The following is a 57,671-nucleotide window of genomic DNA, read 5'->3' as shown; positions in this document are numbered from 1 at the left end:
AGTCGTCCACTTGATAAACCTGACTTACGATGGTTGCGTTCGGAATTCCGTCTTTGGAAGAAGTGACCATGATGCTTGGAACCACTCCTTGCAGACAGGATTGAATCTTTGCTAATATCATTTTAATTTTTCTCCCGCTTTCGCTCCCGGGGATTGTTCGAAGAGTTCCGAAAGTTCGAAAGTGATCGCAATTCCCGGTTTGAGTCGATATTTTCCCCAACCGACGCCGGCGTCGGAGCCGAAGAACAGTCTGCTCGTTTCCGAACCTGCATCCCGGATTCCCTTCATCAATTCGTAGTCTTCTTCGGAACAATCTGCGATTCGTTTTACCGTTCCTTTGAACTGTCTTGTCTTAAAAGAAGACATGTGAGCTACGGTCGTCGCAATCAAACGGTTGTTTTCGATATCGTCCAAACAATCCTTTGCGACTGCCTTCGGCACCATTACCGTCAAATGGGTTTGATCTTCGTTCAAACGGACTCCGAATCCTCTTGCGAAATGCGGTCTGAGTTCCGCGTTTCGAGTCGCGATACTGATGGACAACGGGCCGTTCAGTTCTCCTAAATCTTCCTGAGATAACATTTTTCCTTCCTTGCATTGAAAAAGTGGCTTATTGTTTTGCGTCGGAGGATTCGAAGCAAGAAGAATTCTAATCGGACACGGACGGATTCTGAAAGATAATTTCAATTAGTTGAATATTCAAATTTAATGAAATGCAATTTGGTTGGGATCAGCTGGCAATTTTTGTCTCTGTTTTATATTGAAATTGATAACTTGAAAAGATTAAATTCTTACTGAGATTTGTATGGTTTGTGGAAGATTAAAAACTTCTCGAAAGCGAGTGATGAGCCTTTGTTTGGATCCGAGACTTTAAAAAAAGAATCGGCATTAAGAAAGAATTCGGATCTTAAAATCTCCGGTTTTGTGGTGAAAGTAGAGATCGTTTTCCTGTTCTTCGATTTTTTGCGAGAATTCGAGGAGGAGCTCGCTGGAAAATGATCCCCATTCTTTTCTTGGCGCCGGATGCACCAAAGAATTTCCGTACATCCTCAATTGATCGGGTTGGAAAGGGACGGATAAGTTCGGAGAGTAAAAAAGTTTTTCGGCTTCCCATTTTCGAAATACGAAGACCGAGGTCGCGGGCAGGATGAAATTCCATTCTCCGGCACAAGCGGAAAGATAAGGAAATTCGGGATGAATTCCCGTTTCATTTTTTTGAATTCTGGAAATAAAAAAGTCCAGAAAGTCCGGGTCGTTCAATTCGGTTCCCTCGTGAAAGAGGCGGCCTCGAGAATCCATCTGATAAAAATAGGTTCTTCTTTGTTTCATAAAAATCCGTCTTGATCGGGTCGGATTCTTACTTCCGATCGATGGGATAATGTAAAAGGAAGTACAAAGACTGGCTGCAAAGACTTTTCTATTGACACTGTACTTTCCCTTAAAATCATACCTTTTAACGGCGTCGTGGCCAAGTGGTAAGGCATGGCTCTGCAAAAGCTTGATCCCCGGTTCGAATCCGGGCGACGCCTGTCACTTTGTATCTGCCTGGATGGTGGAATGGTAGACACCCAGGACTTAAAATCCTGTGAGAGCAATCTCGTGCGAGTTCGAGTCTCGCTCCAGGTACCAAAGTTTTCAATGTCTGTAATTCTATCGCCTCTGCGGAATTACCGTATCGCAAATTTTCCCAAAATAGAGTTTTGGAAAGTCCACACTTCCTTCTTTTTCAAAGTCCGAAAAGACAATCCTGAAATCCCGAAAGAAAACTCCGTCCGGAAATTCTTTGGGAGTCGTGTTTTCTAAAAAGTTCGGAATAAGAATTTCGTTTTTTCCAGGTCTTAAAGAGACCTCGATCCTTCCCAGATCCGTTTCTCCTTGCGCCCAATAGAGTTGGTCTTGATCGAAAGAATCCCTTGAAACGACGGTGATCTCGGCTTTTTTAGGAGCGTTAGTCGCGTTGGAAGGGACGTAGATCATAAAGCTGAAAGGAGTTTTCCGGGGAGACGGTGGGTTCGGGAATCTATGAGTTAGACAGCCTTCGACCTGAAACGGAAGAGAAGCCTGTCTAACGTTCAAGTTCGAGTCTGAGCTTTGGTCTTCTGATAATTCCCGCTTTAGGATATTTTTCTGAACCGTTTTGATGAGATTCGGATCGGAAGCTCTAACCCTTCGATTGTAAACTTCCAGAGGCTCGAGATTCAAACGGGGAAGCCAGAATAACCAGTAACAAAGAAGCGGAATGGAGATCGCTGCGATGATTTTTAAAATGCGCTTCCATTGAAAATCGACTGTATAACCGCTTTTTAAGAAGTTCACAGTAAAAATCCGAAAATGAGTTCCGTCCGATTCTTTCTTTTCCGTTTGTTGCGCGTTAGGCGAAATGGAATCTTCAGATTTTTTTACGACTGCATTTTGAGATCCGGCTAAAAAGATTCCGCAAAAAGCAAAGAAAGGTAATAAAACCTCGTCGTCCAAAAGATAACACTGAAAAAATCCGGCCGGATAAAGACTCAGTATTCCGATCGTAAGAATCGAAAGACTTCCCGTATCTTTGGGATCGATTCTAAAAAAACGATCCCATAACTTCCACCAAAACCACAAAAACAAAATTCCGGCGAACATTCCTCCCACGGCGACAAAGTGCAGGAGATCGTTGTGGGCGTGTCCTCTCGGAGTGATGTAGAGTTCATACCAGAGTTGTTCCTGAGCTTCGATCATTTTTGCGGATTCTTTCCAATGAGAATCCTTGTAGTTTCCGCCTCCGACTCCGAGAAGTGGATGATCTTTCACGAGCGGGATCGTATTCTTATAGATAAAATATCTTTGATTTTCAGTATTATGAACTTCGAATATTTGAGAAACCGATCTTCGGATCAGCCAGTTGTTTCGAAAAAGATACGTCGCGGATAGTATTACGGTTAGAAATAGAATTCCCGCGATCCATTTGCTTTTGTTTGAAAACTCCGGTAGATTTTCCTTGAAAGAGAAGGTTCCGCGTAACGTGGCTACGACCAGAAAGACGAAAACACCCAGCCAGATCGAACGACTTTGGTTGAAAAAAAGAACGATCCACCCGCCTAGGAGAAGCATCGTTTTCGCGTAAAACATTAAATTCTTCTTTTCTTTCCATTGTCCGAGCCAATCCAAAAGTAGTCCGGGAAGAATCAGACCCAAAAGTCCTCCGAACGTTAGGTGCGTATTCATCATTCCGATGGGAAGATAGAGTTTGATCGGCCCGATGTTTCCGGAAAAATGCTGCAACCGATCTCCGGGCGCGTAACGAAATCCGTTGGCGACAAATTTTCCGATTCTTACCTCGGAAAATAAACTGATAAGACCTAAAATTACGGAGATCGCGGCGGACGCGTAGAGAAAGTTTCGAAGCGTCGTTTGATTCTTTTTTTGAGAAGCCGTCAAATAGGAGGCCGGAAGGATCAAGAGCATCCAAAAATCTCCGAACTCGGATTGTTTGAGGAATTTTTTAAAAAAGGGAAAGTATGATTCCGCTAGAACGAGCGAGGATAAAAACACAAGGAGATAGATTCCGAAAAAGATCAGAAAGTAACTCCGGATTTTTTTCCATTGTTCCCGATATCCGTCTTGGAGAAAGAGGAGAGGATAGGTGGCCGCGATGGTCAGTCCCGCGAAGACCTGGGAGACGCTGACCGATTGAGGAAAGCTGAGTAAAAACAAACAAAGTGAAAAGAGGGAAAGCCTTTCCATGTTCCTTACGATTCCTTCTTTCAACGTTTGCTCCTCGGAAGTTCTTAAAAAATTCCCTTAAAAAACCAATGACAGAGAAAGAATTCATTCTACCATTAGAAAAAAGAACTGATTCCAGGAATCAATCGAACAGATGGGAAAAACAATTCCAGCCAAGAAAAAGAAAACGGAAAAAAACACCGGAACCCCTCCATTTACCCAAGGAAAAAAATTATCGGTCGCCATCATCACTTATAACGAAGAAAGAAATATCGGCGAATGTATCGAATCCTGTCTTGAGATCGCGGACGAGATCGTCGTTCTCGATTCGAATAGCACGGATAATACGGAAAAAATTTCGAAATCCTATCCGAACGTCCGATTTTTCAAACAAAAATTCAAAGGTCATATCGAACAAAAAAACGACGCAATCTCGCTTTGTAAATTCGACTGGATTCTTTCTCTGGACGCGGACGAACGTGTTTCGCCCGAATTACAAAGTTCCCTTCGGAAATTCAAAGAGGAGGAAGGCTTCGAAGAAAGGGACGGCTTTCAGGTTTCCCGTCTTACGTTTCATCTCGGCAGATTTATCCGTTATTCCGGTTGGTATCCTCAATTTCGGTACCGCATCTTTAAAAAAGGAAATGCGATTTGGGTCGGAGAAAATCCGCACGATTATATCAGCATTCAAGGAAAGGGCGGAAAACTTTCGGGAGATATAATCCACTACAGTTTTCGAGATCTCACGCACCAGGTGAACACGATCAACCAGTTTTCTTCGATCGTCGCGATGACGAGACAACGAAAAGGAAAGCGGTTTTCCGTTCTTCGCACGATTTACAAACCTTTCTCCAAGTTTATCGAAACGTATTTTTTTAAATTCGGATTTTTGGACGGATTTCCGGGTTGGGTCATCGCGGTTTCCTCCGCTTATTCCACTTTTTTAAAAGACGCAAAACAATACGAGCTTGAGAAGAAGCTCATAGAAAGACCGTCTAACGTGAAAGAGGGTTATGGGAGTTAAGTCGTTTTTTAAAAGAATCCTTTCTTTCTTTCGCGGACGAAAGAAGAAACGGGGCCACGTCGACGAAACTCCTCCCGTGCGAGAAAGTTACGGATACAAACGCGAACTTTTTGAACTTCGGGAAAAAGCGGATCGTTTTTTCGTGACCCGTAAAAAAAGTTCGGGCGTCGTTCATGAAACGAAATATTATAAAATTCTTAAGAATGGTCCGAAGTTGTTTCGTCTCGAAGGAAAGGAAAAAGGCGGACGAGAATATTCTCTCGTCGTTTCGACCGGGAATTTTTTGAGTCTTCAGAACGAAAAAATTTCGGGTGTGGTATTCGTTCCGGAGGCGGAACTCAATCGAATTCTTTCCTACGAACACGCGGATCTGAAAAGTGTGTTCTCCCGTTTCCAACCCGAGGGAATCGAGGAGGATCTGAAAGTCTTGTACGGAGAATCGGGTTCTACGCAGGAATCTTGGAAGGACTTTTACAATTGGGAACCGATCTGGAAACAACAGGTTCTCATCCGCCTGAAGCCGAGTCTTCTTGCGATTCTTCTCGTATATATGGGCCCTGAATTCGAACAATTCTTCCAGTCCAATTCCACGAAGAGAATGAAAGCGATCGTTTCGGACGAATTGTATTTTTTAAACGTGAGCGGAAATCAAAAGGAGAATTCTCCTTATACGGAAAATCTTTCCCTTCAGGATTTTGAAAAAGCGAAGACGGAATTCTTTCGAGTATTGGAACAGATACGGAAAAAAAGAGGTATTACCTAAAATGGATATCAAAGAAATCGCTCTCGGTCAGATCCGAGATTCTATTTCCACCAAACAAAAATTAATCGATTCGATTTTGGAAGATATCACAAAAGCGGGCGAATTGGTTTCCAAAGTTTTGCAAGCGGGAAACACGGTTTTTTTATGCGGGAACGGAGGTTCCTCTTGCGACGCCTCCCATATAGCCGCGGAACTCGTTGTGCGTTATAAATCCGGAAACGAAAGAAAGGCGCTTCCCGCGATGTCATTTTCCGCGGACTCCGCGGTTTTGACCGCTTGTTCGAACGACTACGGTTATGAAGAAGTATTCTCTCGTCAAATCGAAGCCTTCGGAAGAAAAGGGGATTTGCTCATCGGTCTTTCCACGAGCGGAAATTCGAAGAACGTCCTTCTCGCGCTGGAAAAAGCAAAAAGCCGCGGAGTAAAAACCATATCGCTGTTAGGTGGAGACGGCGGTAAGATGAAAAATCTCGCTGACATCGATGTGATCGTTCCAAGCAAGGTCACCGCTCGGATCCAGGAATCGCATATTTTGATCGGACATATCCTCTGCAGCATTGTCGAATACAATCTTTTCAATTTAGAATAGTTCCTTTTCGTGAAGTCCCCCGTAATCGAAATTTCCAATCTAAAGGTTTCCACGCCGGGACATCATATTCTGAAAGGAATCGATTTTACCCTGAACTCCGGAGAAGTCCATTGTATCGTCGGGGAATCCGGAAGCGGAAAGTCAACCTTTGCCTCTTGTCTATTAGGGATGAGCGACAAGGAACTTTTTTTGAGATCGGATCGGTTTCAATTTTTGGGAATGGACGCCCGTTACTTTACGGAAAGGGAATGGATGCCGCTTCGTGGTAAAAAAATCGCACTCGTTCCTCAGAATCCGGTTTGGGGATTTCACCCGTATCGAAAGACCGGTTCTCAGATTCTCGAAGCATTCTCCTTAACCAACGGCGAATACGCGCAAAAGGAAAAAATTCTCCAACTTTTGGAATCGATTTATATCCACGATCCCAAACGCGCGTTCGACGGACTTCCAGGAAATCTTTCCGGAGGAGAAAGACAAAGGATTCTCATCCTACTTGCTGTGTATTCAGGAGCGGAAATCGTCGTCGCGGACGAACCAACCGCCGCTCTTGACTCGATCAGCGAAGCGGAGGCTCTGAGACTTCTTATGAAATTCCGAAAAGAAAGGGGTCTTTCGATCATTTTTATCACCCACGAAATCCCAATCGTGGAAGCGATAGCCGATACTATCAGTATCCTCTATCAAGGAGAATGGGCCGAGGTCGTTTCCCGCGGAAAATCCGGAGAATTGAATCCGAGTTCCGATTACGGAAAAAAACTGTTTGAACAGGGAAGCTGATCTAAGAAACTACTCGAGCGAACGATGGGTTATGCAGTCCTCCTAACACTGGTTTTATTTACCTTTCCGGTTTTTGCCCAAAAATCCCCATTTATAATGGAGGAAATCGACGCGTCCTCGTTTCCTTTCATTCAACTTTCGATCCGAGATAAAAAACAATTTCCCTTAGAAAGGGAAAACTTTCTCATCCGAGAATCCAGAGGTTCGGAGAGTCGAACGGTTCTCCGTCCCAAGGTCACCCGCAAAGAAGGATCCAGATCCGTTCATACGGTCTTTCTCGTTCAGTCAGGAACGAGCTTGGAGGAGAACAATTTCAACACGCGTCTTTTGCAAAAGATCGTTCAAGCGAGCGGAGACGAGGATCACTTTAGTTTTATCTTTTTTTCGGACGATCTCCTTGTGGTTGAAAAAGATCTAGATCGACAGACGGCTCTTCTGAAAGCGCGTGTTCCGGGCTCTCTCAGTAATTCCAACACGGGAGTGAATTTGGATCTTGTATTCCAAAAATTGAATACGATTTTGACGAGGGAATCCTATCTTGCGCTTTTGGTTTCGGATGGCGAATACAAACTTCCTCCCGGACTCAGACAGGGTTTGTCCACTTCCGGTCTTCCGATCCAGATTTTTGGGAAGAATAATTTTTCAAACCGAGAACTCGTCCGAATCTACGGCGGAGAATTGTTCGAGTTGGACGCACCCGATTCCGTTTCCCGTTTTTTGACGGACCTCGAATACTTTCACAAATATCCGGCCTTGGTCCAGTATGATTCTCCGTTTCAAAATGATTTTTGGAAAGGGGAAGGCGACTTCTTACGGGGTGATTGGGAATCGAGTCGAGGCGGAAAGTTCAATTACACTTACAAACCCGGCGCGATGAAACAGCTTCGATTCGTTTTTTTAAGTCCAGGAGTTTTTCTTCCCACGATCGGATTTTTACTCGTTCTTACTTTGATCGGTCTTTTACTTTTGTTCAAAAGGGAAAAGGAACCGGAAGAATCTTCTAAACCGTCCGATGGAGAGGCGGAACGTAGGTTCCACGCGAGAGGCGAAGAAAGAGAAGTCTATCAGAGAATGTACGGGGATCAGTTTCACACGTCGCCCTATGCAAATCCGGAAGGAGTTTACGTGGCTCGTTCCCTTCCCGTGAACGAATCCGAGTTCGAAGCGGCGGAAGCCTACGACCTCGCAACCCTGATTCAAAAGGAAGGGCGCACTCCTGGAAAACAAATTCCGATTCGGAAAGCGGAAACGACCTTGGGTGCGGGGGAATTGTCAGACGTTTTGGTCGCGGATCCGAACGTGAGTAAACTTCACGCAAGAATTCGAAAGATAAAGAATCGGTTCGTACTTTACGATCTCATCTCCGATTCGGGAACCTACCTCAACGGGAAAAAAGTTCTCAGGCCTCGGGTCTTATACGATTTCGACGAGATCAGTCTCGGCAAAACGGTTTTCGTTTTTCGAGCGAGATAGAATTTTCATTCTTCCAAATTCATTCCAGACCGCTTAGAATAGATCCGGGTAGACGAAAAGACCCGATTTCCCAACGATGGAAATACAGACGGATGCGCTCTTTCTCCTTCCGAGAAATCCATCCAATCCACTAATTCCGGAAGAATTTCTTTCGGGGAGACAGAATCCACAATGAAGACAATGTTCGAAAAAATCTGGGAAGACCATCTAGTCGGGGAACTGGATGGAGGCTCGTATATCATCTATATTGACCGTCACCTCATCCACGAAGTCACCAGTCCCCAGGCTTTTGAAGGAATCAAACTCGCGGGAAGAAAGGTGCGTCGTCCGGAAGCCACATTCGCTACGATGGATCATAACGTTTCCACAAGAACCAGAGACATGAGTCTCGCAGATCCGATCTCGGCGATCCAGATGCAAACTCTTAAAAAAAATTGCGACGAAAACGGAATCCGTCTCTACGACTTTCAAAATCCGGACCAGGGAATCATTCACGTAATCGCACCCGAAATGGGTCTGACTCATCCTGGGATGACGATCGTATGCGGAGATTCTCATACTTCGACGCACGGGGCTTTCGGTGCCCTTGCTTTCGGGATCGGAACTAGCGAAGTAGAGCACGTTCTTGCGACCCAAACCCTCGTTCAGAAAAGAGCCAAGACGATGGAAATTCGCGTGGATGGAAAACTTTCCGATAAGGTTACGGCAAAAGACATCATTCTTGCGATCATTGGTAAAATCGGAACCGCCGGTGCGACCGGTTATGTGATCGAATACCGAGGATCCGCGATCCAAGCGTTGAGCATGGAAGCGCGCATGACGATCTGCAATATGTCGATCGAAGCGGGTGCCAGAGCCGGGCTCATTGCACCGGACGAAACCACATTCAATTATATCAAAGGAAAAGACTTTGCGCCGAAAGGAGCTGAGTGGGACCTCGCGGTCAAAAAATGGAAACACTACGTTACCGACGAAGGCGCGAAGTTTGATACGACCGTAATTTTGCACGCGGACGAAATCGCGCCGATGGTGAGCTGGGGAACTTCTCCGAGCCAGGTGATTTCCGTAAAAGGTGTGATTCCGGATCCGAAGGACGCGACCGATCCCGTCGAAAAGATCGGAATTGAATCCGCGTTAAAATACATGGATTTGAAACCGGGACAAAAGATCGAAGAAGTTACGATCAATAAAGTTTTTATCGGATCCTGCACCAATTCAAGAATCGAAGATTTGAGAGCGGCGGCCGCAACGATCCAAGGCAAAAAAGTCTCCTCCAAAGTACAGGCGATTGTGGTCCCAGGATCGGGAAGAGTGAAACGTCAGGCGGAACAGGAAGGTCTGGATAAGATCTTTACCGGTGCCGGTTTTGAATGGAGAAATCCCGGTTGTTCGATGTGTCTCGCGATGAACGACGACGTTCTGGAACCGGGCGACAGATGCGCTTCCACCTCCAATCGTAACTTCGAAGGCCGACAAGGAAAGGGCGGTAGAACTCACCTCGTAGGCCCGGAGATGGCTGCAGCCGCGGCGATCGAAGGTCATTTCGTGGACATCCGAAACTGGAAATAAGGGAAAGAATTTAGAAATTATGAAAGCATTTACGACACTCAGCGGAATCGCGGCATTACTCGATCGACCGAACGTGGATACGGATCAGATCATACCGAAACAATTTTTGAGAAAGATCGAACGAACCGGTTTCGGAGTTCATCTTTTTCACGACTGGAGATATCTGGACGACGCGGGAACCAAACTCAATCCTGAATTCTCCTTAAACCAGGACCGTTATAAGGGCGCTATTATCTTAGTAACTAGGGACAACTTCGGTTGCGGATCCTCTCGAGAACACGCGCCTTGGGCCTTGGAAGACTACGGCTTTCGTTGTATCATCGCCCCTTCTTATGCGGATATCTTTTTCAACAACTGTTTTAAGAATGGAATGCTTCCCGTCGTTTTAAAATCCGAAGAAGTGGAAGAATTATTCCAAGCGGTGTCTTCCAACTCCGGCGCGAAAATTACGATCGATCTCGATAAACAAACCGTGACCGGTCCCACCGGAAAAGTTTACGCTTTCGAAGTGGATTCTTTCCGTAAATACTGTCTCTACAACGGACTGGACGATATCGGTCTCACACTCAAACACGAATCGAAAATCGGAGAGTTTGAAAAAAAACAGAAAGAAGTTGAACCTTGGTTGTACGCTATATAATTCTGCACAAATTATATGTTTGATGAAATCTCCCGTTCAATTGACGAGTTTGGAAACAGTTTCCTTGGCGCTCTGAATAACATTCAGAAATCGTTTGGACGGGAACTCAGCGTAGCAAAACCGGTAAAAGAAACGATCCTTCAGATGATCGGAAACACTCCGCTCATTCGTCTGAACCAGATCGGTTCTCATATTCCCAATGTGGAATTTTATCTCAAGGCGGAGTTCTGCAACCCAACGGGCTCGGTGAAGGACAGAACCGCTCTTTCCATGATTCTTTCTTCCGAAAGAAGAGGAGAATTGAAACCGGGCGGGCAGATCATTCAACCGGGTTACAATTCTACCGGACTCAGTCTCGCCTGGATCAGCACGATCCGTCAGTATAAGTTTCGTTGTTTGGTCGCAGGAGACACAGATCCTCAAAAAATCAAAGATCTTCAAACATTCGGAGCCCATGTCGAAATTCTTCCGGAAGCAAAAGGGAATTGGGACGAGGCTCTGTTAAAAAAAGCAAGAGAGATCAAAGAGAAAGAAAAAAACACCGTGATCTTAAACGAATACACGGACATGGCCAATACAAACGCACATTATCTTTTTACAGGCCCTGAAATCTGGAGAGACCTTGCAGGGAACGTCGACGCGTTCGTCGCAGGAGGAGGTTCCGGCGGAACACTTTCCGGAGCGGGACGTTTTTTAAAATCCAAGAAGTCTTCCATTCGAGTGATCATGGGAGTGAGTCAGAAATCCAGATTCATACGAAAGATGGTTCAGAACGAAACCTCGATTCATCTGCCTGAGTCGTTTGATCCGAAGATCGTGGACGAATACGTAGGAGTGGACCGGGAACAAGCGCTTCTCTATCAATCCGATCTCTATCAGAAAGAGGGAATTTTTGCGGGAACGACTACGGGAACGACTCTCGCGAGTGCGATTCGATTTGCGGAAAGCCTTCCAACAAGGGACGATCAAAAATCTCAGGTCTACAGAATCGTAGTCCTTTCTCCGGACCGGTTTTGAAGGAACAAAAATTTTCCGATTCTCTCGAAGAATTGGAAGCCGTTCGCAAAGAACTCGAACGGGAAAAAAGAGAAGAGGAAAATCTTTTTTCCAAAGACTGGCTTTCGCGTTCCATACAAGATCGAATCCGGCTCGGCATCACGTTATACCCTCTTATCTACGAGGAACAATCCATCGGCCGAGACGGAAGTTGGATTCTTACCTTTCGTTTTCCCGAACAAGAAGAATATCCTTCCAAGTTTCAATCCGGAGCTCCGATTCAGATCGGAAAAGAAGAAGAGAAGACCCGAGCTATAATCGTTTCCCTTCATAAGGAAAGAATTCGAATCGCGATCGACGAGGTTCCGGAATGGTCCGAAGAAGGAAAATGCCACATTGATCTTTTACCGGATGAAACTTCCTATAAGGAAATGTTTCGCGCGCTCGATTCGATTTCCGAAGCCAAGAAGGGAAGTCGATCGTATGTCAATCGAGAACTTCTTTTAGGATACGGAAAACCCGATAAGATTTCCATCCGGGAGAACGATCGAAATCGCGTATGGGAAAGGATGGATTCCCGATTGAACGATTCCCAAAAGAATGCGGTGTTACACTCGGTTCTTTCCGAGGACGTTTCGATCATACACGGTCCTCCCGGAACCGGAAAAACCACCACGTTATCCGAAATCGTGAGTCAGTTAGTCTTCGAAGAAAGAAAGGTTCTGGTTTCTGCGCCGACTCATTCCGCTTGCGATCTTTTGGTGGAATCCGTTTCCGAAAGGGGAATTTCCGTATTGAGACTGGGGCATCCTGCGAGAGTTTCCGAAACGGCTCTTCAATCCACGTTGGACTATAAGTTGTTTCATCATCCGGACGGAAAATTGTTAAGCGAATACAGAAGGGAAGTCGTCGAGTTATCCAAACAAGCCAAGAAATACAAAAGAAATTTCGGTGAAAAAGAAAGGGAAGAGAGAAGGTCCTTGTTCCAAGAAGTCAAAGAACTCAAAAAAACGATTCGAACGATAGAAGCCGGTCTGATAGACAGTTTGATTTCCTCTCATCCTGTAGTCGTTTCCACGCCCGTCGCGGCGGCCAAGGGAGTTTTGGAAGGAAGAAACTTCGATTATTGCGTGTTAGACGAATGCTCCCAGGCGCTCGAACCTTCTTCGTGGATTCCGATTTTGAAATCGGATCGTGTGATTCTTGCGGGAGATCACAAACAGTTACCGCCGACTTTGTTCTCGGAAAAAAATGCGTTGGAAGTTACCTTGTTTGAGAAAGCCGCAGAAAGACTCGCTGCGTCGGGACGCGTTTTTCTTCTTGATACCCAGTATCGAATGAAGGATGAGATCGCGGAGTTTTCGTCGAAAGAATTTTATTCGAATCTTTTGAAATCGGGTCGTCCGTTGGAAGAAAGAGCTTCGAATTTTTCGGACGATTTTCCGTTTCCCCATTCTTTTCAATGGATCGATACGGCGGGGACGGACACGGAAGAGGTCGCAGTGGATGATAGTTTGACAAATCCGTTCGAAGCCGATTTACAGATTCGGATCTGTGTTTTGTTAAGCGAACAAGGTTGGAAAGAAGAAGATATCACGATACTTTCTCCATATCGAGCGCAGGTTCGATTGATTTCCGAAAAACTCAAAGAAACAAATCTTACAAAGATCAGAGTGTCCACCATCGATTCTTTTCAGGGAAGGGAGAATCGTTGTATTCTATTGGGATTTGTCCGTTCCAATGACGAAGGAAAATCCGGATTTTTAAAGGAATCGAGAAGGATCAACGTCGGAATGACGAGGGCTAAGGATTTATTGCTTTGTATCGGCGATAGTTCCACTCTTTCTTCGGATCCGTTCTTATCCAAACTCATTCGGTTTGCGGAAGAGAAGGAAGTTTTTCGAACCGCTTGGGAATTTTTATGATCTGTTAGGGAATGGATCCGAGGTTCCACCGAAGGATCGAAAGGAAGATAAAGCCCCAGATAAAACAGAAGGGGATGGATCGCAAATCATTTTGACAATAGGAACTCGTTTCGATTTCAAGCGGTTTTTTTTCGATGATATTTTGTCGTAACAAATAAAGAAGATCAAAATAGTGATTTAAAAAACAAGAGTGATTCTTCCGACAAAGTAATCGAAAGAGAATTGTGTTTGGAAGTATGCGCTTTTTATGATATGCGGAAGTCCGATTCATTCCCGCCACCGGAACTCAATGATTCGCTCCCTATACGTCCGCTCATCACCCCTCCACCCAAGATCAGGGTGGGGCGCGCGATTCTCACGGAAAAGCCGTCGGAGTTCCAACGCAATTTTATATAAACAATTGCAAGAAATTAAGAATGCTTTTAACAAGGAACAAGCGTCTAAATTTGAATTCGCAGTGTATTACCACTTCAAGATATTCTTAAGTACGAAGAATCCTATAAAAAATAAAAATAGACTCGGAAGGCCGTGTGAAAAGAAAATATGATACGAAGACTGATCGCCGCAAACAAATTTCAGACAAAAGTTTGCAAGAGCCAGGCTAAAAACCGAGAGAACGGCAGAGCTCAAAATCGGATTTCCCGGATTTCCTTTTTTTAAAAGAGAAAATCCGCTTCCGCACAGTAGAATACTGGAAAGAAATATAATCGCGGAACAACGTCCTATGTGGTGGCTGAATTCATGACCCGAGATCAAATCCCAACCGTACAAACCGGAGGAATATAAAATCCAGACGAGACCGAATAAGATAGGAAGTTTAGAGGTTTTCGAAAAAGATTCCTCCGGAAATCTCAATCGAGAAAGAACCCAAAATGAAATCGCTCCGACGATTGCAATCCAGAGAAAATCAGGAAACAAAGTTGGAATGTGAATTAACGGAGCCGTGATCGGGTAAAACGATAAACAGAATAATATGAAACCGATCGAAAATAGAGGGATTAAAAATAAAAGATTTCCCCATATATTCTCTCTGGAAGGAGGTTCGGTCCCCAGTTTTCGGATTAGCGATTCGGTTTTCTCTTCTTTACTCAACATATTCTAAGTTATAATATTGGAAATTTTCCAATTTTAAAGAATGGTTGGACAATAATTTCTTCCTGCCTCAAGCTGGAAGGAAATTAGGTTCAACTGTTTCTATATTCGAAGGTTCCAAGTAGTTAGTTACATGTCAGCTAAAAAAGAAATCTGGGAAGAATGTGCAATTCTCCTCTCGAAAGCGAGAGAGGGAGATCAAACTTCCTATGAAAAATTTCTTAGACTCGTAACGGGTGTCCTTCGCTCTTATCTGATTCCGCGCATCAACAATGCGGAGGATCGAGAAGATCTCGTCCAAGAAATATTAATCGGACTTCATAAAGCTCGGGATTCTTACCGCGCGGAACGTCATCCGGCGCCTTGGGTTTTTGCGATCGCAAGGTATAAAACCATCGATTATCTTCGGAAAAGAAAGGTCGGAGACCGTTATTTTACCACCGAAAATCTGGAATTTTTTGCGTCTCCGGAACCGATGGAGGAAGAAGAACCGGAGAAGGCGAGGGAGATTCTTCGGGAATGGCTGACCGTTTTGGATGAAAGACAAAAACAGATTCTTACTCATCTCAAACTCGACGGAATGAGCGTCCGCGAAGTTTCCCAAAAGACCGGACTTTCCGAATCCAATATCAAGGTGATCACTCATCGTGCCGTTCAGAAGATTCGAAAGCATTTTTCCCTGGATATCTGACAAAACTGCAATCAAACAAGTCCAAGGAATAGCATGTCTTCCCAATCTTCCCAAGGCATTCGTGTAGAATTTTTGGATTCTATCTCTTCGATTCCCAAGGAAGAATGGGACTCGATTTCCGATCCAAAAAATCCGTTTTTAGAATACGGCTTCTTACGTTCTCTGGAAGTCTCTCGTTGTATCGGTGAGAATACTTCTTGGCTTCAGCGATATTGCGTTCTAAGGAAAGACGGACGCTTTGCGGCGGTCATTCCTCTCTTTCTTAAATTCGATTCTTACGGAGAATATATCTTCGATTTTCAATGGGCTCAATTTTTTGCACAATCGGGTCTGAATTATTATCCGAAGGGTCTTGTTGCGATTCCGTTTACCCCGGCCAACGGCAAAAGAATCCTTTATTCAAAAGAGATGCGCCTAGAAGAAGTTTGTTCTTATATGATTCCGGAACTCCTTCGCTTTTCACAAGAGGAGGGTCTTTCCGGAGTTCACTTTCTTTTTTTAGAAAAGGAAGAATCGGAAGCTCTTGAGAAGTACGGTTTTGCGACTCGGCTTTCGCATCAATTTCATTGGATGAACCCCGGTTACGAAAGTTTTGAGGATTATCTCGGTGCGATGAAATCCAAGAAAAGGATGCAGATCAAACGGGAACGGGAAATCGTTCGCAGCTACGGTCTTGAGATTCGAATCTTAGAAGGAGATCGGATATCCAAATCGGATATGGATTCGATCTGGAGTTTTTACGAGGACACACATTCCAGAAAATGGGGCTCCGCTTATCTCAATCGGAAATTTTTCGATTCCGCCTTCGAACTCTTTCGAGACAAGATGGTGCTCGTGATCGCTTTCAGAAACGGGACCCCGATCGCCGGAACGTTCAATCTCCGCAAAGGTGAATTCTTATACGGAAGATACTGGGGTTGCGTCGAATACCATTCTCATCTTCATTTTGAATGTTGTTTTTATCAATTGATCGATTATGCCATCCGTGAGAAAATAAAAGTTTTCGAGGCAGGCGCGCAGGGAGAGCATAAGTTTCTAAGAGGTTTCCCGGCGATGACGACTTATAGTTCTCATCTGATTTTTCATCCCGCAGCGAGAAATGCGATTGAACGTTTTTTAAAAGAAGAAAGACTGCACATGCAGGAAATGATTCAAGAAACCAACGAACACTCTCCGCTCAAGGAATTATCGAGCGAAACATTCTTCCGAGACAATGCGATCGCGGATAAGGGAAGTCGAGATCCATGAGCGAGATCTTTCGATTTGATACGGAAGAACAGACTTTGACCAAGGAGAAGGTCAAGCTCAAACGTCCTTCCAAATACAGGGTGATCATACTCAACGACGATTTCACGCCGATGGAATTCGTAGTTTGGATACTACAAGTGGTCTTTCACAGAACAAGAGCAGAAAGCGAACAGATCATGTTAAAAGCGCATATCACGGGAAAAGCGTTATGCGGCGTTTACTCGCACGACGTGGCGAGAACCAAGGTCATACAAGTTCAGCAGTTGGCGGAACAACACGGATACCCGCTTCATTGTACGATGGAAGTGGAGGAAGGAGAAGAAGAATCATGATTCTTACCGAAGAAATGGAACGAACTTTAAAAAAGGCTTGGGAAGAAGCTAAACAAAGAAGAAACGAATTTATCACGCTCGAACACATTCTTCTCGCGCTTACTTACGACACGGTCGGAAAAGAGGTTTTGGAAGCCTGCGGCGCCGATATCGAAAAGTTGAGAAAGGATCTAAGTCATTATCTCGACAGCGAACTCGAATCCTTTCCGGAAACCTCCGGAGAAGTGGATCCGATCTACACGATCGGAGTGCAGCACGTTCTGCAGCTCGCCGAATTTCATGTTCAATCGACTCGCAATAAAAAAATGGACGGGGGGGACGTTCTCGCAGCCTTATTCCGGGAAGATCAATCCAACGCGGTTTATTTTCTCGGATCGCAGGATATTTCCAGATTGGATATCGTTCGCTACATCTCTCACGGAATCCGAAAGGACAATCAAAACAGAGAAAAGGAAACTCTGGGTGAAGAAGGCGAAAAAGTCTCAGATCCTCTCAAAGCATTTTGCGTGGATCTTACGGCAAAAGCAAGAGAAGGAAAACTCGATCCGATGATAGGAAGGGCGGACGAACTCGATCGGACGATCCACATTCTTTGCAGAAGAAGAAAGAACAACCCCATCTTTGTGGGAGAAGCCGGGGTCGGTAAGACTTCGATCGTCGAAGGTCTCGCGCAGATGGTCGTGGATGGAAAGGTTCCGGAACCTTTGAAGAATTTGAAAGTATATTCTCTGGACATGGGGCTTTTACTCGCTGGAACCAAGTTTCGAGGAGAATTCGAAGAAAGACTCAAAAACGTAGTCACGCAAATCACCGCGCAAGACGATCACGTTCTTTTCATAGACGAGATCCATACGATCATCGGAGCCGGCGCTGTTTCGGGCGGATCTTTGGACGCTTCCAATCTTCTCAAGCCGGCGCTTTCAAGCGGTGAGCTCCGTTGTATCGGAACCACGACTTACAAGGAATACAAAACTATATTCGAAAAAGATCATGCACTTTCCAGGAGATTCCAAAAAGTGGAAGTGGGAGAACCTTCGATCCCGGAAACGGTCGAGATCTTAAAAGGACTTTTGGGAAAATACGAATCCTTTCACCAAGTGAAGTATTCGGCCTCCGCGGTGGAACAGGCGGCCGAGTTGTCCGCCCGTTATATTCTGGATCGAAAACTTCCGGACAAAGCGATCGATCTTTTGGACGAGGCGGGAGCCCGCGTTCGTCTCCGAGAAAGCGGCAAAAAAACGGTTACGGTTAGGGAAATCGAAGAGCTCGTTTCGAAAATCGCAAAAGTTCCTTCCGTTACCGTCAAAGCCGACGATCGTGAAAAACTCAAAAACCTGGACGAAGAATTAAAAGCCAAGATCTACGGACAGAATTCCGCGATCGATCAACTTGTACAATCGATTCGACTTTCTAGGAGCGGTCTTTCCGAACCGGGAAAACCTGTGGGAAGTTTTCTCTTTGCCGGTCCGACCGGTGTCGGCAAAACCGAGTTGACCCGGAAACTCGCGGAGATTTTAGGAGTGGAGCTCATTCGATTTGATATGAGCGAATACATGGAAAAACATACGGTTTCCCGTTTGATCGGATCTCCTCCCGGTTACGTGGGGTTCGAGCAGGGCGGACAACTTACGGACGCTGTGCATCGAAATCCGCACTGTGTTCTTTTGCTCGACGAGATCGAAAAAGCTCATGAAGACATTTATAATATTCTTCTTCAAATCATGGATCACGCGACTCTTACGGACAACAACGGAAGAAAATCGGATTTCCGTCAGGTGATTCTTGTGATGACTACGAACACCGGCGCCCGGGAGCGTTCCACAAATCCTGTCGGCTTTGGGAACGATCTTTTGGAAGACCGAAGTCTCAAGGCGATCGAAAAACAATTTTCTCCCGAGTTCAGAAATCGTCTCACCGCCGTGATCGAGTTCTCTTCTCTGAGCCAGGAAAATGTAACCAAAGTAGTTGCAAAACAGCTTGCTCTTTTGCAAGAGCGCTTGAATTCTAAACAAATTGAACTAGAGTTTCAGGATGATGTACTCGACTATATCGCACAAAAAGCATACACGCCGGAGTTCGGAGCGAGACCCGTTCAGAGATGGATCGACGCTCATATCTCGAAAAGAATCTCGGAAGAAATTCTTTTTGGCGAACTCAAGTCCGGCGGAAAAGCCAAACTGAGCGCCGGAAAAGAGGGAATCGATATGGAATTCTCTCACGGCAAAAAATCCTGACTTACAAATTTCTCCGGGATCCGATGAAACAAAAATACGCACGTATCATACTGATACTTTTCCTTTTTTCGTGTAAGGACATACCTCTTTCGATAGAAGGTAAAAAGGTTTCGACCGACTTACTAGTTACTCCTTCTAATCAAAGAAAACATACCGATTATTTCAGCGAGAGTAAGAATCTGATGATCGCCTCCGATTCGCCCGAAGCTACCTCGGCCGGAGTTGAGATCGGTAAGTTGGGCGGGAACGTTGTGGACGTCGTGGTTGCTACTTCCTTTGCGATTTCCGTCACAAGACCTCATTCGACCGGCTTGGGCGGAGGCGGGTTTCTCGTTCTGTATCTAAATGAATTCCCAGAGCCCATCGCCTTTGACTTTCGTGAAAGAGCTCCTATAGCTGCGTCCCGCAATATGTACAAACGGAAACCGAAGGAAGATTCTCTTTTTGGATTTCGCGCAGTCGGTGTTCCGGGTAACGTTGCGGGTTTGATTCAGATTCACAAACGATACGGAAAACTTTCTCTGAAGACCGTCGTCGCACCTGCGATTCGTTTGGCGGAGAACGGGTTTCCTGTTTATCCGGATTTATTTTCGGCGATTCAGAAATCATCGAAAGACATGGACGATGAAATGAAAGGAATCTTTCTTCCGAAAGGGAAAGTTCCGGAAGTCGGTTCCCTACTCGTTCAAAAAGACCTTGCAAATACTCTAAAGTTGATTTCCGAAACCGGAGAAAGGGAATTCTATCAAGGAAAGATAGCGGATTCGATTGTAAGCTCTATGAAAAGGAACGGCGGTCTCATCACTTCACAGGATCTGAAAAATTTCCGCGTGATCGAAGAGAAAACGCTTAAATCGACTTACAGAGATTATACGATCTATACGATGCCTCCTCCTTCTTCGGGAGTTCATCTCCTTACGATGTTGTCTATGATTGAAACCAAATCGCTAAAAGAATTGTATGATAAGGACGCCGCCGCGTACTATCATTTTCTCGCGGAAGCAATGCGCCGTGGATACGCCGATCGTGCGATTTTAGGAGGCGATCCGAAGTTTACGAAAATTCCGATCGATCGACTTCTTTCCAAAAAATACGCGGAGGAAAAGATCTCGAACTTTGATCCGAAAGCCGCCTCGAGCAGCTCTTCCTTTTTGAAAGAGTTAAACTTTGGCGTGGAATCTCCTCAGACAACTCATATATCCGTAATGGATCGGGACGGAAACTCGGTTTCAACAACTCAGTCCATCAACTTTCGATTCGGGGCTTCCGTTGTAGTTCCCGGTTACGGAATCGTATTGAACGACACGATGGACGATTTCAGTCGCGCCCCCGGAGAACCGAACGTCTACGGTTTGATCGGCGCGGAAGCGAATTCGATTCTTCCTAAGAAAACTCCTTTGAGCAGTATGTCTCCGACTCTTGTGTTTAAGGATAAGGAACCGTTTTTAGCGACGGGGGCTCCGGGAGGTTCTTATATTGTGAATGCGGTTTTACAATCCTTGATTTATAATCTTGATTTTAAACTGACGTTGTATGAATCCGTTGCGCGTGGAAGGGTGCATCATCAATTTTTTCCGGACGCGGTATTTATCGAGAAGTCGGTGAACGAAAGAAACGTTTTCGACGGTCTTTCGGTTCGAAAACACGATATTAGGATCGCACCGAACTTTGCAAAACTTTTCTCGGTCAAAAGAGAGAACGGAATGCTCTACGGAGCTTGCGATCCACGTGGAGAAGGGGCCACAGGCGGACTTTGAAAACAAAAGAATTTACTCAATCCAAGATAGACCAGGTTTCTCTCGAAATTCTCCTTCGACACGCCGTAAAAGCAAAGCACGGATTGGAGAAGGAAAGTATGAGGGTCAATCCGGACGGAACTCTCGCAAGAACTCCGCATCCGGAACATCTAGGCTCAAGTCTGACGAACCATTATATCAAAACCGACTTCGCGGAGCCTCAGCTCGAATACGCGACGCATCCCCGTCCTCGAATCGAAGCGAATATTAGAGAATTACAAGATTTGCATATATATACGATTCGAAAATTGAACAACGAATTGATCTGGCCTTTCAGTATGCCTCCGATTCTTCCCGAGGACGAAAATGAAATCCCTCTGGGTCAGTATGGAAGTTCCGCGTCCGGAAAGTGGAAGACGGTATATCGTCACGGGTTGGGGCTTCGTTACGGAAGAAGAATGCAGACCATCTCAGGCGTTCACTACAATTTTTCGTTTTCAAACGTTTTCTTGAGACAATTTTTAGGAAAAGACGTTTCCAATTTTTCAAAAGAGGAAATTTCCTCTTTGTATCTTCACGTTATCCGAAACTTTATGAGAAGGGTTCATTATTTGACCTATCTCACCGGATCCTCCTCCGTTTTTGATTCTACCTTTCTTCCGAACCCGGGAAATCTCCGATTCGAAAAACATAAGGATTTTACTTTGTATTCTCCTCACGCGACCTCTCTTCGGATGAGTGAAATCGGTTATACGAGTAAGGTTCAGGATACATTAGGAATTCATTATAATTCTTTGGCGGAATACGTGGATCGTATGTGTTACGCGGTTCATACGCCTTATGAAAAGTATGTTCCTTTTTCGAATAATGAAAACGCGCAGCTCAATCCGAATTATCTTCAGATCGAGAACGAATTCTATTCTCCGGTGCGTCCGAAACAAGTTCCAAAGGGGGACGAAAGACCGCTCGACGCCCTCCTGAGAAGAGGAATTGAATACATAGAAATCCGTTCCTTGGACATCGATCCATATTCTCCGCTGGGGGTTTGCAGACACAATCTTGCGTTTACACAATTGATTCTTCTGGATTCCCTTTTAAGTCCGTCGCCTTCGATCGATTCGGAGGAAAATGAAATTCAAAAAGAAAATCTAAACAAGGTGATCTGGGAAGGAAGAAATCCGGAGCTCAAAATCAAAGTCGGAAATTCTGAAAAAAACTTTCAGCAAACCGGAGCGGAATATTCGGAATCTCTAAGGCACTTTGCCAAAATTTTGGATCTTCACACGGGAAGAAAAACGTACCAGGAATCGATCGACTTTCAGATTAAAAAATGGAAACATCCTGAAAAAACTCCTTCGGGGAAATTGTTATGCGAAATCCTAAGACGTGGAATCGAATTTAGGGACAAAGGAATGGAACTCGCAAGAGAAAATCGCAGGGCTCTTTCCTATATGGAATATTCTCCTGGAACTCTGATGAAGATCGAAAAGGAATCGCAACGGTCTTTTCAGGAAAAGGAACAGTTGGAAAAAGAAGAATCTCAAACCCATTATCCCACGATCAAATTATGCAATCATTGAAATTAGAATCGGGCGAATTCATTTCTCCCGAGATATTTACACTCAAGGATTTCGAAGACCTTGAAATTTCCACTCAGATCGTAATCCGCGACGCGCTCAATCGCGGTCTTGAGGTTCAAATTTTGGATCGTAAGAATCATTTTCTTCGATTGAAAAATTCTTCCGGTCACGTTCAGTATGTGAAGGAAGCCTCGAAAACCGCACTCGATTCTTACATGACATTTCTTGTGATGGAGAATAAAACGATTTCAAAAATCGTAATGGATGAGGCTGGACTTCTGGTACCGGCGGGAGATAGTTTCGGCGAACCGGAGCCGGCGCTTTCCTTTTGGGAAACGCATAAGGAAAAAAAAATGGTGGTAAAACCTGTGACCACCAATTTCGGAATCGGCATCACGATCCTTCTTCCGAATGCCACCGCGGACGACGCTAAAAAAGCCGTCAAAATCGCTTTCAATCATTCCGAATCGGTGATCGTAGAAGAGTTTGCCGAAGGCAATGAATACCGCTTTTTAGTGATCGGAGAAGAAACCGTCGCCGTTTGTAATCGTATTCCGGCTAACGTGACCGGGGACGGAGAGCATACGATCGAAGAACTCGTTGCGCAAAAAAACGAAGATCCGAGACGCGGGGTCGGGCACGTTACTCCGCTTGAGAAAATTCAGCTCGGTGATACCGAAGTCGATGTCCTGGAACAATCGCGCTTCTCAAAGGATTCGATTCCAAAAAGAGGGCAGAAGGTTTTTCTTAGAAAAAATTCCAATATCAGCACCGGAGGAGATTCGATCGACGTCACCGATTTGGCGGATTCTTATTATAAAGAATTGGCTGTGAAGGCGGCCAAATCGGTAGGAGCTAAGATCTGCGGAGTCGATATCATTCTGAAGGACTTGGAAAGGAAAGGGGACTATCGAATTTTAGAATTGAACTTCAACCCCGTTTTGTACATTCACAATTATCCTTACGAAGGTAAAAACAGGGATGTTGGAAATAAGATCTTAACTTTGTTGGGTTTTTAAGAGGCCTTCTTTTGTTTTACATAGGTTACGATGTCTCTGGATTCATACATCTGAATAGAACCGTCGACTAAAAAAGGAACCTGACTCTTTCCTCCGAGACGAACCACTTCTTCACGGCCGGGAGTTCCCCGGCTCGCTTCCACGAGTTCATAATCTTTTCCCTGGACGAGTCCCATCTTCGAAAATTCTTCTCGAACATAGGCGCAATAAGGGCAGCCAAGAAAGTGATAGAGTTTCATCACGCGGGAATCGTTCCGACTTTTTTCTGAAGATCGCCGGACTTCGCCATCTCGACTACGATGTCGTGACCGCCGATAAATTCTCCGTTTACATAGAGCTGAGGAATGGTCGGCCAATTTGCGAAGTCCTTGATTCCCTGACGGATGACCTCGTCGGACAAAACGTTGAAGGAACCGTATTGAATTCCTAAACTTCTGAGAACGTTTGCTACTCCCGCCGAAAAGCCGCACATAGGCGCATCCGGAGTTCCTTTCATAAAAAGGAAAACCTTGTCCGAGCCTACCAATTCTTCTATCTTCTGTTTTACCGCGTCGTTCATTCTTGTGTCCTCGTTTCCAGTGCAAGCGCGTGCACTTCTTGTTTTAGTTCTTCTTTTAGAGTTTCATAGACCATTCTATGCTGTTCTAAAATGGATTTACCTTCAAATCCTTTGTAAATCACAACTGCCTTGATATGTACTCCGTCCTTATAAGGATCGAGTATCGTTACCTTAGAATCCGGAAGACCGGATTCTATTTTACTTTTTATTTCATCGATTGTCATCGTTCTTTCTTTAGACCGGATCTCGTCGTCCGTTCGATTTCTGAGATCTCAGATTTAGCATTTTCGATCCCGTTTTTGTTACAATCCGAATTTACTCGTTTTCTCCGGTTTCGAGTACGATCGCGTGAAGTCCGCGATCGATCCAGGGTTTTAGAATGGAATACACGACCCTGTGTTGTTCCACCTTGGATTTGCCGGAAAAAGCCGAAGAGATTAGAACGATTCTGATATGAGTTCCTTCCTTCTTGTTTTCAGGGTTTCCCGTATGACCCGAGTGCTCTTCGCTGAAATCGACAACCTCCAATCGGGATGGTTGCAATTCCTGGAGTAATCTTTGTTTGATATCTTCTTGAATACTCATGTGTTTGTGGAATCAGTTTCTGATTCCGCTTCCTCTTTTGAGTAAAATTACGGAAAGCACGTAGAGAGCGAGAGTCGAGACCGAAATCATCAGAAGCGCGAACCCTGGATGGATATCGCTGACTCCTAAAAAGCCGAATCGAAACGCGTTCACCATATAAAGAATCGGATTGAGTTTCGAAACGTTTTGCCAAAAAGGAGGGAGCATCTGTATCGAATAAAAAACTCCCCCTAGATAAGTTAGCGGGGTGAGAATGAATGTTGGAATGATCGTCACGTCGTCGAATTTTTTTGCAAAGAGGGCGTTTAAAAAACCTCCCAAGGAGAAGAGAAGGGAACTCAAAATCACCGTCGTCATCAGCATTGGAAAATTATGAACTTCTAATTTTGTAAAAAATAGAGAAATCGCGATCACGAGAATTCCGACAAGAATACCTCGAATAACTCCCCCGATCGTATAACCGAGCACGATCAGGGACGGCGGAGTCGGTGAGACGAGAAGTTCTTCAATGTTCTTTTGAAACTTGGCTCCGAAAAAGGAGGAGACGACGTTGTTATACGAATTGATGATCACGGACATCATCACGAGACCCGGAACGATGAACTGGATATACGTGTGATTTCCGATGTTTCCGATTTGAGAACCGACTAACTTACCGAAGATGATAAAATAGAGCGTGATCGTAATTCCCGGAGGGATGAGAGTTTGGATCCAGATTCTCAAGATTCGTACGGTCTCTTTGATGACGATCGTTTTGAATGCGTTGTATTTTTCGGTGAGGGTCATAGTTTTTTCTCCACCAGTTTGAGGAAGAGTTCTTCTAATCGGTTCGATTTGTTTCTCATGCTGCTGATTTTGATTCCGTTCTGATCGAGAAGTTTGAAAAGATCGTTCAAGGACGCGTCTTGGAAGACGGAAACCTCCAAAGTGGAGTTGTCTATCTGTTTGATTTCGATGCCTGGCGCGCTGCGATGAGAATTGAGATTACCCGTAAAATCCAAAATGAATGTTTCCTGATCCAGTTTTTGTAGGAGGTCCTTCATCGAAGTGTTCTCAACGATTTTTCCCTGGTCGATGATCGCGATGTTTCTGCAAAGACTTTCGGCTTCTTCCAGATAATGAGTCGTTAAGATGACCGTAATTCCCGAGGCGTTCAACTTCTGGAGATATTCCCAAAGAGAACGTCTGAGTTCTATGTCCACTCCGGCGGTCGGTTCGTCCAAGATGAGAATTTTCGGATTGTGAATCAGAGCCCGAGCGATCATCAATCTTCGTTTCATTCCTCCGGAAAGTCGACCGGCGGTTTCCTTACGTTTTTCATAGAGTCCGAGTTGGGCCAAATAACCTTCGGCGCGTTCGGCGGCCAACTTACGATCCAAACCGTAATAACCGCCTTGATTGACCACGATCTGATCCACTCTTTCGAAGATATTGAAGTTGAACTCCTGAGGAACGACTCCGATGTACGATTTCGCTTTTGCCAAATCGACGTCGATATCCGCGTCAAAGATCTGAACTTTTCCCGATGTTTTGTTCACTAAGGAACTCAGAATTCCGATCGTAGTCGATTTTCCCGCTCCGTTCGGACCGAGTAGAGCAAAAAAATCCCCGCTTTCCACGTTTAAACTGATTCCTTTGAGGGCCGTAACTCCGCCGGAATAGGTTTTGACTAAGTTCTCAATTTGCAGCGCAAATTTCATATTTTTTCTTTGGTTCCCGTCGTTTCTAATGTTTGAAGAATTTCATTCGCCTTTCTTGCCGCGTTACGCGCGATCTCGGGTAACGCGGGATGGATGTAGATCATTTTTAGAAGGTCGTCGACGGTTCCGTTCATCGTAATCAGAAGGACGAAAAGGTGAATCACGTTCGAAGCCTCGTCCCCGATCGCGTGGGCTCCCAAAACTTTTCTAGTTTTTTTCTCCACAAGAATTTTGATAAAACCCGAGTCGGAAAGCCGAGCCATTCCGGTCGCGCTCGAACCGTATGGATTTTTCGCTGCGATATAATCGATTCCTAATGTTTTGAGTTCCTCTTCGGTTTTGCCGACTTTGGCAACTTGCGGGTGAGTAAAAACCGCGTGCGGGACCGGAGGATATTCGATCGGCGTTCTTTTCTTTTCCTGATAGAGAGTTCGAAAGAGGAATTCGCCTTCGAAGTTGACCGAATGTCTGTAAAAATATCTTCCGATGATATCTCCGAGCGCGTAAACTCCCGGAGCGGTCGTTTCGAGATATTCGTTTACTTGAATATATCCGTCTTTGTCGGTTTTAATTTTCGTGTTGGAAAGTCCGAGCAGATCGGAATTCGGCCGAATTCCGGTTGCGACGAGTAAGGCCTCCGATTCCAAAGCGGTTTGCTTTCCGTCGACGATAACGTCCAAATAAAACCGATTCTCCTTATATTCTATCTTTTGAATGTTGCAATGAAGTAATACGTTTTGTTCTTTTGAGAAAACCCGTTCGAATTCGTCTACGACGTCTCCGTCTTCGTTTTTGATCATCCTGTTGCGAACCAAAAAAGCGACTTCGGAGCCGAACGCAGAATAGGCGAAACCCAATTCCAAGGCGATAAATCCCCCGCCGACGACGGCGAGTGATTTTGGGAGTTCCGTTCTCCGCAGGGCTTCGCGACTTGTCATATAAGGAGTTCCTTCCAAACCCGGTATGTCCGGGATCGAGGGTCTCGCGCCGGCTGCGATAAAAATTCTTTCCGCGGTCAATTCTTCCCCGTTAACACGGATTACACGATCGGAAACGAATTGTGCGACCCCGTGTATATAATCGATGTTAGGGTTTTTTTCATAAGCCGGAAGAATCGAGGCGGATTCCTCATCCACCGTTCTGGAAACTCTTTCCACGAGAGCTTTGAAATCGACGATCGGTTTTTTCGGAAACGAAATCTGAAACTTTTCGGAGTGTTTTACAAGGGTTAAAATTTCAGCGGGATAAATCAACATCTTGGACGGAATACAACCTCGATTGAGACACGTTCCGCCGGGAGTTTCCTTTTCGATCACTGCGACTTTGTAGCCGAGCTTGGAAGGAGGGGTTACCAACTTGGTTCCGCCTCCGGTTCCGATTACGATGATATCATATTGTTTCATAAGACTTAATCCGATCGGGAATTGGAGATCGTCGAGATTCTATCTTCGATTCTTTTTTTGAACCCGGTTCAAAAATCAAGACCCAAGGTTTGAGACCGGAAAAATTTTCTGATCCAAAAAAGAACCGTCCTGGTTACAGATTCTTCAGGGTAGGGTTTTCCGGCAAACGATTTCCGAATCTTTTTACCAATGATCCCGCAGAGAACGCAGAGAAACAAAGACGGATTTCGGATCGTTTTTTGTAACGTGGAGAGTCGACTTCTTTCGGAGATTTTCGAGCAAATCTTTTGATGGACGATCGCACTGAAGGAACGTATTGATCTTCTTTTCTTTTCCGAGAGTGGTCGTCAGAAATTCCACGTCCTTTTGCAGGCGATCGGATTCTTTCAATGTATCGATTGCGTATTGATTGGATGGATCTAAGGAAAGAGTAAACTTTAAATTCGATTCCAAATAATCGTGTCCCGGATAAAGGACGATTTCGTTTTCCAGTGGATAGATTTGTTCCAGAATCGTCCGGGCAAGGATCTCAGGGTCTCCTCCTCGGTAACAATTTCCGACGCCCGCGTTGAAAAGGGTGTCTCCCGTAAAGATCGCCTTCGACTTTCCTTGTTCCACGAGTAAAAGACAAACGTGACAGAACGTATGACCCGGAGTATCCAAAATTTCCAGATAACGATCGGACGAGGTAAGAATTCGATCCCCCTTTTTGATCGGATGAGTCGCGTGCGGAATTTTACCGATGCCCGCGGGATGACAATAAACGATCGGTTTGTATTTTTGAAAGAGGACTTCGTTTCCGGAAGTATGGTCCGCGTGTTCGTGCGTGTTGAGAATGAAGTCGAGATTCCATCCTCTTTTTTCCAGGAAAGAATCGATTTGATTCGGATCGTAAGGATCGATGGAAAGGGTTTGGAAAGTCTCCGGATTTCTGAGGATGTAAGTGAAATTTCGAAGAGGAGATCGAGTATAAATCCGAAAAACTTCCAGAAGGAGAACCTAACGGATGATGTCCAGATGTTTGTCGAGATTTGCGATCTTCAAGATCGTCATTACGTCTCGGCTGATATTTTTGAGTTTGAGGGAACCGTTTCTTTCCGTTACGTATTTTTGAGAATTGAAGATGGCTCCGATTCCGGAAGAATCCAAATAAGCGTCACCGGCGAAGTCAAGAACGATATCTGAAAAACCTTCTCCGTGTTTTTTGATGATCAGCTCTTTGAGAGCAAACGCGTTTTTAAGGCTGATGCTCCCTTGAATTCGGATCGTGCAGGTAGTTCCTTCTGTGAGGATTTCTGTGTTGAAGTTTTCCACGTTTGCTTTGCTCGGAACCTATTTGAATCCTAATCGATCAGTGTACTCGGTAAACAAAATTTTTTTCCTAACGTTCTCTACCAAGAAGAAATTTTTCATAAATAAAAAAGAATTAGCTGGAAATCCTGAAGGAATTGATAATTTTAGACAACATTTTCCTGAAAAATCCTCTTCTTTTCAGGTCAGTTTTTTTAAATTATGCGCATAAAATTTTGGGGTGTACGCGGTTCCATTTCTTCCTCGGTTCGAGGCGAATCCATAAGGGGCAAAGTACAAAAAATTCTCAGCTTAGCGACTCCTGCAGACATCCAAAGCCCGGATGCGATCGATACATTTTTGGATTCTCTTTCTCTCTCCAACTGGAGCACTTACGGCGGAAATACGACTTGCATCGAAATCCGGGATAAAAAAGACAATCTCGTGATCATCGACGGAGGAACGGGTTTGAGAGAACTCGGCAATTCGATATTACACGAAGGCTTTCTGGAAGGAAAAGGAAAAGCGAAGTGGATCTTCACACATACTCACTGGGATCATATTCAGGGAATTCCTTTTTTTGTTCCTCTGTATTCCCCCGGTAACGTCTTCGAAATTTTGAGTTCCGTAGACAATTTGGAAGAACGTCTTAAATACCAACACAGCTTTACTCACTTTCCGGTTCCTTACGACGGCTTTCGGGCTACGAAGAATTATAAGTTTATTCCGGAAGGAAAAGCTTTTCCCGTGACCGAATCGATTTCCGCTATTTCCAAATCCGTGCGTCATCCTGGAGGAAGTTTTTCCTATCGTTTTGAAGAGGACGGCAAATCCTTAATCTTCGCTTCCGACGCGGAATTCAACTTAGACGAAATGGAAAATATCCAGGACTATCTCAATTATTTTCGAGGCGCGGATATCCTTGTCTTTGATACCCAATATACGTTCGAAGAATCGCTTCAGAAAATCGACTGGGGACACAGTTCCGCTTCGATGGCGACCGACATCGCGCTCCGTGCCAACGTCAAAAAACTCGTGATGTTTCACCACGATCCTTCGTATGACGACGAAAAGTTGGACGCAGTTTATCTGAGGGCCTTAAAATACAAAGAGATGTTCGACCCGGACAATCAACTACAGATCATCATGGCGTATGAAGGTCTGGAACTTGAAGTCTAAGAACCGATCTTTTTGCGTCCGAAATTGAATTCCATCTTTCATTCTTAAATCTTTGGGAGAATCGTCAATGAGTGAGTATATCATCGGAATCGACGCTGGCACCACCGGCATTCGGACCTTCTGCTTTAACAAATCGGGCAACGTAATATCCAGCGCCTATTCGGAATTCGCGCAACACTATCCTAAGCCTGGATGGGTGGAACACGACGCGGAGGAGATTTGGACAAAAACGGAGAAGTTGATTCTCAAAGCGATACGAAACGGAAAACTCAAACCGAGCGACGCCGTTGCGATCGGGATCACGAACCAAAGGGAAACAACGGTTCTTTTTGACAAAGACACCGGTAAGCCCGTTTACAACGCGATCGTTTGGCAGTGTAGAAGAACTTCCGAAATCTGTATGGATCTTAAGGAAAAAGGTCTCGAACCTGTGTTTCGGAAAAAGACCGGACTCGTGATGGATGCCTATTTCAGCGGAACCAAAATCAAATGGATTCTTGACAACGTGAAGGGCGTAAAGGCAAAAGCCGAAAAGGGAAAGGTATTATTCGGAACGATCGATACGTATTTGCTCTATCGGTTAACGAACGGAAAATCGCATAAGACCGACCATACAAACGCGAGCCGAACCTTGATCTACAACATCGAAAAGAAGGAATGGGACAGGGAGCTCACTCAAATTTTAGGAATTCCTGAATCGATCCTTCCGGAGGCGCATAACTCTAGTTCCTTATTCGGAAGAACGGAAAAAGTAAACGGTTTGCCGGATGGAATTCCGATTTCTTCTCTTGTGGGAGATCAGCAGGGAGCGCTTTTCGGACAACTCTGCACGGAACCCGGCGAAGCGAAGAACACCTATGGAACCGGATGTTTTCTTTTGTTTAACACCGGAAATAACTTCCAAATCTCGAAAAACAATCTGCTGACAACCCTCGGATGCGGACCGGAAGGAAAGACCGTATATTGTTTGGAAGGATCCGTTTTTATCGGAGGGGCAGTCGTTCAATTCCTTCGAGACAACCTAAAATTTTTTAAAGAATCTAAAGTTTCCGAAAAGTTAGCTGCATCCGTGAAAAAGGAAGACGAGGTCGTGTTTGTTCCCGCATTTTCCGGGTTAGGCGCTCCTTATTGGGATATGAACGCGAGGGGAGCGATCCTTGGACTCACTCGAGATACGAGCGCGGAACAAATTACGAGAGCCGCTCTAAAGTCGATCGCCCTTCAATCCTACGAACTCGTGGAGGCCATGGAAAACGATACCGGATCGAAGCTGAAGATCCTCAAAGTGGATGGAGGCGCGACCGGAAATTCTTGGCTGATGCAATACCAGGCGGATATTTTGGGGAAAAAGGTGATCCGTCCGGCGAATGTCGACACAACCGTGTTAGGCGCCGCATTTTTAGCCGGGCTGGAAAGGGGATTTTTTCCATCCGTTTCCGAACTCAAAAAGAAACTCAAGACCAGTAAGGAATTTTCGCCGCAAATGAAGGCCGCGGAAAGAGAAAAAGAAATTCAGATTTGGAAGGATGGGGTCAAAAGAATCCGGTCCAATCAATAAGCAAAACCTAATAAACAAAATTCGAATGTCTTTCTTTCCGACGTGATTCCGGCTCCTGATAAGAGTCTGAATTCCGGAAAGAAAGGGATTTCCAAAATTCTTCCCGGAGGAATTTTGAGAAAGAATTGTTCGTCCCGTTCCCGCCTTGAAATCAAAGTATCCATTCGTACGATTTCGATCCATTGAAGAATCTGAAATAGGACCGTTTTTTCAGTCACCGCGTAGAGTCGGACCGCCCCAACGCCCGAGATCTGAAAGTTGAATCTTTCGGTTTTTGGGACGCTCCGAAAGGGGGTTTCCATCGACAAACTCGGATCGCTCTTCGAATCGTCTTGTTGTTCCCGATAGATCGGGAATATTCCGGTTTCATAATATATCTTTCTTGAAAAGTTTCTGTAAATTTCACTTTCTATTTTTTCTTCAAGCGATTCGCCCGGTTCCGGTTTTTTTGGCGGAGAATCGAGGATGTTTTTTAATTTATTTTTGGAGATGTTTTTTTCGATCATCGCTTTTACCGGAGGAGAAAGTTTCGGATACGAAAATCGAACGATTCTTTCGTCGAGGGAAATTAGGATCCGATTTAAGAACGGTCCGTGGATGAGCGGCAGGATTTCTATCTTAAAGATCTGATCGCGAAGAAAAACGGCAAACTCGGGTTCGTGACTGAAAAGATTGGACACGATCGTTTGTTCCTCGGCGGGCGTTCCTGCGAAAAGAATTTTGACGAGACGAAAAAGGAAGTTCTTGCTCTTTTGATCGAAGTAAAGGGATTCTATCTTTTTTTCAACTTCGGTTTCGGTTAACTCCGGATTTACGATGTCTTTCAGTGACAGATAACGTGTGGAAACGGTCTTGTTTCTTTTTTGGCGAAACAGTATAAATTCTCCCGAAACGACGGTTCCGATCGTTGTTATCTCGTCTTCGCTCCTTGAAAATAGAAACGGGATTTTTCCGAGCGGCAGATACGGATTTTGTTTTACCGGAAAGGATCCTTCTTTTGTGATTTCGATCGTCGTCTCCGGAAACCGCTCCGTGTCCGAACGGACTTTTCCGTTTTCAAAACTCAAGTAAGCCCGAGAGTCGATCGTCTTACTCGGAAATACGGTTCTGTTCCATTCTATGGAATACAAAAATCGCGGGACGATTCCGGGTGACGCGAATAAAAATGGAAGTTCTTCGATTCCTTTTTTTTCAAAGTCGTAAAACGGATCGATCTTCGACGTAAATCGAACGATAGAATCGGGATCCGCAAGAATGAAGAAGTAATTCTTTCCTTCGTGTAAAGGCATTGCGGTTTAAGGGAAAAGAAAACGGTTCTTTCTAAACGACCGGCTATCGTCGAAAAAAAACAGCGAGATTGCCTCAATAGGAAGGGCGTAACGTTTCCGGGATCGGCGCGGACAAGCCGGGGGAAGGATAGTTTCTCTTTGTCAATTTCGAAATGAGGGCTTTTTTAAAAACCGCAAAGTTGTATTCGACTTTCAAAAGTTTGATTTCTTCTTCGAGACCGAACGGTATGAATTCCAAAAGTTCGTCTTCATTCAAACCGGTGACTAAGACCACGTCTTGAAGAATTCTTCCTAATTTGCGGGCATCCCTGTCTTCTAAGGAAAGGTTGGTAAGGATTTTGGTTTCGAGCGGAGTCAATTCTAACATCTATTTTTTACGAATCATCAGGATCGTCATGTCGTCCTGAATTCTTCCTCCGGTATGAATCAGAATTTCCGCAAAAAGATTGTCCGCGATTTTTTTCAGATCGTTTTTAGGAACATCTTCTAAAAATCGAAAGAGGCTTTCTCCGAAATACAGGTTCCCCTTATTCTTCTGTTCATAAAGCCCGTCTGTAAAGCAAAATACGATATCTCCGGATTTAAGTCGAAACTGATTTCTGCCCTGCACGTTCTTCAAGCTCGAGTTCATCGTCGTGGAGATAAATTTACCGTCCGTTTCCACGATCTCGTTTTCCTTCGTTTGATTCTTATAGTGGACAAAACTCGGATGCAAACCCGAATGTTGAAAATTTCCTTCTCTATCCGCTTTGATCAGAAGAAAAGTCGCGTATAAACTCGGATTGATTCCGGGATAGGCTTGCGTTCTCGCCGAAAGGCTTTCGTTGATTTGTTCGATGACTTCGTAGGGATCGGTATACAGATGAACGAGCAACGACATCTTTTGAAAGATCATCATACTGAAAATTCCCGCCAAATATCCGTGTCCAACCGAATCTCCGATTCCGATCCAGTAGTTTCCCTTGAGATCGGTTAAAAAATTATAAAAGTCGCCGCCTATCGGATTGTAGGTGAGGGTTCTTCCGTAGATTTCGTAGTGGTCGTCGTCGATCGAAAGCGGGAAAAGATAACTCTGCATTCTGTCGTCCCCTTTTCGGAAACGTTTCATCATCTTTCCGCGCACCTCTTCGGAAGGTAAAAATTTCTTCGTCAGAAAGAGTATAAAGGAAATGTAATTGATCAGATAGAGAAGGGCGATCGAAACCAGATAAAAAATGATTCTTTTTTTCGCGTCTAAATCGGATCCTTCGAGAAACACAACGATTAAAATCAGGAAAAGAAGATTCAGACTCGGAAGAAACCAGCCAACTCTTTGAAAGTATCTTTTGATATAATCCGATAGATTCATGGTTTATAAAAATAGGCGTGAAACTGAAATTCTTTTCTCAAAAAGTTTTTTCGCGCTATTTGGAAATATTTATCCTCTAAATAGGGTTGGCTGACCCCGTCCATGAGTCCAAAAGTTTTTTCCTTATATCCGGACTCGTATAACAATGGGACGAGAGTTTTTGTGGAAGAATCATAGTGATATAACAATTTGTGAATAAAAGGCGAATATACGATTTCGAAGGCTTCCGCGTTTCCTTGAAATTCAGCTTCTCCTTTTTCCTGAGTTTCCAGTAAAACCCAGTTTCCGGATACCGAATACTTTCCTTTTCCGCTTACGATATAAGTCGTGTATTCGTTCTTATCCTTAACCTCCCTCCGCATCGACTTTTCGAAGGTTCGCTCCGCCGAGTTCAGGAAAATTCTTTCCTGAACTACGTTTTTGTAAAAGAGGGTATTCATGTGCGAACGTTCCGGCCTATTGCGGATATACATTCCTCCGGGTACGGAATTGATATCCTTTTCGGAAGGTCCGGCAGCCGGAAGTTCTCGGATCCAATTCGGGGTGCAGCCGGCGATCAGGATGAGAAGAACAAAAACCGAAAGAAAGAAAGGTAGACGTTCGTTCCGTTCTCGATTCAAGATCGCCTCCTTTCTTCTTGTCCCGGACTTTTTCTATATTAGAAAAAAGACTTAGAACTGGAAATAAATAAATTCGCCGCCGCCGTCTCCAAAAACGCCCAAAAGCAGCAGAAGAATTACGCCGAGAATCGGAATGAGTATCGTAGACCGTTTTTCAATTTTAGACATGAGCTGCGGGTAATATTGAAATGCGTTCAATCCGATCGTCAGTAAAATAAATAAAAGAAGTTCTTCCCAGCGAGGGATGATTTTTCCTACGAAAATGTTTTTGTAAGCTCCGAGTAAATCCAACATAAACGGAACCGCGTTTTTACCGGCGGAACCGCCTCTGAAAAAAAGACCGGAAAAGATAAATAGATTGAGCGTAATTACGTTTCTGAATATGCGAACGGCGTTGGAAGGAGTGTTGGAAACTCCCGGAGTCGGTCTCGGTTCTACGATTCTTTCCACAGCCAAGATCAGACCGAGATACGCTCCCCAGAGCACAAACGCGATATTGGCTCCGTGCCAAAGCCCTCCGAGACACATGGTAATAAACATGTTCAACTGGGATCTGAATTCTCCCTGTCTACTTCCGCCTAACGGAATGTAGATGTAATCCCGAAGCCAAGTGGAGAGCGTTACGTGCCATCTTCCCCAAAACTCGCGGAAGGAAACGGAAAGAAACGGACCTCGGAAGTTTTCCGGGATATCATAACCGAGCAAGAACGCGGAACCTCTAGCGATATCCGTGTAACCGGAAAAGTCGCAATAAACCTGGCAGGCAAAACCCACCATTCCTATATATATGGATGCCGCGTGATAAGAACCCGGTTCGAGATACATCGGGCCGACGATTCCGGCGATAGAATCCGCAAGAACCGATTTTTTGAAAAGACCGAAGATCAATAAAAAGATCCCGAGTTTCATACGGTTTTTATCGATTTCGGGATGATCGAGTTTCGGAAGAAAATCGGTGGATCTCATGATCGGTCCCGCGATCAACTGAGGAAAGAACAGGATAAAAAGAAAATAGTCGCCTGCGCCGATGCGATTAGGGATAAAACCCCTGTGTATATCGACTTGAAGCGCGATCAACTGAAACGTATAAAAGCTGATCGCAAGCGGAAGAAGAATTTCAACGGATGTCCCGAGTTTTTGCCAGAGTTCCATTCCCGTGAGAGAACTCATGGAATCCATTACGAAATAGTAATATTTAAAGAAGGCGAGGTTGATACCGTTTAAAACGATGACCCATTTTAGAAGTCCGCTTGTGGATTCTCCGCGCTCCCGAATCTCCCAGAGTTTTGCGGAGAAGTAATAGTTGATCCCGATCACAAGGAGGAAATGAATCAAAAACGCGATATGGGAATATCCGTAGAAGATGATCGAAGAAACGAGAAGGACCCTTTTTTTCCAGGGTCCTTCGACGTTCCAGTAGATCAAATATGTGATAAGAAATAAAAAGAGAAAGGGTAAAGAATTAAATAACATCAGATTTCCGAAAAGTAAATTCTAAATTTCTTATATTCTCAATAAGACCAGAGATAAAGAAAACGAACTTGTTTTCCGGTCCCGAGAATTTTTGAAATCGGAGAATCTATTTTTAACTCCGGAGATTGAACCTGATAGAAGTTCGCCTTTTTTTCCGCGCTCTGAGAATAGTAGATGATTCGAGGACTCGTATTCCCCGGAGTTTTGCGGTAATTAGGAAGCGCCATCGTTTCCTGAATCGCGTTGTCGAAATAACCGATCTTATCGATCAAACCGTGCTGCAACGCCTGGGTCGCCGTGAAAATTCTTCCGTCCGCGATCTTGCGAAGTTCCGCCGGATTTTTTCCGGGACGACCGGCTTTGACTACTTCGAAGAATTTTTCATAGAGATCGTCGACGATCGATTGCAAAAGTTTTCTTTGTTCCGGAGTTAAGTCTTCCAATGGGGAACCGATCGTTTTGTTTCCACCGGAGCGAATGGATTGGTCTTTGATTCCCAATTTGTCGAGACCTTCTTTGAAATTGATTCCGGAAAGAATGACTCCGATGGAACCGGTGACGGTAGTAGGATGAGCGACGATGAGATCGGACGCCATTGCGATATAATAGGCTCCGCTCGCCGCAGTATCCATAAAAAGTGAAACTACCGGAATTTTCTTTTTGTTTTTAAACTGTAGAACTTCTCTGTAAAGGATATCGCTGGAAGTTACGGAACCGCCGGGAGAATTGACTTTGAGAATCACGGCCTTGATTTCCGGATCCAATTCCGCGAGTTCGAGCTGCTTTTTGACTCCGGCAAGAATCGAGTCTTCCTGACCGCCGAAAAAGGTTCTTTCGCCTTCGTCGCTGATGACTCCGTCGATTGGAATGATTAGAATCTTATCTTCGTTTCTTCCAGTGAGAAGTTTTTCTCTGAGTTCGGCCGACTTACCGGGGCCTCCGAGGTTCGCATTCACAGGGATATAACAGTTTGTTACGAAGAGGGTCAGAATTAGGGAATAGGTCCAAGTCAGAATCGGTGCTTTCAAAGAAATTCTCCTATGGAATGGTCAGTATCCGCCGACAAAGCAGGCTTTCAATTCCTTTCCTAAGACCCAAGTTTTAAAAAAGAATTCAAATTTGATTGGAAATATTTTCGGTTTGGCGGAAGGCTTGTCCGCCGTGACTGAAATAGCGAGTCAACACTCAAGATTGAAACTAAACGAACCGGGGAACCAGATTCTTTCTTGGACCTGGAAAAATCCCAAGAGCGGAAAGGAACTCGAGATCGTCGCGGGTTTTGATCCAAAGGAAAGATTTTTTAGCTCCGGTTCTTTTCTGATGTATCCTTGGGTCAATCGTCACGCGGCACAGACCATTCAACTTGGTGAAGAATTTATTTCCTTGAACGACTTGGGGACCAAGGACGCGAAAGGTTATCCGTCTCACGGTCTCGCTTATTCCTGGAGGAGAAGCGTGATCGATAAAACGGACCATTCCGTTTTTTTCGAATTGATTCCTGACGAATCGATTTCTCGCACATCCTTAAGTAAGATTCGAGTTCGCGAAGAATATTCCTTGCATACGATTTCAAACGAAGAGGTTTTGACCCTTCGAACCTTTTTTCAAAATGAAAATTCGGTTCCTTTTCGTTTTTGTTACGGCTATCATCCGTATTTTCGGATGAATTCTCAATCGATAGCAACGCAACTTCGGTCTAACTTAAAGAAACAGATTCCCTTACAAGAAGATTTGATTCCGGTATATCCTATTTTTGGAGTAGATACGACCGTATTCGATTCGGAGCGTGTGCCAAAACTCGATTGTCTGTTTTACGGAGAAGAACCGAACGTTCTTTTACAAGTGTGGGACGAATCGTATCAGGTTTCCGTTCATTCCTATTCGAATGCTTCGGACGAGATCCCACTTTCTTACGTTCAAATCTACACTGACTTTTCCGGAAACCGCATAGCGATTGAACCGATGAGCGCACCCGGAAACGCGGTTTTGCACGGTTATTCTTTGACGACCTTGCAGCCGGAGGAAGAAAAGAGCGGTTGTTTTCAGATTCTGCTCTCAACGTTGTGAAACTTTGGAAGTCCTACTCGAGAGAACGAAGGAAAAAACCTTATGTTCGCATTCTTCTTGACAGAAAGGGGTCGATTTTCAGTCTAAACAAACAGGAAACCAGACACAAATGAGCAAACCCTTAATCGTTCAGAGTGATAAAACCATGCTTTTGGAGGTCGATAATCCCGAATTTGAGGCTTGTCAGAGCATCGTTTCCAAATTTGCAGAACTAGAAAAAAGCCCGGAATACCTTCATACATACAGAATTTCGCCACTTTCACTTTGGAACGCCGCTTCCATCAAGATGTCTGCGGATGAAATCGTAGAATGTCTCGAAAAATTCTCCAGATATTCCGTTCCGAAAAATATCGTGAACGAAATCCGCGAACAGATCAGTCGTTACGGAAAGGTAAAACTTGTCAAAGAAGAATCCGGAGAACTTGCAATCATTTCCAATGAAAAAGGATTTCTCCAAGAGATCGGAAATCACAGAGCGGTGCAGCCGTTTATCGAATCTACGTTTCCGGATAAGATTTATATAAAAAAAGAATACCGAGGACATATCAAACAAGCCCTCATCAAGATCGGTTTTCCAGTGGAAGACCTCGCCGGTTACGACGAAGGAAATAAATACGGATTCAATCTAAGACCGGAAAGTATCAGCGGTAAAAAGTTCGGAATGCGCGATTACCAGAGAGCCTGTGTGGAAGTATTTCACGCCGGCGGCGGGAACGAAGGCGGTTCCGGAGTTGTCGTTCTTCCTTGCGGTGCAGGGAAGACGATTGTCGGAATCGGAGTGATGCAGATCGTAGGAGCGGAAACTTTGATCCTCGTGACAAACACACTTTCGATTCGTCAGTGGAGAAACGAAATCCTCGACAAGACCGATATTCCTCCCGAAGATATCGGGGAATATTCCGGAGAAGTCAAAGAGATCCGTCCGATCACGATCGCGACCTACAACATTCTTACCCATAGAAAGAAAAAAGGGGGGGATTTTACCCACTTTCATCTTTTCAGCGCGAACAACTGGGGACTGATCGTTTACGACGAGGTTCATTTGTTGCCCGCTCCCGTTTTTCGTATGACTTCCGAACTCCAAGCAAAGAGAAGACTCGGTTTGACTGCGACCTTGGTTCGAGAGGACGGTCTGGAAGAAGACGTATTCTCACTCATCGGACCTAAAAAATACGACGTTCCTTGGAAAGAACTCGAAAGCAAATCCTGGATCGCGGAAGCGAAGTGTAAGGAAATCCGAGTCAACATGGACGACGACCTTCGTCTGAAGTATTCCATCGCGGACGATCGCGAGAAATTCAGACTCGCTTCGGAAAATCCGGAGAAGATGAAGGCGATCGAACTCATCATGAAAAAACATTCCGAGTCTCATCTACTCGTGATCGGACAATACATCAATCAATTGGAAGAAATATCAAAGAAATTTAATATTCCTTTGATTACCGGTAAAACACCGCTTCCGGAAAGACAGACCTTGTATGACGCATTCCGTTCCGGACAGATCAAGTCTCTCGTGGTCAGTAAGGTTGCGAACTTCTCGATCGATTTACCGGATGCTAACATTGCGATTCAGGTTTCGGGAACCTTCGGTTCCAGACAGGAAGAAGCGCAGAGATTGGGACGAATCCTCAGACCGAAAGGACACGACAACACCGCCGTATTCTATTCTTTGATTTCTAGAGATACGAACGAAGAAAGATTCGGGCAGAATCGTCAGCTGTTTCTTACGGAACAAGGTTACGAATACGAAATTTATACTCTGGATCAATTCCGGGAAGCTCAAGAAGAATTGGCTCAGCTTCAACTGAACAACGCCTGATTCTTTCCGATAAAACAGATCGGTAGAATTGTTATTAAAGTAAGAAACACAAAAAGAGGAACAGCATGGATCTCAGCGCAAAAAGGCTGAACGTCATCGAGCCCTCTCCTACACTCGTAATCACGGCGAAAGCGAACGAGTTGAAAAAAAAAGGAGAGGACATTGTAAGTTTCGGAGCGGGCGAACCCGATTTCGAAACCCCGACCCATATCAAGGAAGCCGCAAAGAAGGCGATCGATAAGGGAATGACGCGTTATACGGCTGTTTCCGGAACTGTCGAACTCAAAGAAGCGATCGTAAAGAAATTCAAAAGAGACAACGGTCTCGATTATGAAAAAAATCAAATCATCATAGGAACCGGCGGAAAACAGGTCATCTATAACTACTTTCTCGCGACTTTAAACGCGGGGGACGAGGTTATCATTCCCGCGCCGTATTGGGTGAGTTATGCGGACATCGTTCGTCTTGCCGAAGGTGTTCCCGTAATCGTTCAGACTACTCCGGAAAGTAATTTTCAGATCACTCCGGAGCAGTTAAAAAAGGCCATCACGCCGAAAACGAAGTGTTTGATCGTAAATTCCCCGTCCAACCCGACGGGAGCCGCTTATTCCAGAAAGGATCTGGAAGCTTTAGGAGAAATTGTGCTTTCCAGCGGTATCCAAGTGATGAGCGACGATATCTATGAAAAGATCGTCTATGACGGGTTCGTTTTTTCCAATCTCGCGATGATTTCTCACGAACTAAAAAAACGGACCTTCGTCATCAACGGAGTTTCCAAAACCTATTCGATGACCGGTTGGAGAATCGGTTACGGAGCCGGAGATATCGGTATAGTAAAGAACATGGAAACGATTCAGAGTCAGTCGACTTCCAATCCTTCTTCGATTTCCCAAGCCGCCGCGGAAGCCGCGATCGGCGGGGACCAGGCTTGCGTCGAAGAGATGAGAAAGGCTTTTGAACAAAGAAGAAATGTCATCGTATCTCTTTTAAACGCGATTCCCGGAGTGCAGTGTAAGAATCCGCAGGGCGCATTCTACGTTTTTCCTTACTTAAACGACGTCTACAAAACTCCCGGATTTGAAAGGCTTAGGAAAGAATCTTCGGAAACGTCCTTGAGTAAACTGTTCTGTAACGTTCTATTAGAAAAGTATAAAGTAGCAGCGGTTCCCGGAATTGCATTCGGAGAAGACAATGCTCTCAGGCTTTCTTACCCTATGGGCGAAGCCGATATCAAACGCGGCGTGGAAAGAATCGCGGAAATGATCGGGGATTTAAGCAAGTAAACGATGAGACGGATCGTACTGATCCTCGTTTTTTTTGCGTCAACTCCTTATCTTTGGGGAGGAGATTGGCTGGTTCTCAAGCCGAACGCTCCTCTCTATTTATTTCCGGATAAACAATCGGAAATTCTCCGAAGACTCGGATTCGGAGAAATCGTCCAGAGCAAGAACGAAAAGGAAAAACAAAGCGAGAAGAATTTTCGTTTTGTCTCCGACGGCGCTGGGCTCAGCGGTTGGGCCCCAACACAATCCCTTTTTAACATCCAGGAAAAAGGCGGTTACAAAATCGTAATCCGTTCCATAGATCGTATGTTGTATTCCTCGAACACCGGTTTAACCGAACTTGAATCCGTTTATCAATACTTAAGTTCCCTGGAAGAAAACGGAATCTATCACGGAGACGAGTATCTCTATTTAAAAATCAGAAGGGCGGTGGTTCTCCAGAGAATATTAGAAATTCTGCAAGAGGGCGAAAGTAAAAAGAAGGAATCCAAACTCGGAGATTATCTTTCCAAAAACCCGGGAGAGATTACTCCCGGCGAGAGGGGAAAACCTTTTAGGGTCAATCCGGAAGTTTTCTGGAAAATCGCGGAAGAATTTAAGGACAAGGGCCCTGGAGATTTTGCGGCATTCTTAGGCGTAAAATATACGGAAGAAGCCGTCTGCAAAAAAGACGTTTTTTGTTTTTTAAACGACGAAAGAAAACGAAAAATGCGATATCTGCAACTGCAACCTAACGGTAATTATGCGACCGTATTCGCCGCGCAGATTTCCAAACGATTGGAAACTATGACGAAGGATTCTGAAAGTCTGGATTGCGGGAAGAACCCTTCTAAAAAGGAAACGTTCGATTTGTTTCGCAAGGATCTTCAAACCCTGCCTTATCGATACGGAAAAAAATATCATCAATTTCTAAAAGTGATTCAGAAAGAATGTCTGGAGTAGATCTGAACTTTCGTAAAGTCGCTTTCCGAAATGAAAAATATCGGGAGCCGATTTGCGGACCCATTTTGGTCTTACACGGGTTATTCGGTTCTTCAAAGAACTGGGCGACGGTGGGAGATTTTTTGAGCGGGTATTCGGACGTTTATCTGCTCGATCTACGCAATCACGGCGATTCTCCTCACGTTATGGAACATTCTCTTGCTTCGATGGTCGAGGACGTCGAGGTTTGGGTTCGTAAAAATAAAATCGTTGATCCGGTTTTTTTAGGTCATTCCATGGGCGGACTCGTTTCGATGGGTTTTGCGCTTCGGAATCCGGAAATTCCTTCTCTCCTTTTGATCCAAGACATCGTTCCGAAAGACTACCCTCTGCGCTACGATCTTGAATTCGCTTGTTTGCGGACCGATGTTTCCAATTTCAAAACGAGACAGGAAATAGACGCGGCTCTTTCTAAAATTCTTCCTAATGCGTTTATCCGGAATTTTTTGGAAATGAATTTGGAAAGAATGGAATCGGGCGGTTACAGATGGAAACTGAACGTGGAAGGAATCGAAAAATCCCCTCGCTTGCTCCGGGATTTTTTCAGTAAGTATTCGGAAAGTCCGTATTTGAAGAAGACGAATTTCCTTATCGGCGGCGCTTCTGAATACTTCTTAGAAGAAGATATTCCCGCGGCGCAAAAATTCTTTCCGAATTCCAAATTCTATAGAGTCCCGGATGGAGATCATTATATTCATTTTACAAAGGCGTCCGAATACAAAAGAATTTTAGAATCTATTTTTGAAGAGAAAGACGATTCTGAATTCTTAATAAAATAAAACCGAATATAAGACAGGTTCCGATTCCGAACGGAACCAAATACGTAAACCCGAAACCGGTCCATTTTCCGAAGATCAACGTTGCGATCGGGGTCGAAGCGATGGAAATTGCCGCGTAGTTATCTTTCAATTCTTGCATATAAGAAAATGCTGAAATTCTTCCGGTCAAAAAGACCGCGATGATCGGACCCACCGTGTAGGAAGCGATCGAAAGTCCCAATTCCACCAAGCCGGTTTTTCCCGTTGTTAAAAAGAGCGGAAGAAGCGAACTGAGCAGCAGAATCAATCCCCAAAAAAGGCTCAACGTTGCGGAACCGAATTTCGAAATTCCCAAATCCACTTTGGTCGTAAGTGAAAGCGAGTTGATCGAACTCGAAAGAGTGGACATCGCGGAGGCGAGTATCGCCGCGAGTAAAAAGCCGGTGATCGGAGAAGGTACTTCTTCCAAAATAAATTTTGAAAAGACTTTGTCTTTCGGAAGGTTTTGGCTCGAATAATAGAAAAACAGCAAAACTCCTATGCTCAAAAACAAAACAAACTGGAAGAACACAAAAACTCCGGAGGAGATCATCGCCTTTTTCGCGTCGGATTCGGATCTACAAGCCAAAACTCTTTGCACAAACATCTGGTCTACGCCGTGAGTTCCCAAGGTAAGAAGAATTCCTCCTAAGATCGCCGTTGGAAAAAAATACGCGGAGGAAAAATCGGTCCATTCAAAAATTCTTAACTTGCCGGCGTCGGATGCAGCTTGGAATAGATTCGAAAAGTTGAATCCATTTTGAGTCAAAAGATATCCTAAATAGCCAAAGGCGAAAATTCCGCCCCCGACATAGATTACGAATTGGATCGAATCCACCCAAACCACGGAACGGAATCCGCCTTGAACCGTATAAAGAATCGTAATTCCGGAAATCAGAAGTAAACTCAGAATTTCAATCTGCAGAGTTTCGACGTTGATCGCGCCGTATTGTTTGAGAAAGACTTCAAGAAGGATCGCGACAGGAATCGCGGAAGCATACATCCTCACGCCGTCTCCCAAGATTCTTGTCAGTTTGAAAAGGTAAGTTACCGTCTTTTGCGAAATTTTTCCGTATTTGATTCCCACCCATTCGTAAACCGAAATGAATCCGGACTGATAATACATAGGAATAAAAAGTTGCGCCACGAGAATTCTTCCTAAAACAAAACCCAACCCCAAACCGAGAAAGGTGAGATTTCCGGAGTAACTGAGTCCCGGAATATTCAGAAACGTGAGTGTCGAAGTTTCCGTCGCGACGATTGAAAAACTGAGAGGAATCCAGGAGAGTTCTCTTCCCGCAAGAAAGTAGGAAGAAGAATCTTTGTCCTTCTTTCGAGAAGTAAACCAGCCGGAAAATAAAACGAGAATGACGTATGATAAAAGTACAATTAGATCCGCGATTCCAAAGTGCATAATCAGGCAGAATTCACTCTTCTTATATCGGGAAAACTCTTTTTCGCAAAGATTTCTTTTATAGGCTTTCTTCTTTCCGACAAAAACGATTTTACTAAAAATACTAGAAAACGGACTTTAAGCGCGTTTGAGATAGAATTTGGTGAACTCTTCTTTCTCAAAAATCAATGTCCGAAAATCCGAATTTCTAAAACGGAAAAGCAAATGACGATTTGATTTGGAGAGAAATCGTGGTCGTAATTTTTGCGATTCGGTTTCTTCCTCGCTTAGATTTTATCCGACAAAGCGGGTTCAAAATCGGAATCCGATGATTTTCAAAACATGACATCGATCCGTCAATATTCCATCACCGTTCCGGGAACCTCGGCGAATTTAGGGCCGGGCTTTGACCTTTTTGGGCTTGCGTTTCGAATCTACAATCGCTTCCAATTCCGTTTTTTTCCCGATGGAGAATTTCACGTATCCGTGAAGGGATTGGACGTTCTTCCCTTTGCTCCGGACGAAGACCTTGTCATTTCCTCTTATCGTTCTTACTTTCAGAAGTTTCTTTCGGGGCAAAAGTTGATCCCGTATTCTTTGGTGATGGACCTGAATCTTCCGATGAAAGGGGGCTTGGGTTCGAGCGCGAGCGCGGCGGTCGCCGGAGTTTGCGCTGCGAGATTTGCGCACAAACATTTCTATCGGCAGATTCCCCTTCCGAAGGAAAATGAATTTCTGTTTCATCTCGCTCAGATCGAGGGACATCCGGACAATACGATTCCCGCTTACTTAGGCGGATTTGTGTTCGCATATTTTAACGGAACTCGACTCGAGTTTGTAAAAAAGAAGTTTCCAAAACGTGTCCGTTGTTTCCTGCTCGTTCCCGATTTGGAAACTTCCACGCATCTTTCCCGTAAAACTCTTCCGAGCGCTTATTCCACGGAAGACGTGATTTTTAATATGAGCCGGGTCGCCACTTGGATGGAATTTTTGGACTCGGGCAATCTGGAATTGTTAAAGTTGGCGCTGGAGGATCGTGTTCACACTCCGTATCGGATGCATTCCGAGTTCGAACTCAATCCGCTTTTGGATCAGATTAAGAAGAATCTGATCGGATATTCGCTTTCCGGAAGCGGACCGTCCGTGCTTCTTTTTTGCGAGCGTAAAAAGGCGGCGAGAGTGGAGCAGATTTTGAAGGAAAAGGTCGCCGGGTTTAGCGACCGAACTCATTTCGGTTGTCAGATTCTTTCCTTAAAAGTGGAAGAGGACGGAATTTCGGAATCCGAAAAGAATATTAAGATTTCTTAAACTTATTCTTCTTCGTCTCCGCCTGCTCTTTCTTCTTTTCCGAACGTATACAATCCTTTTTTGATCGGGGTTCTTCTGTTTAATCCCGGATGGATTCTGGATACCGTAAAGATAAATCTCATTCTTTCCTTACCGAAGTTGTTGATGAAAAATTCCGAAGAAAGACTGATTTCAAAATACTGAGTCATCCTTTCCTTGTTGACCTTGTCCGAAATCCTAAAATCCGCTTTTTTACCGATCACTTCGTAACTATCCAACTTTTCGGTTGAGTCCATTCTGGAAAAGGTCGGCATCGCGGGCGGTTTGAAAAGTACGGGTGCGTTTCTCATGATCTGAATCTCATAGTCTTCGGATTCTTTCGCTTTCTTGAAATTGAAAACGATATGATCGTCGGAGATCGCGTTACAGAAGGTACGGATGTCTCCCGATTTTTGTCCTACGCTGAAACGAACATTTCTCTGACTTTCAGAAACGACGAGTACGAAGCGATCGCCTTCTTCCGGAGGAGTTCCGGCTCCCGCGTTTTGTTTTTTCAGAGCGGGGTAAATGATTTCTTGAAAGAATAAGAAGGCAAGTCCGGCGAAGGCCGCCAGACCGACGAGTATCAAAAGAATGTCTAAACCTACGGTGTAGATGAGTCCGAGAGTAAAAAACAAAATCCCTCTATCGTCTTACGTCAATTTTGTGAACCGATGAATCGTCGCTCATTCTGGAGCGAACCATCATCGAAAGCAGATTTTTCATTTGCTCCGGGCTGATCACCTGGTTCATTCTTTCTTCAAAGGAAACCGGAGAAGGTTTCATTACGAGTTCCTCGGGTTTGATTTCGTTCTTCTCCGCTTTTGATGGGGGAAAAGCTGCGGAAACCGATTCTTTTTCTTGAGTGTTTGTGTTTGTCCCTGTGTTTTCTTGGTTTGCTTCTTTTACAGGCTGGGGCCAGGAAAACGAAAAAGTTGGGATCGTCAATCCGGTTACAGTCATAAACCCGCACCTCCTTTCGATTCTTTTGTCTGCTGTTACGGGAAGGAGACAGTCTCTATGTTCAATATCGGTAATAGGGGATTCACTTTAGGGTTTTTTCAAAAAAATTTCCTTTCTCCTTTAATTTTGGTCGAAACGACGGGGTTCGAACGGTTCGGATTGGATTTCAAGGCCCTCTGAAATACCCTTCGAATTTATCGTTTGCCAGCTTACCCGAGGTTTCTAACCTGGCTAGTAGGGAAACCAAGTCTCGATTGTACGAGGCCATCGGGGGAAATATTTCCATGCAAGACATAATTGCCAAACTCAAAACAAAGGAATCAAGACCGCTTCTTACGATTACCGGCCTTTTTTTACTCTACATAGCAGTCACTTCTCCTCTGATCGTTTCCTATTTCTCCCCTGACGGAGTAGCCGAAATCAACGGTAAGAATTATACCATCAAAGACGTGGAAAAAGAAAATCCGAAACTGGCTCGGAAATTTCATTCCGAGACCAACGATCGTTTGTATCGTGTTCTTTCCGAATTCGCGAGCAAAAAGGTCGTGGCCTTGGCAGCAAAGGAGCGTAACGTTTCCGAAAAGGATCTGATGGAACCTGCGGTCCAAGAACCGACTCTTGCGGAAATGCGAGAAATCTACGAGCAATATAAGAATTCGCCTGCGCTCAAAGGAAAGTCGTTTGAAGCGGTGAAAGCCGAAATCCAAAATCATCTGCTTTCTCAAAAAAAGGAAGAGGCTCGCAATTCTATCTTTGGAGAACTTCGCAATCAGTATAAAATTTCCGTAAAGGTAAAAGAACTTCCTGCGATGAGAGACGATTCGATTCTTGCCGGAAACAATCCTTCCCTCGGTCCGGAAAAAGCAAAAGTTACTATCATCGAATTTTCGGATTTTGAATGTCCTTATTGCAAAAGAAGTCAGGACGTGAATTCTCAACTCCGCGCAAAGTATAAGGATCAAATTCGCTGGGTCTTTAGGGACTATCCTCTGTCTTTTCACCCGAACGCTATGTTTGCTCATATCGCCGCGAACTGCTCCGCTCCTCAAGGGAAATACTGGGAATTCTTCAACGTCCTCTTTCAAAATTCCGGTAATCTTCCCAAAGAACGCGTTTTGGATCTTGCAAGAACCACAGGTCTGGATATGAAGGCATTCAGTCAGTGTGTAAACGACGCGGCGGTTCGAAAAGAAGTGGAAGCGGATATGGCGGAAGGCGAGAAATACGGAGTCAGCGGAACCCCCGCATTCTTTATCAACGGAATTATGGTGGAAGGCGCTCAGCCTCTGGAAGCGTTTACCAAAGTGATCGATCAAGAACTTAAAAATTAAAATTAAAAACTTAGGAGTCGGCCAAATATGAGTAAGACAGTCAAAATTGCCGTTACGGGCGCAGCAGGACAAATCGGATATTCTCTACTTTTTAGAATTGCTTCCGGACAGATGTTCGGAGCGGATACTGCGGTAGAAATTCAAATGCTTGAATTGGAAGCTGCGGTCCCTGCGGCGAAAGGTGTGATTATGGAATTGGAAGACTGCGCGTTTCCTCTTCTCCAAAAAGTGACTGTATCTTCCGATTTGGACGTTGCTTTCAAAGATATCAACTGGGCTTTGCTTGTCGGATCCGTTCCTAGAAAAGCGGGAATGGAAAGAGGGGATCTCCTCAAGATCAACGGCGGAATTTTTGTGAATCAAGGAAAAGCGATCGAAAAGAACGCGGCAAACGACGTAAGAGTTCTCGTCGTAGGTAATCCTTGCAATACGAACTGTCTGATCGCGATGAACAACGCGAAAGGTGTTCCGGGAGATCGTTGGTTTGCTATGACAAAGCTCGACGAAAACAGAGCCAAATCGCAGTTAGCCGGAAAAGCGGGAGTTCCCGTAAAAGAAGTGACTCATCTTGGAATCTGGGGAAACCATTCTTCCACTCAGTATCCTGATTTTTACAACGCGAAAATCTCCGGTAAACCGGTGACCGACGTGATCTCCGATCACGATTGGCTAAAAGGTGATTTTATCAAGAATGTTCAACAAAGAGGGGCTGAGATCATCAAAGCAAGAGGAGCTTCTTCTGCTGCGAGCGCGGCTAACGGAGTCGTAGACACGGTTCGCGGAATCATCAATCCAACGGCGCCTGGCGACGCGTTCTCCGCTGCGATCGTTTCCGACGGTTCTTACGGAGCCGAAAAAGGTCTGATCTTCGGATTCCCTTTGAAGTCCGACGGAAAAAAAGTGGAGATCATCCAAGGTCTTCCTTTGAACGACTTTGCAAAAGAGAAATTCAAAATCACTCATGACGAACTTCTTTCCGAAAGAAATGAAGTAAAGGAAATGCTCTAAACTTCAGTCGAGAGGCTTTCAGAATCTGAATCCATCCGCATTCATTCAGAAGGCCTCGAGCGTTCTGGAATCCTTAAAAAAGGATTTCCTGTATCGCACCCTGGAAGTTCCTTTCGGGGTCGATTTCTCTTCCAACGATTATCTTTCGCTCACAAAACATCCGAAGCTGATCGCCGGCCTAAAAGAAGGTCTGGATCTCTACGGAGCCGGTTCCGGCGCTTCTCGTCTAGTCAGCGGGCACAGAGAAAGTTTTGATCGAGCCGAAAACGCAGTCTCCGAATGGACCGGGACACAAAGCGCCTTGTTTGTCGCAAACGGTTACGCCGCCAATCTCGGACTTCTTTCCTGCATCGCGAACGCGAAGACAGAAATTTTCACCGATCGGCTCAATCACGCTTCGATTTTGGACGGGGTTCGTCTTTCCGGTGCCGAAAAAACGTATTACAAACATCTAAACTTGGATCATCTGGAAGAATCGCTCCGCAAATCCAGGAAAAGAGAAAAAGTCATCGTATCCGAAACCGTTTTCAGTATGGACGGAGATTTGGCGCCGATCGAAGATCTTGTCTATTTAAAAAATAAATACGAAGCAACTCTTGTTTTAGACGACGCGCATTCGATCGGAGTTTTCGGAGACAAAGGCTGTGGAAGAGCGTCACAAGTCCTCGGAAAAGAAAAAATTCAAGAAGTGGATTTTATAACGTATACGAGCGGAAAGGCGCTCGGACTGGAAGGGGCTTGGATCGGGACTTCTAAAATCGGAAGAGAATTTTTGATCAACAAGATGAGGACGTTTATTTTTTCAACAGCGCCTATGCCTGCGATCGCGCACGCAATCCCGATCTCGATTTCGCTTCTGAAAACGATGGACGCGGAAAGAAAGAATCTTTTCCGAAAATCGGATCGGCTCCGCGAGTTGATGCAAACCAAAAATTATCCTAAGACAAATTCTCAATCCCAGATCGTTCCGATTCTTTTTCCGTCGGAGGAAAGCGTTTTAGAAGCGGCCGCACTTTGCAGAGAGAACGGACTCTACGTAAAAGCGATTCGGCCTCCCACAGTAGCCGTTCCTCGTTTAAGAATTTGTATTCATTCCGATACGACGGATTCTATATTAGATAAATTGATTTCACTTTTGCCGGTCTTCTGATGTCCGTTTTTATTTCAGCAACCGGAACCGACGTCGGAAAAACTCTCTTGAGTTCTTTGATTCTTGCGAAATACGGAGAATCTCTCGGACTCAAATATTTCAAACCGATTCAAACCGGGGACGACAGCGATCGGTCTTCTGCGATGGAACTCAGCGGTTTGGAGGGAAGCCGGTTTCTAAAAAATTATTATTCCTTTCGTTTTGCGGGTTCTCCCCACTATGCGGCCGAGTTGGAAGGAACCGAAATCGACGCGGATGAATTGGCGAGACATCTTTTTAGCATTCGAGAAGAGAACATCGTTGTGGAAGGCGCCGGGGGACTGATGGTTCCTTTGACTCGAAAGACGCTCACGATCGATCTCATTCGACAATCGGAAATTCCTTTGATCCTGACCGCGCCCGTATCTTTGGGGGCGATCAATCAAACCCTGCTTTCTTTGGAAGCGATTCAGAGTAGAAAGATCGATCTCAAAGGAGTTTATTTTATAGGAATCCCCGATAAAACGACGGAGGACAATATGAGAACGATTATAGAATGGAGCGGTGTTCCGTCTTTGGGTTTTTTCTTTTTAAACTCCAAAGAGAGAATGAGTCGGGAACAATTTCAGGAAGAATGTTCTCGAAAATTTGACCCTGACTTTACTTTGAGGGACGCGATTCAATGATTTGGCATCCGTTTACGCTTCAGTATGAACCGGAACAACCGCTCAAAATCGTAAGTGCCGAAAAAGAATTTCTTTACGACGAGGCTGGAAATTCTTATATCGACGCGATTTCCTCTTGGTGGGTCAGCATCCACGGACACAATCATCCAAAAATCATTCAGGCTATGAAAGACCAGCTCGATCGACTGGATCACGTTTTGCTCGCGGGTTTTACGCATGATCCTGCGGAAAATCTTGCAAGCGAACTTCTTAAAGTGACGGAAGGATTGTTTCGGAAGGTGCTTTATTCCGATAACGGATCGACCGCGGTCGAGATCATGATCAAACTCGCGTATCAGTATTTTCAAAATTGCGGAGAATCCGAGCGAAACGTATTCATAAAATGGAATGCTTCTTATCACGGAGATACGATCGGAACGATGAGCGTGGGGGGAGATTCCGTCTTCAATCGGGTTTTCGCGGGACTACTTTTTCCCACCCAGGAATTTGAAAGTCCGAATTGCAGCTTTTGTCCGGCGGGAAAAAAGCCGGATTCTTGCAAAACGGAATGTGTGGACGCGATCGAGACGTTCTTTGAAAGGAATCCGAAACAGATTGCGGGAATCGTCATCGAACCTTTGATCCTCGGCTCCGGGGGAATGATCTTTTACAAAGAAGAAGTCCTAGAACGTCTTGAACAAATATCTCAAAAGTACGGAGCCCTTCTTTTAGTCGACGAGGTCTTTACGGGTTTCGGAAGAACCGGATTCTTCTTTGCATATCAAAGGGCAAAGATCAAACCCGATTTGATTGCGACGGCGAAGGGACTGAGCGGCGGAGCGGCTGCAATCGCGGTGACTCTGGCTTCCGAAAAGATTCATTCCGCCTTTGTAAGACCGGAATCGGATAAGGCGTTTTATCACGGACATACCATGACTGGAAATCCGGTGGCTTGCGCCGCCGCGATCGCTTCCATAAAACTGATGTTGGAAGAACGACGTCTCGAACAAGTCTCTCGCTTAGAAATAAAACTGAAAGAAGGATTGGAAAAAATAGGGAAAGAATTCCCCGAGCTGATTCGAGATCTTCGAGTGATGGGAGCCGTTGCGGTTTTAGAATTGGAGGCCGGCGCAGAGAACGGCTACACTTATCCGGGAAACAAAATTCTTAAGAAGAAGTTTTTAGAGAAGGGGGTTCTTCTCAGACCTCTCGGAAACGTGATTTACATAACTCCTCCTTATGTGATATCCGACGTTTCCTTGGAAAAGATTTTCAAAGCGATCCGTGAGACATTGGCGGAAATTTATTCAGGGAAATAGACTTTTCAAGAAAACTCCCACCCTCGAACCTGTCTGAAGAATGTCTGCAACACTCAATACTGTCGAAAAAATATTCTCCGAAGTTCCAAGCGTAATCACAAAAGAAGAGGCTCTGGAAATTCTCGATGGAACTCTTCCGCTTACAAACTGTCTGGACCGGGCCTTTCAAGAAAGAAATCGTTATTACGGAAACAAGGTTCGAATTCATATCTTAGATAATATCAAAAACGGTCATTGTCCCGAAGACTGTGGCTATTGCGCACAAAGAAAGAACGCAAACTCGGGAGTGCAGGAATATCCGATGAAATCCGAAACCGAAATCTACGAAGATGCGGTGAAGGCAAAGGAGAATGGGGCGTATCGATTTTGTATGGTGACCTCGGGCACCGGGCCGAATCGCCCTACGACAGAAAAACTGGCTTCCACAATCCGCAGAATTACGGACGAATTAGGTCTGAAGGTTTGTCTTTCAGCGGGACTTTTGGACGAAGACAAGGCTCAACTTTTAAAAGCGGCCGGGCTCGATCGTTACAACCACAATCTAAATACTTCTCAAAATCATTATCCGGAAATCTGCGACACTCATACTTACGCGCAGAGAGCGGAAACCCTAGGTTCCGTATCAAAAGCAGGAATCGGAATGTGCAGCGGCGTGATCGTAGGAATGGGAGAGACTCTGCGCGACATCGTGGATGTCGCCTTTGAACTCAAAACGTTTCGCGTGATTTCGATACCGGTAAATTTTTTCATTCCAGTCAAAGGTCACGCGATCAAAAATCCGAGCGTGCTGACTCCGGAACTTTGCGTAAGAATTCTTTGTCTTTTCCGTTTGGTAAATCCCGACTCTGAAATTCGGATCGCGGCGGGAAGGGAAGGACATCTCAGAAGTTTATCGGCTATGGCCCTCTTTGCGGCGAATTCTTTATTCTCATCCGGTTACTTGAACGTGAAAGGATCGGATATGGTGGAAACGATTGGAATGATTCGAGACGCCGGATTTTTCCCGGAACTCGCGGATGGAGGAGTGCTTCCGGAAGACTCGGAAATGGAAGCGCTTTATTCTGAAAAAAACTTCCCTGAGCTGTATAAATTTAAAAAGTCCTAAGGGTTTTTCTCCTGAAAAAAAGGTGTTTTGGGTATTTTTTACGCTTTCCCAGCAACTTTTTTTTATTAAATTGAGTCTGAACACAGTATAGATTGTTAAGTACGTGTCCCTTTTTTGACGATTCTCCGTGTAACAGAGAAAAATCGAAAATGGTTGGTCTTAGATACTAAGCGAAAAGGAAATTTCTTTTTTATCGAACAAGAATACGTTATGCGCCTTGTTGTTCAAAAAAACTGAAGAAAAAAATTGAAATACAATTTGGAAATGTCGGAACCAGGGGTTATTCTTTTTTAAAATTTTAGAAAGAGTAAGTTCATTTTTTTTAGAATCGGTTTGAAAGCCTGAATCCATCTAAAAATCTGACATTACTGGAGTTAATGGATGAAATACAAAATAGAAATCAATAAGCTGAAGAACGGTTATATAGAAGCCAAGCTCATTGATACTGCTTCCAACAATCCGATCGAGTTTAGAATTTGCGATTCTGAAGATTACCTCCAAGCTCAGATCGCAGATTGGCACAAACGTTTTCACATGAAAGAACCTCAGGAGCAGTGATCGGACCTTGGTAAGGTATCTCTTTACTCTTTCCTTGCTTTCTCTTTTTACCTCCTGCTCAGTCCTGATTAAAAAAACATATACAGATTACTCCAGTTCCGACTTCGAATGTTGGTCTGGAGCCGGCTATCGATCCTCGGAAAAATTCGAACAGTATCGTTCTCTCTGGAAAACGATGCGCGGAATTTACCGTGAAGAAAATCTTAGGATCAAAACCGCAAACGTCGTCTTTGTAGGAAATTCTTTGATTCAGTTGTTTCCGAGCGACTTGATGGGAAAGGAGTTTCCCGGATCCGTAAATCGCGGCATCGGCGGCGATCTTACCGAACTCCTTCTGGAAAGAATCGAAGAGGACGTATTCTTTTTAAATCCGAAGGCGATCGTTTTGGAAATCGGCGGTAACGATTTGATCCAAGGAAAGTGTTTGAACGTTATCGAATCAAACCTCGGAAAAATTTTAGAAAAAATCTATCAGTTCAACCCGAACCTAAAGGTAGTCGTTCTCGGAATTCCACCCGTGCGCACCCAAAGTATCAACACCGTTTCTCCCGTTATCAATCTAACCTGGATCTCGATCGCACAAGGTTATAAAAATGTGATTTTCTTAGACAATTGGCAATGGCTCCGAGAAAAAGAAAGACCGACTCTGAGACAGGAATTCTGGCTGGAAAAAGATAAGATTCATCTGAACGAAAACGCGTATAAGATCTGGGTTCAAAAATTAAAACCGATTCTCACTCCGTATCTACAATAGGTTCACCACCTTGCTCTTAATTCTTACTCAAAATCCGGAAGAAATTCGCAGAGAAATCCTATTGGGAATGGGAAGTTTTGTTTCCCTCGACTCCGAAGAAAGGTTTCTTCTTTCCTCCGCACCGATTCGAACAAACGGTTATTGGAGCTGTATCGAGTGGAAAATTTCTAAAAAGCTGGATGCAAAAGAACTATTCGATCTGCGGAAAAAAATTGCGGATAAGAATTCGGATCTTTTGCAGGTGGATCGTTTGCTCGATCCCAAAAAGAAAACTTTGTTCACGTTCGATATGGATTCCACTCTCATTCAAGAGGAAGTGATCGACGAACTCGCTAGGCTCGCAGGCGTTTACGACCAAGTCGCTTCGGTGACTCGAGAGGCGATGGAAGGAAACTTGGACTTTCACGAAGCGCTCAAAAAAAGATGTCTTCATCTCAGAGGACTTCCCGCTTCGATCTTCGAAGAATTGTATCCAAAGTTGAGTCTCAATCTGGGAGTGGAAAAACTTCTTTTCGGTCTCAAGGAAAAGGAAATTAGGACCGCGGTTTTTTCGGGGGGTTTTACGGACATTCTCGAAATGTTTCGACGCGAACACGGAATCGGGGAAGTCCGCGCAAACGTATTAGAAAGAGAGAATGGAGTTCTCACAGGATTTGTAACCGGCGAAATCGTAGACAAGGTCAAGAAGTTCGAATTCTTACAAGAGATCCGGGATCGTGAAAGAATTGATTCTTCCCAAGTTGTCGCAGTCGGAGACGGAGCCAATGACGCTCTGATGTTAAACGAAGCCGGAATCGGAATCGGTTTTCATGCTAAAGACGGTCTCAAAAAGTTGATCACGAATTGGGTCGACTGCGCTCCGATGGATGTTTTGTTATTTTTGTTTTCGTAATTTTTTCTGAAAGTCTTCGAGCGTTTTGAGCGCTTCGATCGGAGTCATCTCTTCCAGTTTCAATTTAAGAATCGATTCTTCCGTTTCGCAGCGAATATCCTTTTTTTCAGTTTCCGCAAATAACATCGGCTGCGCTTCTTGGATTCTAATTTCTTTCTTTTTAGATTCGAGTTCTATGAGAAGTTCCGCCGCGCGTTTGACGATCGGTTCCGGAACGCCCGCGATCTTTGCGACGTAAATCCCGAACGATTTTTTGGCTTTTCCAGCGCGAACCTTTCGTAAGAAAAGAACCTTATCGTCCTTCTCCAGAGTTTCCAGATAAAGATTGAAAATTCCGCTCAGACGGGAAAGTTCCGTGAGTTCGTGATAGTGGGTGGCAAAGATCGTTTTCGGTTTGATCGAAAGAGAGGAAAGATATTCCAAGATCGCCCAGGCGATGCTCATCCCGTCGTATGTGGAAGTTCCTCGACCGACTTCGTCAAAAAGAATCAAAGAATCTTCCGTGCAATGATTGAGGATATTCGCGGTTTCTTTCATCTCGACGTAGAATGTGGATTCTCCGGCCGTGAGGTTGTCTCCGGCTCCGATACGGGTGAAAAGTTTATCGACGATCGACAATCTCGCCGACTTCGCCGGAACAAATGTTCCCATCTGAAAAAGAATCTGATTGAGCGCGATTTGCCTCATAAAAGTCGATTTACCGGCCATGTTCGGACCCGTTAGGACGGCGATCGCTTTATCCTGAGTATCCAAATAGAGAGAATTCGGAGTAAATTCCTGACCGGGCGGAAGAGTCGCTTCCACAACCGGATGTTTGGAATCAACGAGTTCTAAAGTACGGTCTTCGGAAAGTTGAGGCCGTATCCAACCGAATTTATCCTTTGCAGTCAGAGTGGAAATCTGAAAGTCCAAATCCCCGATCTCCTCCGAAAGTTCCAAAAGAAAAGAAGAATACTTGAGAACTTCCTCCACCATTCCGTTGAATTCGGCTCTTTCGATTTCCTGAATGATCTCATCGGCTTCCAGAATGGTTCTTTCTATCTCTTCGAGTTTGAGAGTCGTAAAACGTTCGCTTCCCACTAACGTTTGTTTTTTAAGATAATCCTTTGGCGCCTGTTCGGCTTGAACTCTGGAAATTTCGATAAAATAGCCTACGATCTTATTATAACGAATCTTTAATGTGTTTAGACCGGTTCTTTTCTTTTCCTCGGTCTCCAATTCCAAGATCCAATCTTTTCCCTTTACGCCGGCCTCTCTGGCCTTATCCAGTTTTGCGGAGAATCCGGAACGTAAAAACGGGCCGTTTCCCAGAATTACCGGTAGGTCGTCGTTCGGATTCAGTTTGGAATCGATAAACTCTGCGATGGATTGCAATCTTTCCATCGGAATCAAAAACGGATAAGAGAGCGCTTCCAATTCTTTTTTGATTTTGATTCCTGTCCCGATCGAATTTAAGATCGTTCTAAAGTCTCGCGGATAGGCGTGATTTCCCCGGAATCGAGTGAGAATTCTTTCCAGATCTCCGATGTCTTTCAGAGCGGATACGAAAGGGGCAAGAACTGCCTTTAAAAGAATGTCCTGTTTTTCCCAACGGGAATAGAGTATGAGAGGGTCACATTCCGGGAATAAGATTCTTTGTTTGAGAAGCCGTTTTCCTTTTGCAGTATTACAAAAATTGAATATGGAATAGAGGGTATGATTTTTCTCTTTTTCGTTTTCGACAAGTTCTAGATTGAGAATGGTCTCGCGATCCATTTCTAAAAATTTTCCGGAACTCAAAATACGAGGTTCTCTTAAGACGAGTTTGTTGTCTCGATAGGTTTCCCGTATGTATTCGTTTAAATAGAGGGAAAGAATGTGGAACGGATCTTTTTCCGTAGTTTCGGA

General features: G+C 44.6%; 57 protein-coding genes and 2 tRNA genes (2 of these 59 cut by a window edge). 35 read left to right on the top strand and 24 right to left on the bottom strand.

Annotation, left to right across the window (positions count from 1 at the left end; genetic code table 11):
- The 3 genes from CH376_RS01415 to CH376_RS01405 form a co-directional block, all read right to left on the bottom strand.
- Nucleotides 1-121 carry the beginning of a pyridoxamine 5'-phosphate oxidase family protein gene (locus CH376_RS01415; protein WP_100783843.1) on the bottom strand. 284 nt of this gene lie to the left of the window's left edge, so only the first 121 of its 405 coding nucleotides appear in the window; it begins with the start codon at nt 119-121; its stop codon lies off the left edge, out of view.
- Nucleotides 118-582, bottom strand: a complete 465-nt coding sequence (locus CH376_RS01410) for a hypothetical protein (protein ID WP_100784072.1) — start codon at nt 580-582, stop codon at nt 118-120. Before CH376_RS01410 ends, CH376_RS01415 begins: the two co-directional genes overlap by 4 nt.
- Before the next feature lie 306 nt (nt 583-888).
- Nucleotides 889-1,329, bottom strand: coding sequence for a DUF4505 family protein (locus tag CH376_RS01405; protein ID WP_100783842.1), 441 nt, complete (start codon nt 1,327-1,329; stop codon nt 889-891).
- 129 nt (nt 1,330-1,458) lie between these two features.
- Here CH376_RS01405 and CH376_RS01400 point away from each other — a divergent pair.
- Together CH376_RS01400 and CH376_RS01395 are read left to right on the top strand one after the other, a co-directional pair.
- Nucleotides 1,459-1,529 (top strand) — tRNA-Cys (locus CH376_RS01400).
- Between the two features lie 14 nt (nt 1,530-1,543).
- Nucleotides 1,544-1,629: transfer RNA gene (locus tag CH376_RS01395), tRNA-Leu, on the top strand.
- Nucleotides 1,630-1,650: 21 nt separating this feature from the next.
- On the opposite strand, the gene CH376_RS01390 is transcribed toward CH376_RS01395, so the two are convergent.
- On the bottom strand, nt 1,651-3,747 hold the full coding sequence (locus CH376_RS01390) for an O-antigen ligase family protein (RefSeq protein ID WP_100783841.1): 2,097 nt from the start codon (nt 3,745-3,747) through the stop codon (nt 1,651-1,653).
- Nucleotides 3,748-3,856: 109 nt separating this feature from the next.
- Here CH376_RS01390 and CH376_RS01385 point away from each other — a divergent pair, with 109 nt between their 5' ends.
- The 9 genes from CH376_RS01385 (at nt 3,857) to CH376_RS01345 (ending at nt 13,458) form a co-directional block, all read left to right on the top strand.
- Nucleotides 3,857-4,726 (top strand): glycosyltransferase family 2 protein, encoded by an 870-nt coding sequence (locus tag CH376_RS01385; protein WP_100783840.1) that lies wholly within the window; start codon nt 3,857-3,859, stop codon nt 4,724-4,726.
- The gene (locus CH376_RS01380) at nt 4,716-5,489 is read left to right on the top strand and encodes an LBBP_01157 family protein (protein ID WP_100783839.1); all 774 of its coding nucleotides are present in this window, start codon (nt 4,716-4,718) and stop codon (nt 5,487-5,489) included. Before CH376_RS01385 ends, CH376_RS01380 begins: the two co-directional genes overlap by 11 nt.
- Before the next feature lies 1 nt (nt 5,490).
- A complete protein-coding gene (gene gmhA / locus CH376_RS01375; RefSeq protein ID WP_100783838.1) occupies nt 5,491-6,078 on the top strand; it encodes a D-sedoheptulose 7-phosphate isomerase in 588 nt (195 codons plus the stop codon).
- Between the two features lie 9 nt (nt 6,079-6,087).
- Nucleotides 6,088-6,855, top strand: coding sequence for an ATP-binding cassette domain-containing protein (locus CH376_RS01370; RefSeq protein WP_100783837.1), 768 nt, complete (start codon nt 6,088-6,090; stop codon nt 6,853-6,855).
- Between the two features lie 24 nt (nt 6,856-6,879).
- Complete coding sequence (locus tag CH376_RS01365) at nt 6,880-8,328, top strand: FHA domain-containing protein (protein WP_100783836.1); 1,449 nt, start codon at nt 6,880-6,882, stop codon at nt 8,326-8,328.
- Between the two features lie 171 nt (nt 8,329-8,499).
- Nucleotides 8,500-9,897, top strand: coding sequence for a 3-isopropylmalate dehydratase large subunit (gene leuC / locus CH376_RS01360; protein WP_100783835.1), 1,398 nt, complete (start codon nt 8,500-8,502; stop codon nt 9,895-9,897).
- 19 nt (nt 9,898-9,916) lie between these two features.
- Entirely contained in the window at nt 9,917-10,537 is a 621-nt protein-coding gene (gene leuD, locus CH376_RS01355; protein WP_100783834.1) for a 3-isopropylmalate dehydratase small subunit, read from the top strand.
- 15 nt (nt 10,538-10,552) lie between these two features.
- The gene (locus CH376_RS01350; protein ID WP_100783833.1) at nt 10,553-11,554 is read left to right on the top strand and encodes a PLP-dependent cysteine synthase family protein; all 1,002 of its coding nucleotides are present in this window, start codon (nt 10,553-10,555) and stop codon (nt 11,552-11,554) included.
- Nucleotides 11,551-13,458 (top strand): AAA domain-containing protein, encoded by a 1,908-nt coding sequence (locus tag CH376_RS01345; protein ID WP_100783832.1) that lies wholly within the window; start codon nt 11,551-11,553, stop codon nt 13,456-13,458. Before CH376_RS01350 ends, CH376_RS01345 begins: the two co-directional genes overlap by 4 nt.
- Nucleotides 13,459-13,920: 462 nt before the next feature.
- On the opposite strand, the gene CH376_RS01335 is transcribed toward CH376_RS01345, so the two are convergent.
- Nucleotides 13,921-14,553 carry an NrsF family protein gene (locus CH376_RS01335; protein ID WP_100783830.1) on the bottom strand — a complete coding sequence of 211 codons (633 nt, stop codon included), beginning with the start codon at nt 14,551-14,553 and terminating at the stop codon, nt 13,921-13,923.
- A 130-nt stretch (nt 14,554-14,683) separates the two neighbouring features.
- Here CH376_RS01335 and CH376_RS01330 point away from each other — a divergent pair, with 130 nt between their 5' ends.
- The 7 genes from CH376_RS01330 to gshAB are packed head-to-tail and all read left to right on the top strand — an operon-like array spanning nt 14,684 to nt 23,390.
- The gene (locus CH376_RS01330; protein WP_100783829.1) at nt 14,684-15,241 is read left to right on the top strand and encodes a sigma-70 family RNA polymerase sigma factor; all 558 of its coding nucleotides are present in this window, start codon (nt 14,684-14,686) and stop codon (nt 15,239-15,241) included.
- 33 nt (nt 15,242-15,274) lie between these two features.
- Nucleotides 15,275-16,489: a GNAT family N-acetyltransferase gene (locus tag CH376_RS01325; protein ID WP_100783828.1), complete on the top strand. Its 1,215-nt coding sequence runs from the start codon at nt 15,275-15,277 to the stop codon at nt 16,487-16,489.
- Nucleotides 16,486-16,821 (top strand): ATP-dependent Clp protease adapter ClpS, encoded by a 336-nt coding sequence (gene clpS / locus CH376_RS01320; RefSeq protein WP_100783827.1) that lies wholly within the window; start codon nt 16,486-16,488, stop codon nt 16,819-16,821. The genes CH376_RS01325 and clpS overlap by 4 nt, the downstream gene beginning before the upstream one ends.
- Nucleotides 16,818-19,055: an ATP-dependent Clp protease ATP-binding subunit ClpA gene (gene clpA, locus CH376_RS01315; RefSeq protein WP_100783826.1), complete on the top strand. Its 2,238-nt coding sequence runs from the start codon at nt 16,818-16,820 to the stop codon at nt 19,053-19,055. The genes clpS and clpA overlap by 4 nt, the downstream gene beginning before the upstream one ends.
- Nucleotides 19,056-19,078: 23 nt before the next feature.
- A complete protein-coding gene (ggt, locus tag CH376_RS01310) occupies nt 19,079-20,812 on the top strand; it encodes a gamma-glutamyltransferase (protein WP_100783825.1) in 1,734 nt (577 codons plus the stop codon).
- On the top strand, nt 20,809-22,371 hold the full coding sequence (gene gshA, locus CH376_RS01305; RefSeq protein ID WP_100783824.1) for a glutamate--cysteine ligase: 1,563 nt from the start codon (nt 20,809-20,811) through the stop codon (nt 22,369-22,371). The genes ggt and gshA overlap by 4 nt, the downstream gene beginning before the upstream one ends.
- The gene (gene gshAB / locus CH376_RS01300; protein ID WP_100783823.1) at nt 22,359-23,390 is read left to right on the top strand and encodes a bifunctional glutamate--cysteine ligase GshA/glutathione synthetase GshB; all 1,032 of its coding nucleotides are present in this window, start codon (nt 22,359-22,361) and stop codon (nt 23,388-23,390) included. The genes gshA and gshAB overlap by 13 nt, the downstream gene beginning before the upstream one ends.
- Here the strand turns inward: gshAB and CH376_RS01295 are convergent.
- The 9 genes from CH376_RS01295 to CH376_RS01255 all read right to left on the bottom strand — a co-directional run bounded on the left by CH376_RS01295 (nt 23,387) and on the right by CH376_RS01255 (nt 28,951).
- On the bottom strand, nt 23,387-23,629 hold the full coding sequence (locus tag CH376_RS01295) for a glutathione S-transferase N-terminal domain-containing protein (protein WP_100783822.1): 243 nt from the start codon (nt 23,627-23,629) through the stop codon (nt 23,387-23,389). The genes gshAB and CH376_RS01295 overlap by 4 nt on opposite strands.
- Nucleotides 23,629-23,949 (bottom strand): Grx4 family monothiol glutaredoxin, encoded by a 321-nt coding sequence (grxD, locus tag CH376_RS01290; protein WP_100783821.1) that lies wholly within the window; start codon nt 23,947-23,949, stop codon nt 23,629-23,631. The genes CH376_RS01295 and grxD overlap by 1 nt, the downstream gene beginning before the upstream one ends.
- Complete coding sequence (locus tag CH376_RS01285) at nt 23,946-24,173, bottom strand: BolA/IbaG family iron-sulfur metabolism protein (RefSeq protein WP_100783820.1); 228 nt, start codon at nt 24,171-24,173, stop codon at nt 23,946-23,948. The genes grxD and CH376_RS01285 overlap by 4 nt, the downstream gene beginning before the upstream one ends.
- A 91-nt stretch (nt 24,174-24,264) precedes the next feature.
- The gene (locus CH376_RS01280; protein ID WP_100783819.1) at nt 24,265-24,534 is read right to left on the bottom strand and encodes a BolA family protein; all 270 of its coding nucleotides are present in this window, start codon (nt 24,532-24,534) and stop codon (nt 24,265-24,267) included.
- Between the two features lie 12 nt (nt 24,535-24,546).
- A complete protein-coding gene (locus CH376_RS01275) occupies nt 24,547-25,320 on the bottom strand; it encodes an ABC transporter permease (protein WP_100783818.1) in 774 nt (257 codons plus the stop codon).
- Nucleotides 25,317-26,234 carry an ABC transporter ATP-binding protein gene (locus tag CH376_RS01270; RefSeq protein ID WP_100783817.1) on the bottom strand — a complete coding sequence of 306 codons (918 nt, stop codon included), beginning with the start codon at nt 26,232-26,234 and terminating at the stop codon, nt 25,317-25,319. Before CH376_RS01270 ends, CH376_RS01275 begins: the two co-directional genes overlap by 4 nt.
- The gene (locus tag CH376_RS01265; protein WP_100783816.1) at nt 26,231-27,637 is read right to left on the bottom strand and encodes a dihydrolipoyl dehydrogenase; all 1,407 of its coding nucleotides are present in this window, start codon (nt 27,635-27,637) and stop codon (nt 26,231-26,233) included. Before CH376_RS01265 ends, CH376_RS01270 begins: the two co-directional genes overlap by 4 nt.
- A gap of 183 nt (nt 27,638-27,820) precedes the next feature.
- Nucleotides 27,821-28,474 carry a hydroxyacylglutathione hydrolase C-terminal domain-containing protein gene (locus CH376_RS01260; RefSeq protein WP_243394658.1) on the bottom strand — a complete coding sequence of 218 codons (654 nt, stop codon included), beginning with the start codon at nt 28,472-28,474 and terminating at the stop codon, nt 27,821-27,823.
- A 162-nt stretch (nt 28,475-28,636) separates the two neighbouring features.
- Complete coding sequence (locus CH376_RS01255; protein ID WP_069607215.1) at nt 28,637-28,951, bottom strand: STAS domain-containing protein; 315 nt, start codon at nt 28,949-28,951, stop codon at nt 28,637-28,639.
- 198 nt (nt 28,952-29,149) lie between these two features.
- Here CH376_RS01255 and CH376_RS01245 point away from each other — a divergent pair, with 198 nt between their 5' ends.
- Both CH376_RS01245 and glpK read left to right on the top strand, forming a co-directional pair.
- Nucleotides 29,150-30,106, top strand: a complete 957-nt coding sequence (locus tag CH376_RS01245; protein ID WP_100783813.1) for an MBL fold metallo-hydrolase — start codon at nt 29,150-29,152, stop codon at nt 30,104-30,106.
- A 67-nt stretch (nt 30,107-30,173) separates the two neighbouring features.
- Nucleotides 30,174-31,664, top strand: coding sequence for a glycerol kinase GlpK (gene glpK, locus CH376_RS01240; protein ID WP_100784071.1), 1,491 nt, complete (start codon nt 30,174-30,176; stop codon nt 31,662-31,664).
- Here the strand turns inward: glpK and CH376_RS01235 are convergent.
- The 6 genes from CH376_RS01235 to sppA form a co-directional block, all read right to left on the bottom strand.
- On the bottom strand, nt 31,658-32,953 hold the full coding sequence (locus tag CH376_RS01235; RefSeq protein WP_100783812.1) for a hypothetical protein: 1,296 nt from the start codon (nt 32,951-32,953) through the stop codon (nt 31,658-31,660). The two genes, glpK and CH376_RS01235, sit on opposite strands and share 7 nt — an antisense overlap.
- Nucleotides 32,954-33,026: 73 nt before the next feature.
- The gene (locus tag CH376_RS01230; protein WP_100783811.1) at nt 33,027-33,320 is read right to left on the bottom strand and encodes a hypothetical protein; all 294 of its coding nucleotides are present in this window, start codon (nt 33,318-33,320) and stop codon (nt 33,027-33,029) included.
- A complete protein-coding gene (locus CH376_RS01225; protein WP_100783810.1) occupies nt 33,321-34,301 on the bottom strand; it encodes a PP2C family protein-serine/threonine phosphatase in 981 nt (326 codons plus the stop codon). It lies immediately after the preceding gene.
- A complete protein-coding gene (locus CH376_RS01220) occupies nt 34,298-34,921 on the bottom strand; it encodes a hypothetical protein (protein ID WP_100783809.1) in 624 nt (207 codons plus the stop codon). Before CH376_RS01220 ends, CH376_RS01225 begins: the two co-directional genes overlap by 4 nt.
- A 51-nt stretch (nt 34,922-34,972) precedes the next feature.
- Nucleotides 34,973-36,394, bottom strand: coding sequence for an MBOAT family O-acyltransferase (locus CH376_RS01215; RefSeq protein ID WP_100783808.1), 1,422 nt, complete (start codon nt 36,392-36,394; stop codon nt 34,973-34,975).
- A 38-nt stretch (nt 36,395-36,432) separates the two neighbouring features.
- Complete coding sequence (gene sppA, locus CH376_RS01210; protein WP_100783807.1) at nt 36,433-37,422, bottom strand: signal peptide peptidase SppA; 990 nt, start codon at nt 37,420-37,422, stop codon at nt 36,433-36,435.
- A 133-nt stretch (nt 37,423-37,555) separates the two neighbouring features.
- On the opposite strand from sppA, the gene CH376_RS01205 reads away from it, so the two are divergent.
- From CH376_RS01205 to CH376_RS01185, 5 genes are all read left to right on the top strand, one after another.
- The gene (locus tag CH376_RS01205) at nt 37,556-38,461 is read left to right on the top strand and encodes an aldose 1-epimerase (protein WP_100784070.1); all 906 of its coding nucleotides are present in this window, start codon (nt 37,556-37,558) and stop codon (nt 38,459-38,461) included.
- Nucleotides 38,462-38,570: 109 nt separating this feature from the next.
- Complete coding sequence (locus tag CH376_RS01200; protein ID WP_100783806.1) at nt 38,571-40,280, top strand: DNA repair helicase XPB; 1,710 nt, start codon at nt 38,571-38,573, stop codon at nt 40,278-40,280.
- Nucleotides 40,281-40,345: 65 nt separating this feature from the next.
- Nucleotides 40,346-41,563 (top strand): pyridoxal phosphate-dependent aminotransferase, encoded by a 1,218-nt coding sequence (locus tag CH376_RS01195; protein WP_100783805.1) that lies wholly within the window; start codon nt 40,346-40,348, stop codon nt 41,561-41,563.
- 3 nt (nt 41,564-41,566) lie between these two features.
- The gene (locus CH376_RS01190; protein WP_100783804.1) at nt 41,567-42,505 is read left to right on the top strand and encodes a hypothetical protein; all 939 of its coding nucleotides are present in this window, start codon (nt 41,567-41,569) and stop codon (nt 42,503-42,505) included.
- The gene (locus CH376_RS01185) at nt 42,493-43,323 is read left to right on the top strand and encodes an alpha/beta fold hydrolase (RefSeq protein WP_100783803.1); all 831 of its coding nucleotides are present in this window, start codon (nt 42,493-42,495) and stop codon (nt 43,321-43,323) included. The genes CH376_RS01190 and CH376_RS01185 overlap by 13 nt, the downstream gene beginning before the upstream one ends.
- Here the strand turns inward: CH376_RS01185 and CH376_RS01180 are convergent.
- The gene (locus tag CH376_RS01180) at nt 43,280-44,755 is read right to left on the bottom strand and encodes a sodium:solute symporter family transporter (RefSeq protein WP_100783802.1); all 1,476 of its coding nucleotides are present in this window, start codon (nt 44,753-44,755) and stop codon (nt 43,280-43,282) included. The genes CH376_RS01185 and CH376_RS01180 overlap by 44 nt on opposite strands.
- Before the next feature lie 321 nt (nt 44,756-45,076).
- Between CH376_RS01180 and thrB the strand changes: the two genes are divergently transcribed.
- Complete coding sequence (thrB, locus tag CH376_RS01170; protein ID WP_100783800.1) at nt 45,077-46,042, top strand: homoserine kinase; 966 nt, start codon at nt 45,077-45,079, stop codon at nt 46,040-46,042.
- A gap of 2 nt (nt 46,043-46,044) precedes the next feature.
- Here thrB and CH376_RS01165 read toward each other — a convergent pair whose 3' ends face one another.
- Nucleotides 46,045-46,698: a hypothetical protein gene (locus tag CH376_RS01165; RefSeq protein ID WP_100783799.1), complete on the bottom strand. Its 654-nt coding sequence runs from the start codon at nt 46,696-46,698 to the stop codon at nt 46,045-46,047.
- A 7-nt stretch (nt 46,699-46,705) separates the two neighbouring features.
- Complete coding sequence (locus tag CH376_RS01160; RefSeq protein ID WP_100783798.1) at nt 46,706-47,023, bottom strand: hypothetical protein; 318 nt, start codon at nt 47,021-47,023, stop codon at nt 46,706-46,708.
- Between the two features lie 284 nt (nt 47,024-47,307).
- On the opposite strand from CH376_RS01160, the gene CH376_RS01155 reads away from it, so the two are divergent.
- The 9 genes from CH376_RS01155 to serB all read left to right on the top strand — a co-directional run bounded on the left by CH376_RS01155 (nt 47,308) and on the right by serB (nt 55,784).
- Nucleotides 47,308-48,354, top strand: coding sequence for a DsbA family protein (locus CH376_RS01155; protein WP_100784069.1), 1,047 nt, complete (start codon nt 47,308-47,310; stop codon nt 48,352-48,354).
- A gap of 27 nt (nt 48,355-48,381) precedes the next feature.
- The gene (locus tag CH376_RS01150) at nt 48,382-49,362 is read left to right on the top strand and encodes a malate dehydrogenase (protein WP_100783797.1); all 981 of its coding nucleotides are present in this window, start codon (nt 48,382-48,384) and stop codon (nt 49,360-49,362) included.
- A gap of 25 nt (nt 49,363-49,387) precedes the next feature.
- Nucleotides 49,388-50,512 (top strand): aminotransferase class I/II-fold pyridoxal phosphate-dependent enzyme, encoded by a 1,125-nt coding sequence (locus CH376_RS01145; protein WP_243394656.1) that lies wholly within the window; start codon nt 49,388-49,390, stop codon nt 50,510-50,512.
- A complete protein-coding gene (gene bioD, locus CH376_RS01140; RefSeq protein ID WP_100783795.1) occupies nt 50,512-51,177 on the top strand; it encodes a dethiobiotin synthase in 666 nt (221 codons plus the stop codon). Before CH376_RS01145 ends, bioD begins: the two co-directional genes overlap by 1 nt.
- Nucleotides 51,174-52,475 (top strand): adenosylmethionine--8-amino-7-oxononanoate transaminase, encoded by a 1,302-nt coding sequence (bioA, locus tag CH376_RS01135; RefSeq protein WP_100783794.1) that lies wholly within the window; start codon nt 51,174-51,176, stop codon nt 52,473-52,475. The genes bioD and bioA overlap by 4 nt, the downstream gene beginning before the upstream one ends.
- 40 nt (nt 52,476-52,515) lie before the next feature.
- The gene (gene bioB, locus CH376_RS01130) at nt 52,516-53,580 is read left to right on the top strand and encodes a biotin synthase BioB (protein WP_100783793.1); all 1,065 of its coding nucleotides are present in this window, start codon (nt 52,516-52,518) and stop codon (nt 53,578-53,580) included.
- A 381-nt stretch (nt 53,581-53,961) separates the two neighbouring features.
- Nucleotides 53,962-54,138 carry a hypothetical protein gene (locus CH376_RS24135; protein ID WP_000875511.1) on the top strand — a complete coding sequence of 59 codons (177 nt, stop codon included), beginning with the start codon at nt 53,962-53,964 and terminating at the stop codon, nt 54,136-54,138.
- Between the two features lie 7 nt (nt 54,139-54,145).
- Entirely contained in the window at nt 54,146-54,892 is a 747-nt protein-coding gene (locus tag CH376_RS01120) for a GDSL-type esterase/lipase family protein (RefSeq protein WP_100783791.1), read from the top strand.
- 10 nt (nt 54,893-54,902) lie between these two features.
- Nucleotides 54,903-55,784 (top strand): phosphoserine phosphatase SerB, encoded by an 882-nt coding sequence (gene serB, locus CH376_RS01115; protein ID WP_100783790.1) that lies wholly within the window; start codon nt 54,903-54,905, stop codon nt 55,782-55,784.
- Here the strand turns inward: serB and mutS are convergent.
- Nucleotides 55,767-57,671 carry the 3' portion of a DNA mismatch repair protein MutS gene (gene mutS / locus CH376_RS01110; protein ID WP_100783789.1) on the bottom strand. The gene runs 642 nt beyond the window's last position, so 1,905 of the gene's 2,547 nt are visible here — the last part of the coding sequence; its start codon lies off the right edge, out of view — the gene reads right to left on this strand; it ends in the stop codon at nt 55,767-55,769. The genes serB and mutS overlap by 18 nt on opposite strands.

Source organism: Leptospira adleri (assembly GCF_002811985.1).
Taxonomy (GTDB): domain Bacteria; phylum Spirochaetota; class Leptospiria; order Leptospirales; family Leptospiraceae; genus Leptospira; species Leptospira adleri.
Note: the sequence above shows the minus strand (reverse complement) of the source record. Positions and strands in the feature narration are given on the sequence as shown.

Excerpts from the sequence above, each read along its gene's own strand:
- CH376_RS01410 (WP_100784072.1), bottom strand. The coding sequence starts at position 582 with ATGTTATCTCAGGAAGATTTAGGAGAACTGAACGGCCCGTTGTCCATC.
- CH376_RS01405 (WP_100783842.1), bottom strand. The coding sequence starts at position 1,329 with ATGAAACAAAGAAGAACCTATTTTTATCAGATGGATTCTCGAGGCCGC.
- CH376_RS01385 (WP_100783840.1), top strand. The coding sequence starts at position 3,857 with ATGGGAAAAACAATTCCAGCCAAGAAAAAGAAAACGGAAAAAAACACC.
- CH376_RS01380 (WP_100783839.1), top strand. The coding sequence starts at position 4,716 with ATGGGAGTTAAGTCGTTTTTTAAAAGAATCCTTTCTTTCTTTCGCGGA.
- gmhA (WP_100783838.1), top strand. The coding sequence starts at position 5,491 with ATGGATATCAAAGAAATCGCTCTCGGTCAGATCCGAGATTCTATTTCC.
- CH376_RS01365 (WP_100783836.1), top strand. The coding sequence starts at position 6,880 with ATGGGTTATGCAGTCCTCCTAACACTGGTTTTATTTACCTTTCCGGTT.
- leuC (WP_100783835.1), top strand. The coding sequence starts at position 8,500 with ATGAAGACAATGTTCGAAAAAATCTGGGAAGACCATCTAGTCGGGGAA.
- leuD (WP_100783834.1), top strand. The coding sequence starts at position 9,917 with ATGAAAGCATTTACGACACTCAGCGGAATCGCGGCATTACTCGATCGA.
- CH376_RS01350 (WP_100783833.1), top strand. The coding sequence starts at position 10,553 with ATGTTTGATGAAATCTCCCGTTCAATTGACGAGTTTGGAAACAGTTTC.
- CH376_RS01335 (WP_100783830.1), bottom strand. The coding sequence starts at position 14,553 with ATGTTGAGTAAAGAAGAGAAAACCGAATCGCTAATCCGAAAACTGGGG.
- CH376_RS01330 (WP_100783829.1), top strand. The coding sequence starts at position 14,684 with ATGTCAGCTAAAAAAGAAATCTGGGAAGAATGTGCAATTCTCCTCTCG.
- CH376_RS01325 (WP_100783828.1), top strand. The coding sequence starts at position 15,275 with ATGTCTTCCCAATCTTCCCAAGGCATTCGTGTAGAATTTTTGGATTCT.
- clpS (WP_100783827.1), top strand. The coding sequence starts at position 16,486 with ATGAGCGAGATCTTTCGATTTGATACGGAAGAACAGACTTTGACCAAG.
- clpA (WP_100783826.1), top strand. The coding sequence starts at position 16,818 with ATGATTCTTACCGAAGAAATGGAACGAACTTTAAAAAAGGCTTGGGAA.
- ggt (WP_100783825.1), top strand. The coding sequence starts at position 19,079 with ATGAAACAAAAATACGCACGTATCATACTGATACTTTTCCTTTTTTCG.
- gshAB (WP_100783823.1), top strand. The coding sequence starts at position 22,359 with ATGCAATCATTGAAATTAGAATCGGGCGAATTCATTTCTCCCGAGATA.
- CH376_RS01295 (WP_100783822.1), bottom strand. The coding sequence starts at position 23,629 with ATGAAACTCTATCACTTTCTTGGCTGCCCTTATTGCGCCTATGTTCGA.
- grxD (WP_100783821.1), bottom strand. The coding sequence starts at position 23,949 with ATGAACGACGCGGTAAAACAGAAGATAGAAGAATTGGTAGGCTCGGAC.
- CH376_RS01285 (WP_100783820.1), bottom strand. The coding sequence starts at position 24,173 with ATGACAATCGATGAAATAAAAAGTAAAATAGAATCCGGTCTTCCGGAT.
- CH376_RS01280 (WP_100783819.1), bottom strand. The coding sequence starts at position 24,534 with ATGAGTATTCAAGAAGATATCAAACAAAGATTACTCCAGGAATTGCAA.
- CH376_RS01275 (WP_100783818.1), bottom strand. The coding sequence starts at position 25,320 with ATGACCCTCACCGAAAAATACAACGCATTCAAAACGATCGTCATCAAA.
- CH376_RS01270 (WP_100783817.1), bottom strand. The coding sequence starts at position 26,234 with ATGAAATTTGCGCTGCAAATTGAGAACTTAGTCAAAACCTATTCCGGC.
- CH376_RS01265 (WP_100783816.1), bottom strand. The coding sequence starts at position 27,637 with ATGAAACAATATGATATCATCGTAATCGGAACCGGAGGCGGAACCAAG.
- CH376_RS01245 (WP_100783813.1), top strand. The coding sequence starts at position 29,150 with ATGCGCATAAAATTTTGGGGTGTACGCGGTTCCATTTCTTCCTCGGTT.
- glpK (WP_100784071.1), top strand. The coding sequence starts at position 30,174 with ATGAGTGAGTATATCATCGGAATCGACGCTGGCACCACCGGCATTCGG.
- CH376_RS01235 (WP_100783812.1), bottom strand. The coding sequence starts at position 32,953 with ATGCCTTTACACGAAGGAAAGAATTACTTCTTCATTCTTGCGGATCCC.
- CH376_RS01230 (WP_100783811.1), bottom strand. The coding sequence starts at position 33,320 with ATGTTAGAATTGACTCCGCTCGAAACCAAAATCCTTACCAACCTTTCC.
- CH376_RS01225 (WP_100783810.1), bottom strand. The coding sequence starts at position 34,301 with ATGAATCTATCGGATTATATCAAAAGATACTTTCAAAGAGTTGGCTGG.
- CH376_RS01215 (WP_100783808.1), bottom strand. The coding sequence starts at position 36,394 with ATGTTATTTAATTCTTTACCCTTTCTCTTTTTATTTCTTATCACATAT.
- CH376_RS01200 (WP_100783806.1), top strand. The coding sequence starts at position 38,571 with ATGAGCAAACCCTTAATCGTTCAGAGTGATAAAACCATGCTTTTGGAG.
- CH376_RS01195 (WP_100783805.1), top strand. The coding sequence starts at position 40,346 with ATGGATCTCAGCGCAAAAAGGCTGAACGTCATCGAGCCCTCTCCTACA.
- CH376_RS01190 (WP_100783804.1), top strand. The coding sequence starts at position 41,567 with ATGAGACGGATCGTACTGATCCTCGTTTTTTTTGCGTCAACTCCTTAT.
- CH376_RS01185 (WP_100783803.1), top strand. The coding sequence starts at position 42,493 with ATGTCTGGAGTAGATCTGAACTTTCGTAAAGTCGCTTTCCGAAATGAA.
- CH376_RS01180 (WP_100783802.1), bottom strand. The coding sequence starts at position 44,755 with ATGCACTTTGGAATCGCGGATCTAATTGTACTTTTATCATACGTCATT.
- thrB (WP_100783800.1), top strand. The coding sequence starts at position 45,077 with ATGACATCGATCCGTCAATATTCCATCACCGTTCCGGGAACCTCGGCG.
- CH376_RS01160 (WP_100783798.1), bottom strand. The coding sequence starts at position 47,023 with ATGACTGTAACCGGATTGACGATCCCAACTTTTTCGTTTTCCTGGCCC.
- CH376_RS01155 (WP_100784069.1), top strand. The coding sequence starts at position 47,308 with ATGCAAGACATAATTGCCAAACTCAAAACAAAGGAATCAAGACCGCTT.
- CH376_RS01150 (WP_100783797.1), top strand. The coding sequence starts at position 48,382 with ATGAGTAAGACAGTCAAAATTGCCGTTACGGGCGCAGCAGGACAAATC.
- bioD (WP_100783795.1), top strand. The coding sequence starts at position 50,512 with ATGTCCGTTTTTATTTCAGCAACCGGAACCGACGTCGGAAAAACTCTC.
- bioA (WP_100783794.1), top strand. The coding sequence starts at position 51,174 with ATGATTTGGCATCCGTTTACGCTTCAGTATGAACCGGAACAACCGCTC.
- bioB (WP_100783793.1), top strand. The coding sequence starts at position 52,516 with ATGTCTGCAACACTCAATACTGTCGAAAAAATATTCTCCGAAGTTCCA.
- CH376_RS24135 (WP_000875511.1), top strand. The coding sequence starts at position 53,962 with ATGAAATACAAAATAGAAATCAATAAGCTGAAGAACGGTTATATAGAA.